Genomic DNA, 55,705 nt, shown 5'->3' on the forward strand with positions numbered 1-55,705 from the left:
GCGTTCCGGAGGGCGAACATCCCTGCGCGACGGCGCACTTGGGTCGCTCATCAGCGCGTTTACGAGGAGGCCCGCGCCCCCTCGGTGCGCGGGGCTCCGGTACGGGGGCGCGGGCGATCCACTCGAATCGGTGAACGCCCAGGGCGTTACTTCTCGACCTCGTCCGCCAGCTTGGCGAGGACGGCGTCGTAGATGCGGCCGAGGCCCTTGGGCGCGAAGGTCTTCTCGAAGAAGCCGCCGATGCCGCCGGCGCCGTTCCAGACGGTGGCGACGACGGCACGGGACTTGCCCTCGCCGGCGGGGGTCACGGTCCAGGTGGTGACCATGGAGGAGTTGCGGTCCTTCTCGACGAGCTGCCCGTCGGTGGGCTCGGTGACCTCCAGGAGGCAGTCGCGGACGCGCTTGCTGGTGGCCTGGAGCTTCCAGTGGACGAGGGTGCCCTCGCCGTCGCCGCCCTCGCGCACCTCGTACTCGCTGAAGTGCTCGGGGAGCAGCTTCGCGCGCGTACCGCTGTAGTCGGCCAGCGCGTCGAACACCGTCTCCGCGTCCGCGGCGATGATCCGTTCGGTAGTGGCCTCGACCTGCGCCATGGACTTCCTCCAGCTTGTGGTTCCTCGGGGTGTGGGCCAAGCGAACCACGTGGGGTCCGGGGCGCGAAATCCGGGTTGCGACGATCAAGGGAACAGGTGTTCTATTCTGGGCGCACGGTCGAGAACGGCAACCGAGGAGGCGTCCATGCGCTGGGACAATCTGGGCGACACCCCGGGCGGCCCGGCCGCGCCCGCCGACATCGCCCTGTTCGGAACGGACTCGGTCACCACCCGCACCTTCGACACCCCGGAGTTCCGCGGCATCACCTTCCACGAGGTGCGGGCCCGGTCGATCCTCAACCGGGTGCCGGGCGCCTCCCGGATGCCGTTCGAGTGGACGGTCAATCCGTACAGGGGTTGCACACACGCGTGCGTGTACTGCTTCGCGCGCAAGACCCACAGCTATCTCGACCTCGACACCGGGCTCGGCTTCGACTCCCAGATCGTCGTCAAGACCAACGCCCCGGAGCTGCTGGCGCGCCAGCTCGCGTCCGCCCGCTGGCAGGGCGCGCACATCGCCATGGGCACCAACGTCGACTGCTACCAGCGGGCGGAGGGCCGCTACCGCCTCATGCCGGGCATCCTCACCGCCCTGCGGGACCGGGCCAACCCGTTCTCGATCCTCACCAAGGGCACCCTGATCCTGCGCGACCTGGAACTCCTCGACCAGGCCGCCCGGGTCACCGAGGTCGGCATCTCCGTCTCCGTCGGCTTCACCGACCGGGAGCTGTGGCGCACGATCGAACCCGGCACGCCCTCACCGCAGAGCCGCCTCGACGTCGTCCGCGCCCTCGGCGCGCGGGGCATCGACTGCGGGGTCCTGATGGCCCCCGTGGTGCCGTTCCTCGGCGACCGGCCCGAGCAGCTGCGCGACACGGTCCGCGCCATCGCCGAGGCCGGGGCGAGCTCGGTCACCCCGCTCGTGCTGCACCTGCGGCCCGGTGCCCGCGAGTGGTTCATGCGGTGGCTGCGCGAGCACCACCCCGGTCTGGTGCGGCGGTACGAGCGGATGTACGCGGCCGGGGCCTACGCGCCGACCTGGTACCAGCGCCGGATCACCCGTCAGGTGCACGAGCTGGCCGCCGAGTTCGGCATCGGGCCCGCGCACCGGGGAGCGGCGCGCCGGATTCCGGTGCCGGAGGAACCGGCCCTCGCGGCCGCTCCCGAACAGCTCACCTTCCTCTGAACGCACCCCGGCGGCCTGGGGCCTGTCGTCACGTTCCCGCCCGCCCCACGACGCCCGACCATGGTCCGATCATCGGACCGGTCACCTGACACGCCGTCGGATCCTCCTCTGTTCGGGTCAACTCTGGCCGAATCAGGTCCTGCCGGGGTCCGCGCGGGACACAAAGGCCCTATGACCCCACGCGCAGGAATGCTGATCGCCGCTGGAGCGCTGGTCGCCGGGACGGTCACCGTCCTGCCCGCCGCTCCCGCCGACGCCGGAGAACCGACCCCCCGCCCGCTACCGTCGCTCGCCTGGACCGGCTGCGCCACGAAGGCGTACCCGAGGCTCGAGTGCGCCACCCTGAAGGTGCCGCTCAACCACGACGACCCGGCCGGGCGGAGCATCACGCTCGCCCTGACCCGGGTCCCGCACACCGCGAAGACCTTCCAGGGCCCGCTGCTCGTCAACCCGGGCGGGCCCGGCGGCAGCGGGCGCGCGATGGCCGGGTACGTGGCGGCCTCGCTGCCCGCGAAGGTGGCCGCCGAGTACGACGTGATCGGCTTCGACCCGCGCGGCGTCGGCAAGAGCGAGCCCGCGCTCGACTGCCGGCCGGGCCACTTCGCGCCGGTCCGCGCCGACTCGGTGCCCACCGGCGCCGCCGCCGAGCGGGCGGCGGTCGAGCGGGCCCGGTCCTTCGCCGAGGCCTGCGGCGCGAAGTACGCCGACGTCCTGCCGTACATCGACACGGTGAGCACCGCGCGGGACCTGGACTCCATCCGCGCCGCGCTCGGGGCCCCGCAGCTCAACTACCTCGGCTACTCGTACGGCACGTACCTGGGCGCGGTGTACGCCCGGCTGCACCCGGACCGGGTGCGCCGCATGGCCCTCGACTCCGTCGTCAACCCGCACGGCGTCTGGTACGAGGACAACATCGCCCAGGACTACGCCTTCGACACCCGCCACAAGGACTTCATGGCCTGGGTGGCCCGGCAGGACGCCGTCTACAAGCTGGGCACCGACCCGGCCGCGGTCGAGGCCGCCTGGTACCGGATGCGCGACGCGCTGCGCGCGACGCCGGCCGGCGGGAAGGTCGGACCGGGCGAGCTGGAGGACACCTTCCTGCCCGGCGGGTACTACAACGGCTACTGGCCCCGCCTCGCGAACGCGTTCTCCGCGTACGTCAACGACGCCGACCCGGCGCCGCTGACGGCCGCCTACGAGCGGTACGGGGAGGCCGACGCGGCCGCGGACAACGGCTACTCGGTCTACACGAGCGTGCAGTGCCGGGACGCGAGCTGGCCCCGGGACTGGAACGTCTGGCGCAAGGACAGCTGGGACGTGCACGCCAAGGCGCCCTTCTCCACCTGGAACAACGCCTGGTACAACGCGCCGTGCGCGTTCTGGCCGGTCGCGTCGCTGACCCCGCCGGACGTCGCGAACGACCAGGTGCCGCCGGTCCTCATCCTCCAGGCGACGGACGACGCGGCCACGCCGTACGAGGGCGGGGTCGCCCTGCACCGGCTCGTCCGCGGCTCCAGCCTGGTCGTCGAGCAGGGCGGCGGGAACCACGGGGTGACCCTCGGCGGCAACGACTGCCTCGACGACCACCTGGCCGCCTACCTCGCCACCGGCAAGGTCCCGCGCGCCGAGGGCGACTCCGAGGTGGACGCGGTCTGCGAAGCGCTCCCGGAGCCGGAGCCCGATCCGGTGGCCCCGGCCGGGAAGGAGACCCGGGGGAAGGAGTCCCCGGAGAAGGCCCCGGAGAGCTCCCCGGAGCAGCAGGACGCCGTGGAGACGGCTCCCCAGGAGCGCGGCGGCAAGCGGGCCGCCGCACCGCGCGCGGAGCCGGCCGGCGTGGCCCTGCACGGGTTCCTCGGCCACGTGCGCTGACCCGCCGCCCCGCCCGCTGACGGTGCCCGCGTCTCCCGGGGACGCGGGCACTGTCAGTGCCGTGCGCGAGGATGTCCGACATGACGAGCCACCTCACCCACGTCCCCGCACCCGACGGCCTCGCGCCCAGCCCCCAGTACAGCCACGTCGTCTGGGGCACGGGCCGGTTCGTCGCGATATCCGGGCAGTGCGCGCTCGACGCCTCGGGGGCGGTCGTCGGGGAGGGCGACGCGGCGGCCCAGGCCCACCAGGTCTTCGCGAACCTGGAGCGGTGCCTCGCCGCCGCCGGCGCGGGCTTCGGCGACGTGGTGAAGCTGACCTACTTCGTCACGGACGTCGCCCACCTCCCGGCGATACGGGACGCCAGGGACGCCCACTTCGCCGGGGCGCCGCTGCCGGCGAGCTCGGCGGTGCAGGTGTCGGCGCTGGTCAGGCCGGAGCTGCTCGTGGAGATCGAGGCGTTCGCGCTCGTCCCGGAGCCTGCCGGGACGGCGCCCGGCGACACCGGGCGGAGCTCCGCTTGATACGTTGACGCGCATGTTCCTCTTCTGTGCGTAGGAGTCGCCCGACCGACGTCCGTGCCCCGGGCACCGGCGCGGTCCTTCGCGACCCCGCACACCCAGGCGCCGCAGGCACCGCCCGGCGCCCTCCCCGAGGAACTCCGTCATGTCCGTGACCTCCCCTGCCCGTTCCCGTGCGCCCGGCTATGCCGCGTTGCTGCGCACCCCGCACGCCTCCCGAGCCTTCGGAGCCGCCCTCGTGGGCCGGCTCTCCAACGGCATCGCCCCGCTGTCCCTGGTCCTCTCGGTCAAGGGCGGCACCGGCTCGTACGCCGCGGCCGGCACGGTCATGGCCGTGTTCGGGCTGACCGGTGTGCTGCTGTCGCCCGCGCGCGCCGGCCTCGTCGACCGGTTCGGACCCCTCCGGGCCCTGCCGCCGCTGGCCGCCGCGCACGCCCTGCTGCTCACCGCGCTGGCGGTCGCGACGGCCGGGCGCGTGACCTCGACCGTGGGGCTCACGGCCCTGGCCGCCGCCGCGGGCGCGGTGGTCCCGCCGCTCGGACCGGTGACACGGGCGCTGTGGAGCGCGATGCTGCCCGACCGGGAGCTGCTGCGGCGCGCGTACAGCCTGGACACGGTGGCGGAGGAACTCCTCTTCGTCACGGGCCCGTTGCTGGTGGGGCTGCTCCTGCGGTTCGCGGCGGCGCCGGCCGGGCTCGTGGTGAGCGCCGCGCTGGTCCTGACGGGCACGCTCGCGCTGGTCACCTCGCCGGTCGTGCGGGGCGCGCCGAAGGAGCGGGAGCGCGAGGCTCCGGATGCGGGGACCGGCTCGGTGGGTGCGCCCGGCGGCGGACCGGCCCGGGCGGCGGCCGTCGCCGCGGCGATGGGCATGTGCCTGGGCGCCCTGGACCTGCTCGTGATCGCGTTCGCGGACGCGCACGGGCTTCCGGGGGCGGTGCCCTGGGCGCTGGCGGCGCTGTCCGCGGGCAGCGCGGTGGGCGGCCTGGTCCACGGCGCCGTGTCCTGGCGGCTGCCCACCGCCGTGCGACTCTCCCTGCTCACGCTCGGTCTCGGCGGGGTGCTGGCGGTGGCGGGGCTCTCCCCGCATCCGTACGCGCTGGTCGGCTGGGTGGCGCTCGGTGGTCTGTTCCTGGCTCCGGCGCTCACGAGCGCGTACCTGCTGGCGGACGAGTCCGCCGGTCCCGGTCGGCGCACCCGGGCCGGCGCCTGGGTCAACACCGCGTTCAACGCGGGCAGTACGGCGGCGACGGCGGGTGCGGGCCTCCTGGTGGGACGGCTGCCGCTGGCCCTGTGCTTCGCGCTGGCCGCGTTCCCCGCGGTCCTCGCGTCGGCCGGGACCCTGGCGCCGGCGCTCCTGCGTCCGGGCCGCCGGTCAGTCGGCGGGGCCGAGCAGGTGCAGTGACCGTTCGGCGGCGGCGCCGAGTCGGGGGTGCGGGAGGGCCGCCTCCAGGGCGGGGCGGGCCGCGGGGTCGCCGAGGGCGCCGAGGCCCTCGACGCAGGCGAGTCCGACCCGCCAGTGGGGGTCGTCGGCGGGAAGTCGCCGTTCGAGGACGGTGATCAGGGCCGGTACGGACTCGGGGGCGCGGAGCGCGGCGAGGAGTCGGACCGGCAGGAGGGCGTAGGCGGCCCGGAGTTCGTTGGTGGCGAGGGCGGCGGCGGCGCGGGCGGTGCGGGGGTCGCCGAGCCGGGTCAGGGCGTGGGCGGCGGTGACGCAGCGCTCGGGGTCGCGGTGGTTGAGGAGGAGGACGAGGGCCTCGAAGGCGCGGGGGTCGCCGGCGACGCCGAGCGCGTAGGCGGCGATCTCGCGGGCCCAGAGCGGTTGTCCGGGTGCCGTGAGGACGTGGTGCAGTTCCTCGGGGTCGCCGGCCTCGGCGAGGTGACGGAATGTCTCGGGGACCTCTCCGGTGTCATTCTCGATCTCGTCACGCAATCGATCGATCATCGAGCAGAATTCCGGATCCTCGGCGTATTCCATGAATCCGAGCCTATCCGCGATCCAGATCACATTTTCCTCAACTTCCCGGGACTGGCGCGCTCGTTACCAGCCGGTTAGTCTCAGGTGAGCGGGCCACCACCCGCACTTCCCACGACGGCCTGGTGACGCAGCCGTTGTGTCGTACGTCGGTTCGGCAGTTTCGATGTGACTCCGGGACAGAGTCCGTCGGCCCCTTTTCCGAGGGCATCGCCCTCATTTCCCGGCACCGCCCTCTTTCCGTGGCGCCGCCTTCTCTGTTCTCCCGCGCCCTTTCGCGCACTCACTGCCCTCAGTCGTCACTCTTCCTCCCTGGAGTCCCCTGATGGACACCCCTCTCTCCACCATCGCCGTCGTCGGTCTCGGCACCATGGGCGCGGGTATCGCAGACGTCCTCGCCCGGGCCGGTCGCGAGGTCATCGGCATCGACATCAGCGACACCGCCGCCGCCCGGGCCGTCGCCGCCCTGGAGGCCTCCACCGCCCGCGCGGTCTCCCGCGAGCGGATCACCGAGGAGGAGCGGCAGGACGTCCTGGCCCGCTTCCGCACCTTCTCCGACCTCCAGGCGGCCGCCGAGGCCGACCTCGTGATCGAGGTCGTGCCCGAGTCGTACGAGGCGAAGCAGGAGGTCTTCCGGGCCCTGGACGCGATCGTCCGCCCGGACGCCATCCTGGCCACCGGCACCAACGCGCTCTCCGTCACCCGGCTCGCCGCCGACTCCGCCCACCCCGAGCGGGTCCTCGGCCTGCACTTCTTCGCGCCGGTCCAGGCCATGAAGCTGGTCGAGGTGGTCTCCTCCGTCCTGACCGACCCGCGGGCCGTCGACGCCGTCACCCGGCTCGCCCAGGACCTCGGCAAGGAGCCCGTCGCGGTCGGCGACCGGGCCGGCTTCATCGCGGACGGCCTGCTCTTCGGCTACCTGAACCAGGCCGCCGCCATGTACGAGGCGAAGTACGCCTCCCGCGAGGACATCGACGCGGCGATGAAGCTGGGCTGCGGCCTGCCGATGGGCCCGCTGGCGCTGCTCGACCTGATCGGCGTCGACACGGCCCGGACGGTCCTGGAGGCCATGTACGCCTCCTCGCACGACCGCCTGCACGCCCCCGCCCCGATCCTCAAGCAGCTCAGCGAGGCCGGTCTGACCGGCCGCAAGGCGGGCCGCGGCTTCTACACGTACGAGGCGCCGGGCTCCGCCGAGGTGGTGGCCGACGCGCTGACCCCGTCGGCCTCCGCCGAGGCCGGCGCGGGCCGCGAGGTCCGCTCGGTCGGCGTCGCCGGCTCGGGCACCATGGCGTCCGGCATCGCCGAGGTCTTCGCCAAGGCCGGGTACCAGGTCGTCCTGGCCGCCCGCTCCCAGGAGAAGGCGGACACCGCCAAGGCCCGGATCGCCAAGTCGCTGGCGCGCTCCGTCGACAAGGGCCGGATGACGGGCGAGGCCCGTGACACCACGCTGGGCCTGATCACCGCGGCGGGCACGCTCGACGCCTTCGCCGAGGTCGACCTGGCCGTCGAGGCGGTCGCCGAGGACCTGGAGATCAAGCAGGAGCTGTTCGCGCGGCTCGACAAGATCTGCAAGCCGGGCGCGGTGCTCGCCACCACGACGTCCTCGCTGCCGGTCGTGGCCTGCGCCCGCGCCACCACGCGCCCGCAGGACGTCATCGGGATGCACTTCTTCAACCCGGCGCCGGCGATGAAGCTGGTCGAGATCGTCCGTACGGTCCTGACCGCGGACGACGTCCACGCCACCGTGCGCGAGGTCACGGCGAAGATCCGCAAGCACCCGGTGGACTGCGGCGACCGGGCCGGCTTCATCGTGAACGCGCTGCTCTTCCCGTACCTGAACAACGCGATCAAGATGGTCCAGGAGCACTACGCGACCCTGGACGACATCGACGCGGCGATGAAGCTGGGCGGCGGCTACCCGATGGGCCCGTTCGAGCTGCTCGACGTGGTCGGCCTCGACGTCTCGCTGGCGATCGAGCAGGTGCTGCACCGCGAGTTCCGCGACCCGGGCCTGGCCCCCGCCCCGCTCCTTGAGCACCTCGTGGCAGCCGGCTGCCTCGGCCGCAAGACGGGTCGCGGCTTCCGCGAATATGCCCGACGCTGAGCCCCGCACGGCCGGCTGGGGCGGTCTGCTGAGCTCCCCGGGCACCGTCGGTGTCCCGGGGGGCTCCCCGCCCCCACCTGGGCACACTCCCGCTCCGATGCAGTACGTTCGGACCATGCCCAAGGCCGCGAAGACACCCCGTGCCACGTCCACGTCCGACGCTCCCGAGAGCGCGGCGGGCACTCGTGCCGCCGCCCAGCGGCTCAAGATGCGCCGGGAGCTCGCCGCGGCGGCGATGGAGCTCTTCGCCACCAAGGGGTACGAGGCCACCACGGTCGACGAGATCGCGGCCACGGCCGGGGTCGCGCGGCGGACCTTCTTCCGCCACTTCCGCTCCAAGGAAGAGGCGATCTTCCCTGATCACGACGACACGCTGGTGCGGGCCGAGGCGGTGCTGAACGCCGCCCCGCCGCACGAGCACCCGCTCGACACGGTGTGCCGGGGCATCAAGGAAGTCATGAAGATGTACGCGGGGTCGCCCGGGGTCTCGGTGGAGCGCTACCGGCTCACTCGTGAGGTGCCGACGCTGCGGGAGCGCGAGATCGCCTCGGTGGCCCGCTACGAGCGGCTGTTCACCCGCTATCTGCTCGGGCACTTCGACGAGCGCGACCACCACGACGGCAACGACGACCCGCTGCTCGCCGAGGTCGCCGCGTCGGCGGTCGTCACGGCCCACAACCACGTGCTGCGCCGCTGGCTGCGGGCGGGCGGCCAGGGCGACGTGGAGGCGCAGCTGGACCACGCCTTCGCCATCGTCCGGGAGACCTTCGGCTCGGGCATAGGCGCGGGCCGTCCGGCCCCTTCCCCCCAGGCCGAGCCGGCGACCGCCGCCCGGGCTTCCACCACCGCCGCCCGGGTCTCCACCACCGGCGACGTGGTCGTCGCCGTGGCCCGCACCGACGCACCGCTCGACGAGGTCATGCGCACCATCCAGCAGGCGCTCAAGCAAGCCTGAGCACCGTTCCACGACGAGGGCCGCCCCCGGTTTCCGGGGGCGGCCCTCGTGCGTTCGCCCAGCTCAAGGGCCGTTTCGATCGATCATCGCTCATCCGTGACGGGCTTATTGCATCTGAGTGAAATTGTTGGCACGCAGTGCCTTGCCAGGTGACACGGCGTGCCATACGTTGATGTTGTCCGGGCGGCCGGCGCGCAGAGATCACACCTCGTGCGCCGGCTGTCCCCACCAGCCGACGGCTCGTGCGCCCGGACGCCTGCGTCACAGGCACCCCGCGCTCCACCACACAGCGCAGCCATCGCACCACCCAGCCGAACCGACGGCACACCTCCACAGCAGCAGCACTTCCCGCCGTAACCCCCCAGGCGTCCCTCCCTCAGGACGCTCACCGCCGGAGGCAACCCGTGAAGGAAATCCTGGCCGCGATCCAGTCGCAGGACGCCACGTCCGCCGACTTCGCGAACATCCCGCTCCCCGAGTCGTACCGGGCCGTGACCGTCCACAAGGACGAGGCGGAGATGTTCGCCGGCGTCGCCAGCCGTGACAAGGACCCGCGCAAGTCGCTCCACCTCGACGACGTCGCGCTCCCGGAGCTCGGCCCGGGCGAAGCGCTCGTGGCCGTCATGGCGAGCTCCGTCAACTACAACTCGGTCTGGACCTCGATCTTCGAGCCGGTGTCGACCTTCGGCTTCCTGGAGCGCTACGGCCGCCTCTCCGAGCTCACCAAGCGCCACGACCTGCCCTACCACGTCATCGGCTCCGACCTCGCGGGCGTCGTGCTGCGCACCGGCCCGGGCGTCAACGCCTGGAACCCGGGCGACGAGGTCGTCGCGCACTGCCTCTCGGTCGAGCTGGAGTCCTCCGACGGCCACAACGACACGATGCTCGACCCCGAGCAGCGCATCTGGGGCTTCGAGACCAACTTCGGCGGCCTGGCGGAGATCGCCCTCGTCAAGTCGAACCAGCTGATGCCGAAGCCCGGCCACCTGAGCTGGGAGGAGGCGGCGGCCCCCGGCCTCGTCAACTCCACCGCCTACCGCCAGCTGGTCTCCCGCAACGGCGCCGGCATGAAGCAGGGCGACAACGTCCTCATCTGGGGCGCGAGCGGCGGCCTCGGCTCGTACGCCACGCAGTTCGCCCTCGCCGGCGGCGCCAACCCGATCTGCGTCGTCTCCTCCCCCGAGAAGGCCGACATCTGCCGGTCCATGGGCGCCGAGGCGGTCATCGACCGCAACGCCGAGGGCTACAAGTTCTGGAAGGACGAGAACACCCAGGACCCGCGGGAGTGGAAGCGCTTCGGCTCCAAGATCCGCGAGCTCACCGGCGGCGAGGACATCGACATCGTCTTCGAGCACCCGGGCCGCGAGACCTTCGGCGCCTCGGTGTACGTCACCCGCAAGGGCGGCACCATCACCACCTGCGCCTCGACCTCGGGCTACATGCACCAGTACGACAACCGCTACCTGTGGATGTCCCTGAAGAAGATCGTCGGCTCGCACTTCGCCAACTACCGCGAGGCGTGGGAGGCCAACCGCCTGATCGCGAAGGGCAAGATCCACCCGACGCTCTCCAAGGTCTACTCCCTGGAGGACACCGGCCAGGCCGCCTACGACGTCCACCGCAACCTCCACCAGGGCAAGGTCGGCGTCCTCGCCCTCGCCCCGCAGGAGGGCCTGGGCGTGCGCGACCCCGAGATGCGCGCCCAGCACATCGACGCCATCAACCGTTTCCGCAACATCTGAGCCCGGGACCATAGATGACTGAGCGCCAGAAGGACCGGCCGTGGCTCATGCGGACCTACGCCGGTCACTCCACCGCCGAGGCGTCCAACGAGCTGTACCGGCGCAACCTCGCGAAGGGTCAGACCGGCCTCTCGGTCGCCTTCGACCTGCCGACGCAGACCGGATACGACCCCGACCACATCCTCGCCCGCGGCGAGGTCGGCCGGGTCGGGGTCCCCGTCTCGCACCTCGGTGACATGCGCAGGCTGTTCCAGGACATCCCCCTGGAGCAGATGAACACCTCGATGACCATCAACGCCACGGCGATGTGGCTGCTGGCGCTCTACCAGGTGGCCGCCGAGGAGCAGGGTGCGGACATCACCAAGCTCCAGGGCACCACTCAGAACGACATCGTCAAGGAGTACCTGTCGCGCGGGACGCACGTCTTCCCGCCCGGCCCGTCCCTCCGCCTGACGACGGACATGATCTGCTACACGGTCAACAACATCCCCAAGTGGAACCCGATCAACATCTGCAGCTACCACCTGCAGGAGGCCGGGGCCACGCCGGTCCAGGAGATCGCGTACGCGATGTCGACCGCCATCGCGGTGCTCGACTCCGTGCGCGACTCCGGACAGATCCCCCAGGACCGGTTCGGCGACGTCGTCGCCCGCATCTCCTTCTTCGTGAACGCGGGCGTCCGCTTCATCGAGGAGATGTGCAAGATGCGCGCCTTCGGCCGCATCTGGGACAAGATCACCCGCGAGCGGTACGGCATCGAGGACGCGAAGCAGCGCCGGTTCCGCTACGGGGTCCAGGTCAACTCGCTCGGCCTGACCGAGGCCCAGCCGGAGAACAACGTCCAGCGGATCGTCCTGGAGATGCTGGCCGTCACCCTCTCCAAGGACGCCCGCGCCCGCGCCGTCCAGCTCCCCGCCTGGAACGAGGCCCTCGGCCTCCCCCGGCCCTGGGACCAGCAGTGGTCGCTCCGCATCCAGCAGGTCCTCGCCCACGAGTCCGACCTGCTGGAGTACGAGGACATCTTCGCCGGCTCCCACGTCATCGAGGCCAAGGTCGACTCGCTCGTCGAGGAGTGCCTGGCCGAGATCGAGCGGATCCAGGAGATGGGCGGCGCGATGGCGGCCGTCGAGTCCGGTTACCTCAAGTCGCAGCTGGTCTCCTCGCACGCCGAGCGGCGCGCCCGGATCGAGGCCGGCGACGAGAAGATCGTCGGCGTCAACATCTTCCAGTCGACGGAGGAGAACCCCCTCACCGCCGACCTGGACACCGCGATCATGACGGTCGACCCGGCCGTCGAGGCCCGGGTGGTCGGCTCGCTGAAGTCGTGGCGGGACAACCGCTACCAGCCGCCGTTCAACCACCCGCGCCCCTGCAAGGCCCTCGAACGCCTCAAGGAGGCCGCCAAGGGCACCGGCAACCTCATGGAGGCCACCCTGGAGTGCGCCCGCGCCGGCGTCACCACCGGCGAGTGGACCGGGGCCCTGCGCGAGGTGTTCGGCGAGTTCCGGGCGCCCACCGGCGTCTCCTCCGCCCCGGTCGCCGTGACGGCCGAGGCCGGCACGCCGCTGGCGGTCGTACGGGAGAAGGTGGCGCGGACCGCCGAGGAGCTGAACTCCGGGCGGCTGCGGCTGCTCGTCGGGAAGCCCGGCCTCGACGGGCACTCCAACGGCGCCGAGCAGATCGCCGTACGCGCGCGTGACGCCGGTTTCGAGGTGGTCTACCAGGGCATCCGGCTGACCCCCGAGCAGATCGTCGACGCGGCGCTCGCCGAGGACGTGCACTGCGTGGGCCTGTCGATCCTCTCCGGCTCGCACTCCGAGCTCGTGCCCGACGTCCTCGACCGCCTCCGCGAGGCCGGAGCGACCGACATTCCGGTCATCGTCGGCGGGATCATCCCGAACGCCGACGCCGCAGAACTGAAGCGTGCGGGTGTCGCCGCCGTCTTCACACCGAAGGACTTCGGTATCACGGAGATCATCGGCCGTATCGTCGACGAGATCCGCACAGCTCACAAGCTCAGCCCCCTCGAAAGTTCGGAGGTCCTCGCATGACCAGCCCCGTGAACCGGCTCCGCCCCCGTCGCTCCTGCCTGGCGGTCCCCGGCTCCAACCCGCGCTTCCTGGAGAAGGCCCAGGGCCTCGCGGCCGACCAGGTCTTCCTCGACCTGGAGGACGCGTGCGCCCCGCTGGCCAAGCCCGAGGCCCGGCACACCATCGTGAAGTTCCTCAACGAGGGCGACTGGACCGGCAAGACCCGCGTGGTCCGCGTCAACGACTGGACGACCCACTGGACGTACCGTGACGTCGTCACCGTCGTCGAGGGCGCCGGCCAGAACCTCGACTGCATCATGCTGCCGAAGGTCCAGGACGCCCAGCAGATCGTGGCGCTCGACCTCCTGCTGACCCAGATCGAGAAGACGATGGGCTTCGAGGTCGGCAAGATCGGCATCGAGGCGCAGATCGAGAACGCCCAGGGCCTCACCAACGTCAACGCGATCGCGCAGGCCTCCCAGCGCGTCGAGACGATCATCTTCGGCCCGGCCGACTTCATGGCCTCCATCAACATGAAGTCGCTGGTCGTGGGCGAGCAGCCGCCCGGCTACCCGGCGGACGCGTACCACCACATCCTGATGAGCATCCTGATGGCGGCCCGCGCCAACAACCTCCAGGCGATCGACGGCCCCTACCTGCAGATCCGCAACCAGGAGGGCTACAAGGCCGTGGCGCAGCGCGCCGCCGCCCTGGGCTTCGACGGCAAGTGGGTGCTGCACCCGGACCAGGTCGCCGCCGCGAACGAGATCTTCTCGCCCTCGCAGGAGGACTACGACCACGCCGAGCTGATCCTCGACGCGTACGACTACTACACGTCCGAGGCCGGCGGCAAGAAGGGCTCCGCGATGCTCGGCGACGAGATGATCGACGAGGCCTCCCGCAAGATGGCCCTGGTCATCTCCGGCAAGGGCCGCGCCGCCGGCATGCAGCGCACCAGCAAGTTCGAGATCCCGGAGGCCTGAGTCCGATGCAGTTCGGTCGTACCTACGAAGAGTTCGAAGTCGGTGCCGTCTACAAGCACTGGCCCGGAAAGACGGTCACCGAGTACGACGACCACCTCTTCTGCCTGCTCACCATGAACCACCATCCGCTGCACATGGATGTGAATTACGCCGAGAACACGACCGACTTCAAGCAGAACGTCGTCGTCGGCAACTACATCTACTCGCTGCTGCTCGGCATGTCCGTGCCGGACGTCTCCGGCAAGGCCATCGCCAACCTGGAGATCGAGTCGCTGCGGCACGTGGCGCCGACCTTCCACGGCGACACGATCTACGGCGAGACCACGGTCCTCGACAAGACCCCGTCGAAGTCGAAGACCGACCGCGGCATCGTCTACGTCGAGACCAAGGGCTACAAGCAGGACGGCACCCTCGTGTGCGTCTTCCGCCGCAAGGTGATGGTCCCGACCGCCGAGTACATCGACGCACGCGGCGGCGAGCAGCCCGGCCGCCCGGAACTCAAGCAGCAGGAGAAGTAGTCATGGCGCGACTCGCCCAGACCCACGGTCTGACCGATGTCCAGCAGGAGATCCTCGCCACGGTGCGGGACTTCGTCGACAAGGAGATCATCCCGGTCGCGACGGAGCTGGAGCACCGCGACGAGTATCCCCAGCAGATCGTCGACGGGCTCAAGGAGCTCGGCGTCTTCGGCCTGATGATCCCCGAGGAGTACGGGGGCCTGGGCGAGTCGCTGCTCACCTACGCGCTGTGCGTGGAGGAGATCGCCCGCGGCTGGATGTCGGTCTCCGGCATCATCAACACCCACTTCATCGTGGCGTACATGCTGAAGCAGCACGGCACCCAGGAGCAGAAGGACTACTTCCTTCCGCGGATGGCGGCCGGCGAGACGCGCGGCGCGTTCTCGATGTCGGAGCCGGGCCTCGGCTCGGACGTGTCGGCCATCACGTCCAAGGCGGTCAAGGACGGCGACGAGTACGTCCTCAACGGCCAGAAGATGTGGCTGACCAACGGCGGCACGTCGACGCTGGTGGCCGTTCTCGTCCGAAGTGACGAAGGACACCCCGAGGGCACGGCCCCCCACAAGTCGATGACGACCTTCCTCGTCGAGAAGGAGCCCGGCTTCGGAGAGGTCCGTCCGGGCCTCACCATCCCCGGGAAGATCGACAAGATGGGTTACAAGGGCGTCGACACGACCGAACTCATCATGGACGGACTGCGCATTCCGGCCAATCGGGTCCTCGGCGGGGTCACCGGCCGAGGGTTTTACCAAATGATGGACGGCGTGGAGGTCGGCCGCGTCAACGTGGCGGCCCGTGGCTGCGGCGTCGCTCAGCGTGCTTTCGAACTCGGTGTCTCGTATGCCCAGCAACGTCACACTTTCGGCAAGGCGATCGCCCAGCACCAGGCGATTCAGTTCAAGCTGGCCGAGATGGCTACCAAGGTCGAGGCCGCTCATGCCATGATGGTGAATGCAGCACGCAAAAAGGACTCCGGGGAACGAAACGACCTGGAAGCAGGGATGGCGAAGTACCTCGCCTCCGAATACTGCAAGGAGGTCGTCGAGGATGCCTTCCGCATTCACGGTGGCTACGGGTTCTCGAAGGAGTACGAGATCGAGCGTCTCTACCGGGAGGCGCCGATGCTGCTCATCGGTGAAGGTACCGCCGAGATCCAGAAAATGATCATTGGTCGTCGGCTGCTCGAGGAGTACCGATTCCAGGGTTGATTGTCGCTTTTGAGTCGGTTCGGCCGCGAAGAAGATCACACCCTGTGTTCGTCTTCCGGCCGTCGACTCGGTTCCTGGCTTGCCCAGTTGCGCCCCGCAACCGATAGCATCGCCGGAAAGCCGCCGTCCCCCCGTTGCCAGCGCGGCATCATCCGCTACGAAGGTCATCCATGCCCCACAGCCAAACCTCTGCACACCGCGACAGCCTTGCCGGCGTACGCCTCGCGCGCGGAGCATCGCCGTGGCTCCTCCCGACCGTCGCCACCGCGGCGCTCAGCCTCGTGCGCGCGCGCAAGTCGAAGCGTGCCGCGGCCATCGCCGTGCCGACCACCGCACTCGCGGCCGGCATGCTGTGGTTCTTCCGCGACCCCGAGCGCGAGATCGCTCAGGGCCGGGTCATCTCCCCCGCCGACGGTGTGGTGCAGAGCATCATGCCGTGGAAGGACGGACGCACCCGGGTCGCCATCTTCATGAGCCCGCTGAACGTGCACGTCAACCGCGCACCGCTGGCCGGCACGGTCACGTCCGTGGAGCACGTCCCCGGCGGGTTCGTCCCGGCGTTCAACAAGGAGAGCGAGAACAACGAGCGCGTTGTCTGGCACTTCGACACCGAACTCGGCGACATCGAGATGGTGCAGATCGCGGGCGCCGTCGCACGGCGCATCGTGCCGTACATCCCGCAGGGGACGAAGGTCGAGCAGGGTGACCGGATCGGTCTGATCCGCTTCGGCTCGCGGGTCGACATCTACCTCCCGGAGGGTGTCGAGGTCGCCGTCGAGGTCGGGCAGGCCACGACCGCGGGGGTGACTCGCATTGACCGTGATTGATCCCGACACACGGGCCTCCGAATGGGTCGCCGACGCCGAGGCGGAGGCGGCCGAAGAGGCCGAGGAGATGCCGCTGTCGCTGAGGCTGTCCATAGCGGACGCCCTCACGCTCGGTAACGCCACGTGTGGCTTCATGGCGGTCTACTTCACGACGACCGGCATCCTGATCCCGCACCTCACCGGTAGCTCCGAGACGGGAATGGCCCGCAACAGCGCCGCCACCGCGGTGATACTGATGCTGTGCGCGGCGATCTTCGACCTCTTCGACGGCATCGTGGCGCGCAAGCTCCGCAGCTCGCCGATGGGTGCCGAGCTCGACAACCTGTCGGACCTGATCAGCTTCGGTCTCGCCCCGGCCTACTTCGTACTCGTGTACGGCATGGTCGCGGACGACGCGCAGCAGAAGGTCTCGGCCGTGGCCGCGATCGTGGTGCTGCTCGCGGTGGTGCTGCGGCTGGCGAGATTCTCGTGCGTGACGATGAAGGACGGCATGTTCCAGGGCATGCCGAGCCCCTTCGGCGCGCTGACGGTCGTCTCGATCGTGCTCCTCGAGCTGCCGTTCATCCCGACGCTCCTCGCGATCATCGGGGTGGCCTGGCTGATGGTGAGCCGGGTCGAGTACCCGAAGCCGCGGGGCATCCTCGCGGTGGCGATGCTCAGCTGGATCGTCGGTGCGATGGCCATGCTGGCGGCCTGGGCGTTCGACGCACCGGGCGGGGCGTTCCTGCTCCAGACCGGCTGCGCCCTCCAGGTCGTGCTGGGCGCCGTGATCCCCCTCTTCGCGACGGCCCGCCGGGTGAACACCTTCCGCGACAACCGGCGCGAGAGCCGGGAGGCACGGGCGGCGCAGCTGCCCTAGCGGACGAAGCGGTACGAGAAGGGCCCCGGGAGGCATCAGCCTCCCGGGGCCCTTTCGCGTGCTCTGTGCCCCCCTACGGAGTGCCCTGCCCGAGGCGCTTGTAGTAGAGCGTGGTGGGGCGGAGGGTGCCGTACGGGTCGGCGGCGAAGTCCGGGATGGTGCCGGCGGCCGTCCAGCCCGCGGCGCGGTAGAGGCGCTCGGCGGGGCTGTCCGTCTGGGTGTCCAGCACGAGCAGGGTGAGGCCGGTGGCGGCGGCGTGCGCCTCGGCCGCGGCGAGCAGGCGCCGTCCGAGGCCCCGGCCCCGGGCGGAGCGGTGGACGAGGAGCCGGGCGATCTCACCGCGGTGCCTGCCGTTGGCGGTGCCCGCGCGGACGAGGGTGACGACGCCGGCCGGGCGGCCGTCGGGGCCGAGGGCCGCCCACACGTCCCGTACGCCCTCGGCGGCCTCCCCGGCGGCGCGGGCCCACCAGGCGGCCGCCTCGGCCGGTTCCAGGGGCGCCCGGAAGCCGACGGAGGCGCCGCCGTCCACGGCGTCGACGAGGAGCGCGGCGAGGCCGTCGGAGGCGTGGGCGCGTACGGCCTCGGGGGACAGCCGCTCGACGGCGTCCAGCGGCTTCTCCAGGCAGAGCAGGTCGGGCCGGTCGTCCCAGGGCGCCGCGGTGGCGAAGCCGAGGCTCCGGTAGAGGGCGAGCGGCTCGTCGCGCCAGGACCAGACCGTGAGGCGCACGGCGGGCGCGCCGGACCCGGCGGCCCGGCGCAGGGCCTCGGCCATCAGCGCCCTCGCGAGGCCCTTCCGCCGGGCCTCGGGCGCCACCCAGAGCCGCTTGATCTCGGGGGCGCGCCCGTCGCGGGGGGCCTTGAGGACGACGCAGCCGGCCGGCGCGTCGGCGCCGGCCGGGGTGGCGAGCAGGACCGTGTCGGCGGCGAAGGCGGCGGCCGGGTCCTCGGCCTCGGCGCGGTATACGGCAGGGAGCTCGGCGACCGTCCCCACCGCCGTCCCCTTCTCCTCCTGGTTGACCAGGTGGTAGGCGCCGAGCAGGCCGGCGAGCCGCGGGTGGGAACGGTTCTCCTCGATGCGTGGCTTCATGGGCCCGAGCTTCACACCGAGATGTTTCGGGCACGTGAAGACCGCCCGGACCCGCGACCCGTGTCCGGGTGGGTCCGGGCGGGTCCCGGTCCGCCCGGGGCGGCGGACCGGGTGCGGGGATCAGGGCGTGTAGGACTCGGCCGCGTCCGAGACGAACGGCTGCCGGACCGTGCGCATGCCGCCGGGGACGGACTTGTCGGGCTGGAGGATGACGGACTCGCGGGACGACGGTGCCTCGGGGTCGCCGAGGTCGTGGGTCATGCCGAAGCCGGCGTCGTGGGCCTTCATCGTGAGGAGGGCCTTGTCGACGCCCTCGCGGGTGAGGTCCTTGTCGGCGCAGGCCTTCTTCAGCGCCTCGCCGAAGACGCTCGCGGCGGTCCAGCCGGCGACGATGCCGTTGTCGAGGCCGTCGCCCGGGTAGGCCGCCTGGTAGTCGGCGACCAGCTTCTTCGCGGTGGGGGTGTCCGCGCCGATGGGCAGGCTCGGGGAGGCGAACCAGTACATCTTCTCCAGGGCGGGCCCGGCCTGGGTGCCGAGCAGCTGCGGGGCGAAGGCCGAGTTGTTGCCGACGACCGGCACCCTGAGGCCGGTGGCGGCGGCGACGCCGACGAGGGAGGCGGCCTGGCGGGGCCCCGCGCTGATGACGACGGCCTTGACCCTGGCCTGCTTGAGCGCCGCGACCTGCGCCGACATGTCGTTGTCGGTGGGCTTGATCTTCTGCTCGACGACGGTCAGGCCCGCCTTGCCGGCCGCGTACTTCGAGCCCGTGAGCGCGTTCTCGCCGTAGTCGCCCTCGAAGTAGACGTGGCCGAGCTTGTCGCCCGCCTTCAGGCCCTTGTCCTTGACCAGGAAGTCCACGGCGTTGATCGTCTCGACGTCGTACGTGGCTCCCAGGACGCGGATGTACGGGGAGCCGAGCAGCGAGGCCGACCAGGCCTGCGGCAGGACGAGGCCCTTGTCCTGGCCGTCGACGCGGGACTTGACGGCGGCGACGAACGGGGAGCCGATGAACTGGGTGTAGCCGACGACCTTCGGCTCCAGCTCCGTGTAGGCGGCGAGCGCCTTCTGCGGGTCGTAGCCGTGGTCGCGGACCGTCAGCTCCAGCTGCCGGCCGCAGATCCCGCCGGCGGCGTTGACCTGCTTCACGTACAGCTGCTGGGCCTGGGTGACGCTCTTGCCGAGGGTGGCGTACACCCCGGTCATGTCCGTGAGCGCGCCGAGGGAGATCGTCCTGTCCGTGACGCCCTCGCCGGTCTTCACCCCGCCCGCGCCGGTCTCCTTGCCGTCACCGGTCTTCGCCTTGGAACTGCATCCGGCGGCGGTGAGCGCGACCAGTGCGGCGAGCGCCGCGGCCAGGCCCCGCACGGCCTGTCGTCCGTGGTTCATCGTGCCTCTCCTGAGGGTCGGTCTGACGTGGGGGTCTTGCGTGTCCGGGCGGCGAGGCGGACCAGGCCGCCGGGCAGGAACAGCACCACCGCGACGACGGCGGCGCCGTACAGGTAGCGCGCGGCCTCCCCCGGTGCGATCCCGCCCGTCCCGGGGGCGGAGACCAGGGGCAGGGCGTCGCTGTAGCGGGTGAGGAGCTGCGGCAGGAGGGAGACGAAGACCCCTCCCGCCACCGCGCCCGCGACCGAGCCGAGACCGCCGATGACGATCATGGCCAGGTATTCGAGGGACAGCGCCATGCCGAAGTACTCGGGCACGGTGCGCTGGAAGACCAGGGCGAGCAGGACGCCCGCCAGGCCCGCGTACATGGACGACAGCACGAAGACGGCGGCGCGGTAGCGGGCCACCGGGATGCCCATGACGCCGGCGGCGATCCGGTGGTCCCTGATGGCGTTCATCGCACGCCCGGGGCGGCCGCCGAGGACCCCGCGGGCGAAGAGGACACCGCCGGCGAGCAGCGCGAGCCCCAGGTACCAGAGCTTCTCGACGGCACCGAACGGCACCTGGGCGACGAGGAGTTCGGTGTCGTCGAAGGTGAGGCCGAAGAGGGAGAGCGGGGGCACGGCACGGCCGTTGTAGCCGCCGGTGACGTCGTGGGCGTTGAACAGCACGTGCTGGCCGATGAAGATCAGCGCGAGGGTGGCGATGCCCAGGTACGCGCCGCGCAGCCGCCCCGCGATGGGGCTGAACACCCCGCCCGCCAGTCCCGCGAGGGCGACCGCGAGGACGGCGGCGAGCCAGCCGGGCAGACCGAGGCCGGCCAGGCCGTCCGCGCCGTCGCCGGCGAAGGCGCAGTAGCCGTAGGCGCCGACGGCGAGGAAGAAGGCGTGCCCCATCGACAGCTGGCCGGTCGCGCCGGTCAGCAGGTTGATGCCGACGGCCCCCAGCGCGGCGGCCATCGCGAACAGTCCGGCCTGGAGCCAGAAGCGGTCCAGGTAGAACGGGAGCGCGGCCAGCAGCAGGCCCGCGGCGGACCAGCCGTACACCCGGGTGCGGACCCTGACGGCGGGGCGGGTGAGGGTCTCAGACACGCGCGAGCTCCTTCGTGCCGAACAGTCCGGCCGGGCGGATCAGCAGCACCGCGACCATCACCAGATACGGGGCGACGTCGCCGATCCCCCGGCCGAGGAACGCCAGGTCGCCCTGGTAGCCGGTGGCGAGGGACTCCGTGATCCCCACGAGCAGCCCGCCGACCAGGGCGCCCGTGGTGGAGTCGAGGCCGCCGAGGATGGCGGCGGGGAAGGCCTTCAGGGCGGCGAGCGACGTGGCCCGCTCCAGGCCGGGGGTCGGGAAGACCGTCAGGAACAGCGCCGCGACGGCGGCGAGACCGCCGGCCACCGCCCAGGCGCCGAGCGAGACCCGGCCGAGCCGGATGCCCATCAGGGCGGCGGTCTCCTGACTCTCCGCCGCGGCCCGCATGGCCACGCCCCAGGACGTGTACCGGAAGGCGAGCAGGAACGCCGTGATCAGCAGGGCGGCGGCGAGGAGCGCCGCGATCCTGGTCTCGGCGATCGTCACCGGGCCCACGGTGACCACGGCGTCGCCCCACGGATCGCCGAGGGCGAGGATGTCGGTGCCGATCCGCCGGGTCAGCTCCGTGGCGAGGAGGATGTCGACGCCGATGGTGACGATCGCGAGGACGCTGTGGTCGGCGCCCCGGTGCCGTCGCATCACCAGGAACTCGACGGCCGCGCCGACCACCGCCGCGCCCGCCACCCCGGCGAGCAGCGCGGGCCAGAAGCCGATCGTGTCGTGCAGCACCGCGGTGACGTAGCCGCCGGCGAGCAGGAGCGAGGCGTGGGCGAAGTTCACGACCTCCGTGGCGCGGAAGATCACCACGAAGCCGAGGGCGATGAGGGCGTAGATCGAGCCCAGCGAGACGCCGTTGATCAGGAATTCGGCGAAGGTGCTCACGCGGCGGTCTCCTCTCCGAGGTAGGCGCGGACGACCGCCGGGTCGTTCTGCACGTCGGCGGGTGCCCCGTCGGCGATCCGGCGGCCGAAGTCGAGGACGGTCACGGAATCGGCGAGTCGCATCACCAGGCCCATGTCGTGCTCCACGAGGAGCACCGAGATGCCGAGGCTGTCGCGGACCCCCGCGATGACCGAGGCGGTACGGCGCCGCTCGTCGGCCGTCATCCCCGCCACCGGTTCGTCCAGCAGCAGCAGCTTCGGCTCCATGCACAGGGCGCGGGCCAGCTCGGCGAGCTTCTGCTGCCCGTACGGCAGCGAGCCCGCGGGCCGCCCGAGCTGCTCCTCCAGGCCCACGAACGCGGCGATCTCCCGGACCCTGGCCCGGTGCCTCGCCTCCTCGCGCGCCGCCGACGGCAGCCGCAGCCCCGCGGCAAGGAAGCCGGTGCGGGTCAGCCGGTGCCGGCCCAGCATCAGGCTGTCCTCCACGGTGGCGCGCGGCGGCAGCGCCAGGTTCTGGAAGATCCGGCCGACCCCGAGGTCCGCGATCCGGTGCGGGGCCAGGGCGGTCAGCTCGTGCGGGCCGAACCGGACCGATCCCCCGGTCGCCCGGTAGACGCCCGAGAGCACGTTGAAGCACGTGGACTTCCCGGCCCCGTTGGGTCCGATGAGGGCATGCACGGTGCCCGGCCGCACGGTGAAGCCGACCCCGTCGAGAGCCGTCAGCCCGGCGAACCGGACGGTGACGTCGCGGACTTCGAGGGCGGGGACGTCGGGCCCGGGCGGTACAGGGGCGGGCCCGGGCGGTAGGGGGGCGGGCCCAGGCGGTACGGGGGTGGGCCCGGACGATACGGGGGCGGCGGGCCCGTCGGCGACGGGCTCCGGCTCCTTCCCCGGCGGCGGGATGCTCGTCATCGGGTTTCCTCCCAGCGGGACAGGACCGGGTGGGCGGCACGCGCCTCGGCCGCATCGGCGGCAGCCGCCTCGTCGACGACGCCCAGGTAGCGGCGGCGGACCTCGTCCGAGGCGGCCAGCTCCGCGGCGGGACCGGACAGCGTGACCTCGCCGACCTCCAGGACGTACGCGAGGGAGGCGAGCCGCAGCGCGAGCGCCGCGTTCTGCTCGACGAGGAGCACCGCCGTGCCCTGCGCGTTGATCTCCCGGACGGCGTCGGCGATCCGGGCCGCCATCAGCGGCGCCAGACCGAGGGACGGCTCGTCCAGGAGGAGGAGCCCCGGCTCCGCCATCAGCGCGCGGCCGACGGCGAGCATCTGCTGCTCGCCCCCGGAGAGCAGCCCGGCCTGCTGACGGGCCCGGTCGGCCAGGACGGGGAAGAGCTCGTGGACCCGCCGCAGCGCGGCCGCCTTCGCGGACCGGCCGCCGCGCCCGCCGAGCGCGCCCGCGCGCAGGTTGTCCTCGACCGACATCCGGGCGAAGACCTGACGGCCCTCCGGCACCTGCGAGACGCCGGCCGCGACGACCCGGTCGGGCGGCAGCCCGTCGAGCGGCCGGCCGTCACGGCTCACCGTGCCCGAGACCACGGCGCCGCCGTGGAACCGCAAGGTGCGCGAGACGGCCCGCAGCAGCGTGGACTTGCCTGCTCCGTTGCCCCCCAGGACGGTGACGACCGCGCCGGCCGGCACGGTCAGCGAGACCCGCCGCAGCGCGTGCACGGGCCCGTACCCCGCCGTCAGGTCCGTCACCTGGAGGGCGGGTGCGGTGCCTCCCATGGTTCCCCTTTCCCCGGCCGCCCTTGTTCACCGGCCGTTCAGTGGCGCTCACCCCAGCACCGCCCCCGACCGCCCGTCCACGCCCCGCGGCCGAAACGCTGCCGGTGACCAGCGGGCGCGGCGAAGGGCTGTGCATGCGCACAACGCTGCGCGTCAGGGCTGTGCCCGGGGGGCCGGGGCAGTGGATCCTCCCGGCATGGGACGGCGCAGACGGCGGACCGGTGACGACTGGAAGGTGCTCGCACAGGCGTGCGCGACACTTCTGGAACGGGTGCCGGAACTGGTGGACGAGCATCTACGGGAGCTCCACGCGTACGAACCCGCCTACGGGCGGATCCTCCCGTACGACCAGCACTGGCAAGAGGCGCAGAAGGCCATGCGGATCGGGATCGAGATGATCTCGGCGCCCCGCGACTCGCCCCGGCGCGACCTCGAACACGCCGACGAGATGGGCCGGCGGCGGGCCGCCCAGGGCATGCCCCTGGAACTCGTCGTCCACGCCTACCGGCACGCCGGACACCTGGTGTGGGACGCGCTCATCGAAAGCGCGGGGACCGACACGGGGCAGCTCGCCGCGCTCATGCAGTCCGCCACCACGGTGTGGTCCGCCGTGGACGCCCAGGCCGACACCGCCTCCGAGGCCTACCGGTCCGCCGAACTCGAACTCCGCCGCCGCACCGACGAACAGCTCAAGGCCCTCCTCGACGCCCTCCTCCAGGGCCAGCGCTCCCCCGAACTCGTCTCACGCGCCGCGGCCGGCCTCGACCTCCCCGAACAGGGCCGGTACGCGGTCGTCGTCCTCCGCTACGACCGCCGCGAGGAACGCGAACCCTTCCACCGGCAGGTCCAGGGCGAGGGCGTCCGCTTCCTCTGGCGCATGGGGGCCGACTGCGAACTCGGCGTCGTGGCGCTCGCCGGCGACACCGGACTCGACGCGCTCTCCGAACTCCTCGACGGCCGCTGCCCCGGCCCCGGCGGCATCAGCCCCGTCGTCGTCGGCCTCACCGAACTCGGCCGCGCCCGGCGGCTCGCCGAGCTCGCCCTCCGCACCTGCCCGCCCGGCAGCCGCGCCATCGTCCGCCTCGACCGCCGGATGTCGGCCGCCCTCGTCGTCTCCCAGCCCGACATGGCCCACCTCCTCGTCTCCGACGTCCTCGGCGCGCTCCTCGAACTCGACCCCGCCGACCGTGCGGTCCTCCTCGAGACCCTCGACACCTGGCTCGACTGCGAAGGCTCCGCCGGGCGGGCGGCCGGGCGCCTCTACTGCCACCGCAACACCGTCTTCAACCGCCTCCGCCGGCTGGAGCAGCTCACCTCCCGCTCCCTCTCCCGGCCGCGCGACCTCACCGAAATGACCCTCGCCCTCGACGCCTTCCGCCTCACCACCCCGCCCTAGCCCCCCTGCGCCCGCCCCACTCCGTTGCGGCCCGCCCCCGCCCGTCGTGGGCATTCGTTCCGCCGGGGCGGGCCCACCCTCGCCGCTCCCGCCACCCCTCGTTGTGGGCAATCGTTCCGCCGGGGCAGGCCCACCCCGCCACACCCGCGCCCACCCCGTTGTGGGCAATCGTTCCGCTGGGGCGGAACGGGTGGGCACAACGGACGGCGCCCCCTGCCGGGCCTAGGCATCCGCGCCCGAACCCGCACCGGATGCGCGGCTCACATGGGGTGCGGGCAGGCACAAGGGGCGGACGCGCCGCCAAGGGCGCCGTCCCGTGTGCCCACCCGTCCCGCCCTGGGGGTACCCCCGGACGAAGTCTGGGGGAGGGACGATTGCCCACACGGAGGTGGGCGACGGGACTACGGCCGGCGGCGGGCGCAGCCCGCACGAGGCAGGGGTCCAGGACGCCGCCCGTACGGGCACGGGCCCACACGGCGGCGGGCGGCGGGGTCGACGCAGGGGCGAGGGTCGGCGGGTGCGGGCCCATGCGACGGGGGCGCGGGCCCGGACGGTGGGTGCTGTCCGCGGCCGCGGTGGGCGTGGCGCGTGGGGGTATCCGGTGGGAGCGGGGGGTTAGGAGAGGAAGTCGTGGGCGATGGTGGAGGCGGTGGATTCGAGGAGGGGGCCCGCGTTGGCGATGCACTTGGCGGTGTCGGGCTCGAGGGCGGTGAGGGGGTAGGCGCGGCGGATGCCGGCGGCGCCGAGGGCCTCCGGGGGGAGGGCGAGGCGGCCGCAGACGGCGACGACTTCCTTGCCGGCGGCGCGCGCGGCGGCGGCGACGCCGGCGGGGGCCTTGCCGTGGAGGGTCTGCTCGTCGAGGGAGCCTTCGCCGGTGATGACGAGGGTGGCGCGCTCCAGGGCGGGGGCGAAGCCGAGGACGTCGAGCATGAGCTCGATGCCGGGGCGGAAGCTCGCGCCGAGGATGAGGGCGCCGTAGCCGATGCCGCCGGCGCCGCCTGCTCCGGGGGCGAGGGCGGCTTCGGCGGCCTTGGGGCCGACGGCCTTCTCGAGGACGGTGGCGAAGTGGGCGAGGGCCGCGTCGAGGGTGCGGACGTCGTCGGGGGTGGCGCCCTTCTGGGGGCCGTAGACGGCGGGGGCGCCCTTGGGTCCGGTGAGCGGGTTGTCGACGTCGCTGGCGAGGATGAGGTCGATGTCCGCGAAGCGGGGGTCGAGGCCGGTGAGGTCGGCGGTGGCGAGGTCGGCGAGCGGCGCGCCGCCGGGGCCGACGGGCTCGCCGGCCGCGTCGAGGAGGCGGGCGCCGAGCGCGGCGAGCATGCCGGCGCCGCCGTCGGTGGTGGCGCTGCCGCCGACGCCGAAGACGATCGTGGTGGCGCCCGCGTCGAGGGCGGCCCGGAGGAGCTCGCCGGAGCCGTAGGTCGTGGCGGTGAGCGGGGCGAAGACCCCGGCGGGGAGGAGCTGGAGGCCGGAGGCCTCCGCCATCTCGACGACCGCGGTGGTGCCGCGCAGCGCATAGGCCGCGACGACGGGCTCGCCGAGCGGTCCCGTCACGGGCACTTCGCGGCGCTCGAATCCGGCTGCCACGGCCGCGGCGACGGTGCCGTCGCCGCCGTCGGCGACGGGCAGGGTCTCCACCGTGAGGTCGGGGACGACCCGTCGGAGTCCTGCGGTGACCCGCTCCGCGACCTGCACGGCCGTGAGCGAACCCTTGAACTTGTCAGCCGCCACGAGCACGTGAGCGACCTGAGTTGCTGCTCCGTCCGTCACCTTGCATCCCTTGCTTTCGAACGTGCAGTCGCGCCGAGCCTGACCTTATCCGTACCGCCAGACGGCGTGCCACCCCCTGATGAGGCGATATTCCGCACCATAGTGGGGTCGCATGGGTACGGAACCGATCGAACGGGCCCCGCGCGAGCGGCATGCGCCCGATGGCAAGGTCATCGGGATCGGGGTGGCGGCCGTGGTGGCGGCGGTCGCCTGGGCCGCGCTGGGCGAGGACTCGTTCGACAGTGCGTCGTCCACGGCGCTGAAGTGGGTCCTGTCGAATTTCGCCTGGCTCTTCGTGGTCGCCGCGGACACGTTCCTCGTGCTGTGCGTGGTGATCGCGCTGAGCCGGTTCGGCCGGATCAGGCTGGGTGCGGACGACTCGGAGCCGGAGTTCACGAACCTGGCGTGGATCGCGATGATGTTCAGCGCCGGGATGGGCATCGGTCTGATGTTCTACGGGGTCGGGGAGCCGCTCCAGCATTTCCTGAGCCCGCCGCCGGCGAGCGGTGTCCCGCCGGAGTCGGGTGCGGCGGCCCGTACGGCGCTGGAGTACTCGTTCTTCCACTGGACGCTGACGCCGTGGGCGATCTACGGCATCGCGGGGCTCGCGCTGGCGTACGCGGGCTTCCGCAAGGGCCGCGGGAACCGGTTGAGCTCGGCGTTCGTGCCGCTGATGGGGGCTCGGCGGGCGGACGGGTGGCCGGGGAAGGCGATCGATCTGCTCGCGGTGTTCGCGACGGTGTTCGGTACGGCGACGAGTCTGGGGCTCGGTGCGCTGCAGGTGGCCGAGGGGCTGAACCTGACGATGGACGTGGAGAACTCGACGGCGACCCAGCTGATCATCATCGTGGCGCTGTCGGCGGCTTTCGTCCTGTCGGCGTTCTCGGGGCTCCACAAGGGCGTGAAGTGGCTGTCCACGCTGAACATCGTCCTCGCGGCCTGTCTGATGGTCTTCGTCTTCCTGCTCGGCCCGACCGTGTACATCCTGGACACGATCCCGGCGTCCGTCGGCGGGTACCTCCACCAGCTGCTGCCGATGGCGAGCCGTACGGGCGCGTTCACGGACCGTGCCTGGCTGGGTACGTGGACGATCTTCTACTGGGCGTGGTGGCTGTCGTGGGCGCCGTTCGTCGGCACCTTCATCGCCCGGATCTCGCGCGGCCGGACGATCAGGGAGTTCCTGATGGGGGTGCTGCTCGTGCCGTCGGGGGCGACGGTGGTGTGGTTCTGCGTGATGGGCGGTACGGCGATCCGGCTGCAGTCGACGGGCGCGGCCGACCTGGCGACGGCGGTGCAGGACGGGGTGGAGGCCTCGCTGTTCGCGATGCTGGAGGCACTGCCGATCGGCACGGTCACCTCGTTCGTCGCGATGCTGCTGGTGATGACGTACTTCATCACCAGCGCCGACTCCGCCTCGCTGGTGATGGGCTCGCTGACGAGCCGCGGCGCGCTGAATCCCCCGACGTGGCTGGTGGTGACCTGGGGTGTCCTGATGGCGGCGGTGGCGGCGGTGCTGCTCGTGGTGGGCGGTCTGGGCTCGCTGCAGACGGCGACGATCCTGGTGGCGCTGCCGTTCGTGGTGGTGATGCTGGTGCTGTGCTTCGCCCTCCTGAAGGAGCTGCGCGAGGACCCGGGGGCGGGTCCGGCCCGGCACCAGGCCCTGCACGGGCTGCGGGACGCGGTGCGGGCCCTGGTCGGCGAGGCGATGACGGAGCGGGCCGGCGACCGTCAGGACCGGCCGGGCCGGGCCGCGCGGGCCGGGACCGACGCGGAGCGTCCCGAGGGCGGGGCCTGAGGTGGCCGGCGCGCACGAGGGGCTCGCGGACCGGATCCTGGGCGGTTGGACGGGCCGGATCGCCGGGAACATGCTCGGCAAGCCGGTGGAGCGCGGTGACCACTGGACGCGTGAGCACATCGACGCGTACCTGCGGCTGACGGACGCGCTGCCGCTGACGGACTACCTGCCGCCTCCGCCGCCGGGGGCGACCGGGTTCGAGCTGCGGCCCGAGTGGCCGGTGTGCGTGCGCGGCGGGGTCGACGGGAGCTGCCGGGACGACGACGTCGACTGGTCGATCCTCGGGCTGCACGTCCTGGAGACCCGCGGCTTCGCCTTCACGACCGAGCAGCTCGGCGAGGAGTGGCTGCTGCGGCTTCCGTACCTCCAGACGTTCACGGCCGAGCGGGCCGCGTACCGGAACCTCGTGAACGGGCTGCGGCCGCCGCTGTCGGCCACGTACGACAATCCCCACCAGGAGTGGATCGGCGCGCTGATCCGGGCCGACGTCTACGGCTGGACGTGCCCGGGCGACCCTCGCCGGGCGGCCTCGCTCGCCCGCCGGGACGCGGTGCTGTCGCACACCGGGAACGGGGTGTACGGGGCGATGTGGGCGGCGGCCGTGATCGCGGCGGCCTTCACTGCGCCGGATGTCCGGTCCGCCCTGGAGGCGGGACTGGCCCAGGTGCCGGCGAGCAGCCGGCTCGCCCGTACGGTCCGGGGGACGATCGCCCTCCACGAGTCGGGGCTCGGCTGGTCCGCCACACTCGACGAGCTCGCCGAGCGCACGGCGGGCCTCGGCTGGATCCACACCGTCCCGAACGCGGGCGTGCTGACCGCCGGACTCCTGTACGGGGAAGGGGACTTCACCCGCACCATCGCCCTCACCGTGCGCGGCGGCCTCGACACGGACTCCAACGGGGCCACGGCCGGTTCGGTGGCGGGGGTGATGTGCGGGGCCGCGGCGATCCCGCCGCAGTGGTCGGAGCCGCTGCGGGACCGGGTGCGCAGCGCGGTGTTCGGCTTCGACGGCGTCCGGATCAGCGAACTGGCCCGGCGGACCCTGCGGTTGGCCGCGCCTCCCGCGTGACGGACGGGGCGGCGGTCGGTACGGCGGCGGCCGGTTCGGTGGCGGTCGGCTTCGGATCCACGGGGCGGACCATGGACGACACGGCCGCGGAGAAGAGCAGCAGGGCGCCGACGATCAGGACCAGGGCCCCGATGAGGATCCAGAAGCACCCGCCGATCACCAGGCGGGTGCGCCGGTCGGACGCCTCCGGCACCGGTGGTCAGCCCTGCTGGGGCTCGGGCGGGACGATCTCGCCGGTGCGGTGGGGCTCGTCGCGGCTGACGGCCCTGGCCTCGGTGCGGTGGCCGCGGGCGATGTAGTCGCGCACGACGGCTTCGACGGCGTCCTGGGGGTTGCCGATGCCGGCCAGGACCATGACTTCCACGACGAGTTCGGCATCGAGCGCGATGTTCACCTTGGCCATGGCGGGAACCTAACACCCGGAAACCCGTTCGCGGGGGCGGATTCCCGTGCCTAGGGTCGTCGTATGACGATGGTCGCGATTCTCAGCGGAGCCGGTATCTCGACGGACTCGGGCATCCCCGACTACCGGGGGCCGAACGGTGTCTGGCGGCGGGACCCCGAGGCCGAGCGGCTCGTCACCTACGGGCCGTACATGGCCGACCCCGAGATCCGCCGCCGCTCGTGGCGCATGCGGCTCGACGGCCCGGTCCTGAGGGCCGAGCCGAACGTGGCGCACCTCGCCATCGCGGCGTACGAGCGGACGAGCGGCAACGCGCTGCGGGTGATCACGCAGAACGTGGACGGACTGCACCAGGCCGCCGGGGTGTCCGAGCGGAAGGTGCTCGAACTCCACGGCTCGGCGCGGTCGGTGGTGTGCACGGGGTGCCACGCCCGTTCGTCGATGGCGGAGGCGCTCGACCGGGTGCGGGCCGGTGAGGCCGACCCGCCGTGCCGGGCGTGCGGCGGGATCCTGAAGTCGGCGACGGTGATGTTCGGGCAGAAGCTCGATCCGGAGGTCCTCGGCCAGGCGATGTCGATCGCCAAGGCCGCCCAGGTGTTCGTCGCGGTCGGCAGCAGCCTCCAGGTCCAGCCCGCCGCGTCCCTCGCGGGGATCGCGGCCGAGCACGGCGCCCGGCTGATCGTCGTGAACGCCGAGCCCACCCCGTACGACCCCGTCGCCGACGAAGTCGTCCGCGAGCCGATCGGCACGGCGCTGCCCGCGCTGCTCGACCGGCTGCGGTAGCCGCTCCTAGAAGAGGACGTCGGGCTCGGCCGTGCCCGACTCGAAGGCGAGGAGGCGCTGCTTGCGGTCGAGGCCGCCGCCGTAGCCGGTGAGGCTGCCTCCCGCGCCGATCACGCGGTGGCAGGGGACGATGATGCTGACGGGGTTCTTGCCGTTGGCGAGGCCCACGGCGCGGGAGGAGCCGGGGTTGCCGAGTTCCTCGGCGAGTTCGCCGTACGTGCGGGTCTCGCCGTACGGGATGCGGAGCAGCTGCTCCCAGACCCGCAGCTGGAAAGGGGTGCCGATGAGGTTCAACGGCAGTTCGAACGCGGTGAGTTCGCCGGCGAAGTAGGCGTCGAGCTGGCGGACCGCCTCGGTGAAGGGGCGCGGGTCGGGTTCACCGAAGGTCTCCTCGGGCGGGCGGTGGCGCTGGCCGGTCATGTGGACGCGGCTGAGGACGCCGTCGACGGCGACGAGCGTCAGCGGGTCGTAGGGGCTGTCGACGACGGTGTGCCGGACGGAGGGGGCCATGGCGGTTCAGTGTCCTTCGTTGGGCAGGTGGTTGATCGGGTGGTCGTCGGTCGCCCAGAGGTACTGCACGGCGTAGGCGCGCCAGGGGCGCCAGTGCGCGGCGCGGGCGGTGAGGGCGGCCGGGGTGCCGGGCAGGCCGAGTCCCTCGGCGGCGCGGCGGACGCCGAGGTCGCCGGGGAGGAAGGCGTCGGGGTCGCCGAGGGCCCGCATGGCGATGATCTCGGTGGTCCAGGGGCCGAAGCCGGGCAGGGCGAGCAGCCGGGCGCGGGCCTCCTCGCGGTCGTCGGCGGGGCCGAGGGTGAGCGAGCCGTCGGCGAGGGCCCCGACCAGGGTGAGGAGGGTGGTGCGGCGGCTGCGCGGCAGGGCGAGGCTGTCGGGGTCGAGGGCGGCGAGCGCCTCGGGGCTCGGGAACAGGTGGGTGAGGCCGCCTTCGGGGTCGTCGACGGGGACGCCGTGCGCGGTGACGAGCCGGGCGGCGTGGGTGCGGGCGGCGGCGGTGGAGACCTGCTGGCCGAGGACGGCCCGGACGGCGAACTCGGCGGGGTCGACGCTGCCGGGGACCCGGCGGCCGGGCGCCTTGTCGACGAGGGGCGCGAGCAGCGGGTCGGTGCGCAGCCGTTCGTCGACGGCGACGGGGTCGGCGTCGAGGTCGAGGAGCCGGCGGCAGCGGCTGATCGCGTGGGCGAGGTCGCGCGGGTCGGTCAGGGAGAGCCGGCAGGCGATGTGGTCGGCGCGCGGGGCGAGGGCGACGATGCCGTGTCCGTACGGGAGGACCAGCGTGCGGCGGTAGGCGCCGCCGCGCCATTCCTCGACGCCGGGGACGGCGGTGGCGGCGAGGTGGCCGAAGAGGTTGGAGGGCTCCAGCGGGGCGCGGAACGGCAGTCTGAGGCTGATCGTCCCGGGGGTGGGGGGCGGCCCGGCCGGTGAGCGGCGGGTGGCGCGGGCGCGGAGTTCGCCGGGGGTGAGGGCGAAGACCTGGCGGACGGTGTCGTTGAAGGTGCGGATCGAGGAGAAGCCGGCCGCGAAGGCGACTTCTCCCAGCGGCATCGGGGTGGTCTCGATGAGCACCCGGGCGGTCTGGGCGCGCTGGGCGCGGGCCAGGGCGAGGGGGCCCGCGCCGAGTTCGGCGAGGAGCTGGCGCTCGATCTGGCGGGTGGACCAGCCGAGGCGCCGGGCGAGCCCGGGGACTCCTTCCCGGTCGACGACGCCGTCCTGGATGAGCCGCATGGCGCGGGCGACGGCGTCGGCCCGGACGTTCCAGTGGGGCGAGCCGGGACTGGTGTCGGGCCGGCACCGCTTGCAGGCCCGGAAGCCGGCGCGCTGGCAGGAGGCGGCGCTGGGGTGGAACTCCATGTTCTCGGGCTTGGGCGGGACGCCCGGGCAGCTGGGCCGGCAGTAGATCCGGGTGGTGCGGACGGCGGTGAAGAACACGCCGTCGAAGCGGGCGTCCTTCGACTGGACGGCCCGCACGCAGCGCTCGGTGTCGGTGTGCATGGTTCCAGGATCGGGGACGGGCGACGCGCGGGCTGGCGAGAAAACGACATGGCCGTCCGGCCCCGTTCCCCGGGGCCGGCACTGCGGTCGGGGCGTCAGACGGTGACGGTCCGGTAGTGGGTGGTCAGCCTGCCGTCGTCGCCCAGGACGTGGAAGGCGAGGCCGGGCGGCAGCGTGAGGTGGACGTGCTCGTCCTCCGGGCTCGGGTTCTCCCAGGGCAGCCGGAGGGCGGAGACGACGCCCGGCGCGACCAGCAGCGGGCGGCCGGCGAAGGTGGCGGCGGCGGCCGTGTGGGCGTGGCCCGCGAGGAAGGCGGTGAGGTGGGGGTGGCGGTCGGCGAGTGCGGCGAGCCGCTCCTCGCCGAACTGGCGGATGCCGTCCACGTACGGGGTGTGCAGCGGCACGGGCGGGTGGTGGAAGCCGACGAGCACGGGCACCTCGTGCGGGGTGTCGGTGAGGACGCCGTCCAGCCATTCCAGCGTCTCGTCCTCCAGGTACCCCTCGTCCTCGTCGGGGACGGACGAGTCGCAGAGGGCGACGGCGAAGCCCTCGCCCCGCAGCACCTGGTTGACGGGTGCGTCGGGGCGTACGCCGGCGCCCTCCGGGAGGAGGCTCTTCCGGAAGGCCTCGCGGACGTCGTGGTTGCCGGGGCAGACGAGGAGCGGGTGCCGGGAGACGAGCAGCTCCCGCGCGATCGCGTACCCTTCCGGGTTCCCGAGGTCGGCGATGTCTCCGGTGACGAGCACGGCGGCGAGGTCGTACGGGAGTTCCTCCAGGTACCGCATGACCGCGCGGGTGCGGTCGGCACTGCGCGGCTCCGCGTCGACATGGATGTCGCTGACATGGGCGATGACGATCACGTGACTCTGTCCTCCGTCGGTCCGGTGAGCGGATGCCGACCCGACCGTACGGTGATCACGGTCCGTTCGTAAGGGCCGCCGTGCGGGCGGTGGCCCGTTCCCGCCGGTTCCTACTCGAACCGCGTGGTGTCCCCGGCTCCGCGGCGCAGGATCTCGGGCTCGCCGCCGGAGAAGTCGACGACGGTGGTCGGTTCGGTCCCGCATTCGCCGGAGTCGAGCACCGCGTCGACCTGGTGGTCGAGGCGTTCCTTGATCTCCCAGCCCTGGGTGAGCGGTTCGGCCTCGTCGGGCAGGAGCAGGGTGCTGGAGAGGAGCGGCTCGCCGAGTTCGGCGAGGAGCGCCTGGGTGACGACGTGGTCGGGGATGCGGACGCCGACCGTCTTCTTCTTGGGGTGCAGCAGCTGGCGCGGCACCTCCTTGGTGGCGGGCAGGATGAAGGTGTACGCCCCGGGGGTCGCCGCCTTGACCGCGCGGAACACGTCGTTGTCGATCTGCACGAGCTGGCCCAGCTGGGCGAAGTTCTGGCACATCAGCGTGAAGTGGTGCCGGTCGTCGAGGTCGCGGATCGCCCGGATGCGGCTGATGCCGTCCCGGCTGCCGAGCCGGCTGCCGAGCGCGTAGCAGGAGTCGGTCGGGTAGGCGACGAGCGCGCCGTTCCGGATGCTGTCGGCGACCGCGGCGATCGTGCGGTGCTGGGGGTTGTCGGGGTGGACGTCGAAGTACTTGGCCATGGGGGCAGTCTATTTTCGCAGCCGTCGCCAGACGGCCTTCGCCGCGTTGTGGCCGGACATGCCGTGCACGCCGGGGCCGGGCGGGGTGGCGGAGGAGCAGAGGAACACCGCCGGGTGCGGGGTGTTGTAGGGGCGCGCGGAGAGGGTGGGGCGCAGCAGGAGTTGGAGGCCGCGGGCGGCGCCGCAGGCGATGTCGCCGCCGACGTAGTTGGCGTTGCGGGCGGCGAGTTCGGGCGGTCCGGCGGTGGCGCGGGCCAGGACGCGGTCGCGGAAGCCGGGGGCGAAGCGCTCGATCTGACGCTCGATCGCCTCGGTGAGGTCGCCGCGCCAGCCGTGGGGCACGTGGCCGTACGCCCAGAAGACGTGCTTGCCCTCGGGGGCGCGGGACGGGTCGACGAGGCTGGGCTGCGCGGTGATGAGGAAGGGGGCGTCGGGTGCGGTGCCGGAGGACGCCGCGCGCAGGGCGGTGTCGATCTCGCCCGCGGTGGGGCCGATCTGGACGGTGCCCGCGCGCCGGGCTTCCTCCGCGGTCCACGGCACCGGGCCGTCCAGGGCGTAGTCGATCTTGAAGACGCTCGCGCCGTAGCGGTAGTGGTCGTAGTGTCCGCCGAAGCCGGCGATCCGGGCGAGGGCGGTCGGGGAGGTGTCGAAGACGTAGGCGCGGGCCGGCGGCAGGTCGTCGAGGCGCTTGACCTCGAAGTCGGTGTGGACGGCGCCGCCGAGGTCCTTGAGGTACGCGGCGAGGGCGTCCGAGATCGACTGCGAGCCGCCCCGGGGCATGGGCCAGCCGCCCGCGTGCGCGGCGAGCGCGAAGACCAGGCCGACGGCGCCGGTGGCGAGGCCGCCGAGCGGGGCGATGACATGGCCCACCAGCCCGGCGAACAGGGCGCGGGCCTTCTCGTCCTGGAACCGTCGCATCAGCCAGGTGGAGGGCGGCAGCCCGGCGAGGCCGAAGCGGGCGAGGGTGACGGGGTCGCGGGGCAGTGCGGTGAGCGGCAGCTGCATGAAGTCCCGGGCCAGGGTGTCCCACTTGCCGAGGAACGGGGCGACGAGCCTGCGGTAGGCGCCGGCGTCGCGCGGCCCGAAGGAGGCGGCGGTCTCGGCGACGGAGCGGGCGAGGACGGCGGCGGTGCCGTCGTCCCAGGGGTGGGCCATGGGCAGTTCGGGGTGGAGCCACTCCAGGCCGTACCGGTCCAGCGGCATCGTCCCGAAGACGGGCGAGCCGGCGCCCAGGGGGTGCACGGCGGAGCAGGGGTCGTGCCGGAACCCGGGGAGCGTGAGCTCCTCGGTCCTGGCTCCGCCGCCGACGGTCGGCTCGGCTTCGAAGACGGCCACCGAGAAGCCCCGCCGGGCCAACTCGACGGCCGCGGTGAGTCCGTTGGGCCCCGCCCCCACGACGACCGCATCGAGCATCGACGTCTCGTTCGTCACCTTCGAACTCCTTCGTCAGCCGATGGCCAAGGCCCCCCAGGATAGGCCGGTGGCCCGGCCGGGCTCACCGCCCCCCGAGGAGTCTCCGGATCCGCTCCGCCGTCGCCGCGTCCCTGGCGGCGGTGAACGGCAGCGCGTTGCCGCCGGCGATGCGGAACCGCTCCCCCGCGATCGTCGTGTCCGTGCCGCCCGCCTCGGCGACCAGGAGCAGTCCGGCCGCGTGGTCCCACGCGTACTCCCATCCGAACGCGGTGGCGTCGAGATCGCCCCGCGCCACCGCGAGGTATTCGAGCCCGGCGGAGCCGCACGGGCGGCGGCGCACGCCCTCCGTGTCCAGGGCGAGCAGCGCGCGCTTCTGCTCGGGCGTGCTGTAGTCCGGGTGCGAGGTGGCGACCTCGACGACCGCGCCGGGCAGGGGTGACCCGGAGCGCAGCGGCCGCCCGTCGAGGGTGGCTCCGCGGCCGCGCACCGCGACGGCCATCTCCTCCAGGGCCGGGGCGAAGGTCCACGACGCCAGGACCTCGCCGTGCCGTGCGAGGGCGACGAGCGTGCAGAACGCGGGGTCGCCGTTGACGAACTGGCGGGTCCCGTCGACGGGGTCCACGATCCACACGGGGGCGTCGCCGCGCAGCGCCTCGTAGACGGTCGGGTCGGCGTGCACGGCCTCCTCGCCCACCACGACGGAGCCCGGCAGCAGCGCGGTCAGGGAGGCGGTGAGGTGCGCCTCGGCGGCCCGGTCGGCCACCGTGACCAGGTCGTGCGGCCCGTTCTTCTCGATGATCTCGTCCGCGCCGAGCTGCCGGAACCGCGGCATGATCTCGGCGGCGGCCGCCTTGCGCACCGCCTCCTCCACCTCGCCCGTACCACCGTCGAGGACGTGCTCCAGGAAGTCTCCGATCATGCCCTCCAGCTAAGCACGCGCCCCTGACATCCGGAACGTCGCGCCCGCCACCCTCCGTTTCCCCGCAGGGCGCCTCGCGGCCGGGTGGGGCGCCCGGGCAGCGGCCGGCTCAGCTCTCGGGGCACAGGAACTCCAGCCGGTTCCCGTGGCAGTCGGCCGCGTAGAACCGCCGGTGGCCCGGGAAGTTCCCGTCCAAGGTCACCTCGACCCCCTTGCCGGCCAGCCGCTCCGCGAGCCCGTCGAGGTCCGCCACCAGGATGCCCGGATGCCCCTTGCGGGCCGGCCGGAAGTCCTCCTCCACCCCCAGATGGATCTCCAGGGCGTCCGCCCGCACCCACAGCCCCCCGCGCGCCGCCAGGACCGGGGGCTTCCGGATCTCCGTCATCCCCAGCACGTCCACGTAGAACCGGCGGCACACCTCCTCCTCGCCCGGCGGCAGCGACAGCTGCACGTGGTGCAGCCCCAGCCCGAACGCCGACGTCGCCTCCGTCGTCCCGTAGGGCAGCGCACGCTCGCTCATGGATGACCAGCTCTCTCTTCCGGGCCCGTCCCGGCACGGGTCGGGCGTCAACCGTCCGTGACCAGTGTCCGCCGTGATCGTTGACGAGCCGACGGGCCGGGGCGGATGCGGGACGGAGAGAGGAAACGTCTCCGCAGTGCCGGGGTCCGGGAAGACGTCGTCGACGGGTCGGAGAGTTCATGGGATGGGTGCGGAAGGTGACGGGCGTGGCGGCGGGGGCGGTCGCGGTGCTGGGGGCACTGGGCACCGGGCCTGCGGCGGGGATCGTGGGAGGGGAGGAGGCGAGGCCGCACCAGTATCCGTTCATGGCGGGTCTCGTGGACCTGGAGGAGCGGCGGGTGATGTGCGGCGGGGCGCTGATCGGGGAGCGGTGGGTGGTCACCGCGGCGCACTGTGTGACGGGGTCGTACAGCAGCACGGACCGGGTGGGGGTGCTGCTCGGCGAGCACGACCTGACGTCGCGGGAGGACAGCCCGAACGCGGTGGTGGCGGCGGCCGCGCGGATGGTGGTGCACCCGGACTACGACCCGGAGAGCCAGCGGAACGACATCGCGCTGGTGCGGCTGGCCGAGCCGGTCGCGGTCGGCCGGGACGTGCGGCCGATCGCGCTCCCGTACTCGTTCGCGCGGGGGGCGTTCGACCACACGCGGGTGGAGGCCCCCGGCTGGGGGGCCACGTCGTTCGGCGGACGGACGTCGGCGGTGCTGCGGACGGTGACCCTGGACACGATGAGCAACCCGGTGTGCGGGACGAGGGGGATGTCGCAGGTGACCCCGTCGCAGCTGTGCACGTACTCCCCCGGGCGGGACACGTGCCAGTACGACTCCGGCGGACCGCTGGTGCACGCGGTCGCGCGGAAGCCGTACCTGATCGGCCTCGTGTCGTACGGGAAGGGGTGCGCGACCGAGACCCCGGCGGTGAACACCCGGGTCTGGTCGTACCTCAGCTGGATCGAGCGGACGACCGGGAGGCTCCCCCGCGCCTCATGAGGACGGTGTAGAGGAGCAGGGAGGCGGCGAGGCCGACGGCCCAGCCGTAGTCGGCGAGGGGCTTGAGGAAGGGGATGAGGCCGTCCTCGGGGAAGGGGCCGGCGCCGGGGGCCGAGTGGGAGCCGCCGACGGCGAGGACGCCGCCGACCGCGAAGGCGAGGACGGCCGCCGGGTTCCAGCCGCCCCGGTACCAGTAGGGGCCGTCGGGGCGGTAGAGCCCAGCGAGGTCGAGGACCGTGCGGCGGACCAGCCAGTAGTCGGCGATGAGGATGCCGGCGACCGTGCCGAGGAGCCCGCCGACCAGACCGAGCCAGGTGAAGATGTACAGCTCGGGGGTGACGGTGAGCTTCCACGGCATGATGACGATGCCCACGACGCCGGTGATCAGCGCGCCCGTGCGGAAGTTCACCAGTTTCGGCGCCAGGTTGGCGAGGTCGTACGCCGGGGAGACGACGTTCGCCGCGATGTTCACCGACAGGGTGGCGACGAGGACGGTCACCAGGGCGAAGAGGAGTCCGAAGACGTTGTCGGTGCGGGCGGCGAGGGCCACCGGGTCCCAGACGGGCGCCCCGTACACGGCCTGCGAGCCGGAGGTGACGAGCACCGAGAGCAGCGCGAAGAGCGTCATCGTGGTCGGCAACCCGAGGCTCTGGCCCAGGACTTGGGACCGCTGGCCGGCGCCGAAGCGGGTGAAGTCCGGGATGTTGAGGCTGAGGGTCGCCCAGAAGGCGATCATGCCCATGAGGGCGGGGAAGAAGACGGGCCAGAAGTCGGCGCCCCAACCGAGCGCGGACGGCTGGTCGAGGAGCGGTCCGAGGCCGCCCGCCTTGGCCGTGATCCATCCGAGGAGGGCGAGCGCGCCGACGATGACGAACGGCGCGGCCCAGTTCTCGAAGCGGCGCAGCGCCTCCATCCCCCGGTAGATGATGGCGAGTTCGAGCGCCCAGAAGAGGACGAAGCAGAGCCAGAGGGTCCAGGGCTGGCCGCCGATCCGCGACGCGTCCGCCCAGCTGACGTCGAAGAGCACTCCGAGGACCTTGTCGAACAGGACGAAGACGCCCTGGCCGCCGATCCAGGTCTGGATGCCGAACCAGGCGCAGGCGACGCCGGCGCGGATGAGCGCGGGCAGGTTGGCTCCGCGCAGCCCGAAGGACGCGCGGGCGAGGACCGGGAACGGGATGCCGTACTTGGGTCCGGCGTGCCCGGTGAGCAGCATCGGGAGCAGGACGACGACGTTGGCGAGGGCGATGGTGAGGACGGCCTGCTTCCAGTCCATGCCGAGGGCGACGAGGCCGGAGGCGAGCATCCAGGACGGGATGTTGTGGGCCATGCCGACCCAGAGGGCGGCGAAGTTGTAGGTGGTCCACCGGCGCTCCGCGACGGGGACCGGGAGCAGGTCGTCGTTGACGAAGCGGGGGTCGTCGGGGGCGGTGCCGGGCGCGAGCTCGGCGCGGCCGTCGTGGACGTCGTACGCGCCGAATGTTCCGGCGGGAATTCCGGGGTCTCCCGGGCCTCCGGGTCTTCCGGAGGAATCGGTAGCGGTCATGGGCCGAACCCTTCGTTCGGGGGACGGAACGAGGCCGTGCGGGCGTGGGGTTCTTGGATGTGCGGAGTGTCGCCCCGGGCGTCGGGGCCGTCAAGACGGGCTGCTCCACCGGCCGTTACGATCTCCGGACGAGTACCGGCGCGACGCGCCAGAAGGGTCGGAACGATGGCAGCGCTCTCGGATGTTCAAGCCCTGCTGGGCGAATCCAGGTTCAACTGGTCCGATCCGGCGCCGTGGATCGCGGTGGAGCGGGAATTCGGCATCGAGTTCCCGGCGGATTTCCGCGAGATCGTCGATGCCTACGGGTCGATCGTGATCAATGGGCAGTTGTACCTGCTGCATCCCGCCCCCCATCTCCTGCACGACCTGGGGACGATGGCCAGGAAGGACCTCGCGTTCTGGCGCGAGGAGGACATGGCCGAGTTCCTGCCGGGACCGGCGGGGGCGAACCCCGGCGAGGTCATGCCGGTGGCGACGGCCACGACGGGCGAGGCGATCTTCCTGCGCGTCCCCGACGAACCGTCGGCGCCCTGGCGCGTCGTGGTGCAGGAGATGGACAGCCCGGGGTGGACCCTCTACGAGATGACGTTCGGCGAGTGGCTGCTGGCGTACCTCAAGGGGAGGGACGTGACCCTGTGCGCGCGCGACCGCGCCCCCGACGGTCCGTCGTACGAGTTCCTTCCCTGACGTCCACGGGACCGGCGGGGCCCCGCCGCCAACCCGGCGGGGCTCCCGTCGCCGCGGGGCGCTACGCGTCCGCGAGGGCCGGGATGACGTCGGTGCCGTACGCGTCGATCGTGCCCTCCCGGTTGTCGTGCATGTCGTAGACGGCGAACTGGTCGACGCCGAGGGTCTTCAGGTGGCGGAGCTTGTCGATGTGGGCCTCGGCGGGGCCGAGGAGGCAGAAGCGGTCGACGATCTCGTCGGGGACGAAGGTGGTGTCGGGGTTGTCGGCGCGGCCGTGGTGGGAGTAGTCGTAGCCCTGGCGGTCCTTGATGTACGCCGTCAGCTCCTCCGGGACCATGGAGGAGTGCTCGCCGTACTTGGCGACCAGGTCGGCGACGTGGTTGCCGACCATGCCGCCGAACCAGCGGCACTGGTCGCGGGCGTGCGCCAGGGCCTCGGGCGAGTCGTCCGCCGTGACGTAGGCGGGGGCGGCGACGCAGATGGTGAGGGCGTCGGGGTCGCGGCCGGCGTCCACGGCGGCCTGCCGGACCGCCTTGACCATCCACTCGGTGAGGAACGGGTCGGCGAGCTGGAGGATGAAGCCGTCCGCCTTCTGCCCGGCGAGGGCCAGGGCCTTGGGGCCGTACGCCGCCATCCACACCGGCAGCTTGCCGTCCTTGATCCACGGGATGCGGATCGCGTTGCCGTCGACCTCCGCCTCGCGGCCCTCCGCCAGGTCGCGGATGACCTCGATCGCCTCGCCCAGGCGGGCCAGGGTGTTCGGCTTGCGGCCCGCGACGCGCATGGCGGAGTCGCCGCGGCCGATGCCGCAGACGGTCCGGTTGCCGTACATGTCGTTCAGGGTGGCGAAGGTGGAGGCCGTCACCTCCCACGTCCTCGTTCCCGGGTTGGTCACCATGGTGCCGACGTGCAGCTTGGTGGTGTTGGCGAGGATCTGGCTGTAGATGACGAAGGGCTCCTGCCACAGCACGGCGGAGTCGAAGGTCCAGCCGTAGCGGAAGCCGTTGCGCTCCGCCCGGCGCATCAGCCCGACGACCTGCGAGGCCGGCGGGTCGGTCTGCAGGACGAGTCCGAAGTCCAACGTCGTTCTCCTAGTTCAGGTACTGGCAGGTGGAGCGGGGGGTGAAGGCGCCGTGTCCGGCGCGGCCGGTGAACTTCCGCTGGTCGATGACGGGTTCGCCGCGCGAGAGGACCGTCTCGACCTGACCGGTGATCTCCCTCCCCTCGTACGCGGAGTAGTCGACGTTCATGTGGTGGGTGGCCGCGGAGATCGTCTGGCGGGCGTGCGGGTCGTAGATGACGATGTCGGCGTCGGCGCCGGGCGCGATCGTGCCCTTCTGCGGGTAGAGGCCGAACATCCGGGCCGGGGTCGCGCAGGCGATCTCGATCCAGCGGCGGCGCGAGATGTGCCCGTCGACGACGGCCTGGTGGAGCAGGTCCATGCGGTTCTCGACGCCCGGCAGGCCGTTGGGGATCTTCGAGAAGTCCCCCCGGCCCAGCTCCTTCTGACCCACGAAGCAGAACGGGCAGTGGTCCGTCGACACCACCTGGAGGTCGTTGGTGCGCAGCCCGCGCCAGAGCGCGGCCTGGTGCTCCTTCGGCCTCAGCGGCGTCGAGCAGACGTACTTGGCGCCCTCGAAGTCCGGCTCGGCGAGGTTGTCGGTGGACAGGAAGAGGTATTGGGGACAGGTCTCGCCGAAGACCGGGAGGCCCTTGTCGCGGGCGGCGGCGATCTCGGCGACGGCCTCCTCGGCGGAGACGTGGACGACGTAGAGCGGCGCGCCGGCGACCCGGGACAGCTGGATCGCGCGGTGGGTGGCCTCGGCCTCCAGGAGGGCCTTGCGGACCTCGCCGTGGTAGCGGGGGTCCGTCTCGCCGCGGGCGAGCGCCTGTTCGACGAGGACGTCGATGGCGATGCCGTTCTCGGCGTGCATCATGATCAGCCCGCCGTTGTCGGCGGAGCGCTGCATGGCGCGCAGGATGCGGCCGTCGTCGCTGTAGAAGACGCCCGGGTACGCCATGAACAGCTTGAACGAGGTGATGCCCTCCTGGACGAGCTTGTCCATCTCCTTGAGCGTGTGCTCGTTGACGTCGGAGAGGATCATGTGGAAGGCGTAGTCGACGGCGCAGTTGCCGTCGGCCTTGGCGTACCAGGCGTCGAGCCCTTCACGCAGGCTGTGGCCCACGCTCTGGACGGCGAAGTCGACGATGGTGGTGGTGCCGCCCCAGGCCGCGGCGCGGGTGCCGGTCTCGAAGGTGTCGGAGGCGGAGGTGCCGCCGAACGGCAGCTCCATGTGGGTGTGGGCGTCGACGCCTCCGGGCAGTACGTAGCGGTCGGTGGCGTCGATGGTCCGGTCGGCGGTCCAGCCCGCCGCCGCGTCCGAGCCGTGGGCCGCGAGGGCGGCGACGCGGCCGTCCTCGATCAGCACGTCGGCGTGGACTTCGTCGGCGGCGGTGACGACGAGACCGCCCCTGATCAGGGTACGGGTGCTCACGGGACTGCTCCTCTCCCGGCTGGGGGGCGTACTAGAGGGTGCGGAGGGCCTGTTCGAGGATGGCCGCGCCTTCCTCGGCCTCGGCGACGGTGAGGGAGAGCGGCGGGGCGATGCGCAGGGTGCTGGTGTTGTGGCCGCCGCCCTTGCCGATGAGCAGCCCGCCTTCCCTGGCCGCCTCCAGGACGGCGGCGGCCGCGTCCGGGGCGGCTCGATCGGTGCCCGGCTCGGTCAGTTCGATGCCGATCATGAGGCCGCGGCCGCGGACCTCCCGCACCTCGGGGACCCCGGCGCAGGCGGCCCGGACGCGCTCGATGAGGAGGCCGCCGACGCGTCGGGCGTTGCCCTGGAGGTCGTTTTCGAGGAGGTACGAGAGGTTGGCGAGCCCGGCGGCCATGGTGACCGGGGAGCCGCCGAAGGTGGAGATGGAGTTGGCGTCGAGGCAGTTCATGATCTCGGCGCGGGCGACGACCCCGCCGACGGACATGCCGTTGCCGATGCCCTTGGCGAAGGTGAGGATGTCGGGCGGCCCGGCCTGGCCGTGGGCCTGCCAGCCCCAGAAGTGTTCGCCGGTGCGGCCCCAGCCCGTCTGCACCTCGTCGGTGATCCAGAGGATGCCGTGCCGGTCGAGGACGCGGCGGAAGGCGGCGTACAGGCCGTCGGGCGGGGAGGTGAAGCCGCCGACGCCCTGGATGGGTTCGGCGATGAGGGCGGCGACGTTCCGGGTGTGGCCCAGCAGGTCTTCCAGGTCGGCGACGCAGGCCTCGGTGAACCGCTCGTCGCCGTACTGGGCGTACGGGCCGCGGGTGCGGACGCCGCCGTGGACGTACAGGGTCTGGAGCGGGGAGAGGCCGGTGGGCGACCAGGCGCGGTTGCCGGTGATGCCGACGGTGGAGAAGGACCGGCCGTGGTAGCTGTTCCGCATGGCCAGGATCTGGTTCGAGCCGCGGTACGCGGTGGCGAGGAGGAGGGCCGTGTCGTTGGCCTCGGTGCCGGAGGTGGTGAAGAAGACGCGGGCGTCGGGGATGCCGGAGAGGCCGGCGATCCGCTCGGCGAGCTCCACCATGGGCCGGTTGAGGTAGAGCGTCGACGAGTGGATGATGCGCCCGGCCTGCTCGGCGACGGCCTTGGTGACCTCGGGCAGGGCGTGGGCGGTCATGGTGGTGAGGATGCCGCCGAAGAAGTCGAGGTACCTGCGCCCGTCGGCGTCCCAGACGTGGCGGCCCTCGCCGTGGGTGATCTCGATGGGGTCGCGGTAGTAGAGGGCGACCCAGTCGGGGATGACGGCCTTGTGCCGGTCGAAGAGGCTGCTCACGGCTGCACCAGCCCGTCGTACGCGTCGGGGCGGCGGTCCCGGTAGAAGGCCCACTGCTGACGCACCTCCTCGATGACGCCGAAGTCCAGGTCGCGGACGACGAGTTCCTCCTCCTTGTCGGAGGCCACGTCGCCGACGAAGCGGCCGCGCGGGTCGACGAAGTAGCTGGTGCCGTAGAAGTCGTTGTCGCCGTACTCCTCGACGCCGACGCGGTTGATCGCGGCGACGAAGTACTCGTTGGCGACGGCGGCGGCGGGCTGCTCCAGCTGCCAGAGGTAGGAGGAGAGGCCGCGGTGGGTGGCCGACGGGTTGTAGACCAACTGCGCTCCGTTGAGTCCGAGTTGGCGCCAGCCCTCCGGGAAGTGCCGGTCGTAGCAGATGTAGACCCCGACCCGTCCGACGGCGGTGTCGAAGACCGGCCAGCCGGCGTTGCCCGGGCGGAAGTAGTACTTCTCCCAGAAGCCCTTGACCTGCGGGATGTGGTGCTTGCGGTACTTGCCGAGGTAGCTGCCGTCGGCGTCGATGACGGCGGCGGTGTTGTAGTAGAAGCCCTCGCTCTCGACCTCGAAGACGGGGACCACGATCACCATCCCGGTCTCCCTGGCGAGCTCCCGCATCCGCGAGACGGTGGGGCCGTCGGGGACGGGTTCGGCCCAGCGGTAGTGCTCGGGCTCCTGGACCTGGCAGAAGTAGGGGGCGTTGAACACCTCCTGGAAACCGATCACCTTGGCACCCTGCCGGGCCGCCTCCCGGGCGTACTCCTCGTGTTTGGCGATCATGGATTCGGTGTCGCCCGTCCAGGTCGCCTGGACGAGCGCGGCGCGTACGACGTCGGTCATGAGCTGCTCCTTCGGCACGGCGTCAGAGAGCCTCTACGCACGTAGACGCGGTGCGTAGGAGGAGAACGTAAGCCCCGTCACACCCCGGAGCAAGACCGCCGCCGCGAAGCGGCCGGGTCGATCATGTTTCATACCCGAGTGGTCGACGTCGGACACGTACCGACACGTACGGACCAGTACGGAACGCACGAAACATCCCCCGGACCGGTACGCGCGAGCGAGGGCCGCCAGACCCCCGTGAGGACCCCTCGCGGGGCCCTCGCCACAAGCCCCTCCCGGCCCCCGCCAGACGCCCGTCAGACCCCCGCCAGGCCCGCCACGCGCAGGGCGTGCAGCAGGTCGCGCTCACGGGAGGCGGACACCGCGCGGGCCGCGTCGAGGAGTTGCGGGACCAGGCCGCGCGGGTCGGCGCCCGCGAGGCGGGCGGCGTCCTCGGGGGCACGGACCCGGACGAAGGCGGTGAGCAGGGCCTGCGCCTCGCGGTGGTGGTCCTCGGCTCGCAGCGCGGCGCACGCCCCGGCCAGCTCCTCGACCGGCCGGGCCACGCCCTGGCGCAGGAGCTGCTCGCAGTCGGCGGCCCGGCCCGCGTCCGCCAGCGCGCCGGCGACGGCGGCGAGCCGCCCCGGCGGCAGCGAGGCCGCCTCCCAGAGCAGGGTGGCCCAGTCGGCGCCGAGCCCGGCCCGGTGCAGCTCCGCCGCGAGCGCAGGCAGCCGGGCGGGCGGCCCGTCGAGCGCCTCGCACAGCAGGGCGTGCGCCTCGCCGCTGCGGCCCTGGGCGCGGAGCCTCCGGAGCGCGTAGACCGCGTTGGCGGCGGCCCGTACGGCCTCCTCGGAGTCCGGACGCGGGGGCACGGCCGCACCGCCGCTCCCGTCGGGTCCGGCCGCTCCCCCGAACCGGGCGCCCCGGGGCGCGACTCCCCCTGCCGGGAGTGCGGGCAGCGGTTCGGGCGCCGTCGTCGCCTCCGGCCCCTCGGCGCTCTCCTCCAGCCAGGCGTACCGGGCACCCCGCGGTCGCCGCTTGCCCCGGACACCCTTCGCACCGCCCGCCGGCGGCGCCCCCGCCGGGCCGACGGCCGGGGCCGTCGCCGCGAACACGGGCGCGGTAGGCCGCTCCGGCGCGGCCGGCGCGGGTCCGGCGGGTCGCTCCCGTACGGCGAGCACGGGCCCGGCGGGTCGCTCCCCTGCGGCGAGCATGTGCCCCGCCGGTCCCTCCCGTACGGCGAGCACGGGTCCGACGCGCCGGTCCGCCGCGGCGGCCACCGGTCGGACGGCGACAGGCCCCCGCGCCTCCTCCCGCACCCGGGAGAGCCGGCCCGTCAGGTCGTGGACGCGGGCCACCGCCCTGGCGTGGTCGTCGCGGGTCCAGGCGAGGTCGTGTTCCAGGCGGGCGGTCGCGTCGGGGCCCGGCGCGGGGGTCGCGCGGAGGCGTTCGCCGAGTTCGCGGGCGCGGGTTTCGGCGTGCCGGCGTTCGGCTTCCATGAGGTCGCGGCGTTCGGCGAGCGCGTCCGCTCCGCCGGGCCGGCGGTCGTACGCGGTGGCGGCGGCCGCGTACAGGGTCCGGCCCTGGGCGGCGAGGGGCCCGTCGGCGACTTCGCCGGCGTCCTGGAGGAGGGACTCGACGACGTCCCAGGGCAGGAGCTCCCTCCCGTCGAAGCAGGCGCGCAGCCCGTCCGGGTCGCGTTCGGCGAAGACGCCGTACCAGCCGGCGCCCGGCTGGAGGCGCCCGGCGAGCCCGGTCAGCCATCCCGTGAACTCGGCGATCTCCGCCGGTAGTCGATACACCGTCATGCGTCACGCACCTGCCCCGCAGTCGACTGGAACCTTCCGGTCCGCGAGGTATTGGACCGCAGTCGTGTTACAGGACGACTACGGACCGTTTTCAGAACGTCACGACGATCCCGGTGTGCGGGCGCTTGCCGAGCCGGACGATCATGGCGGGGACGTCGGTCAGCCAGAACTGCCAGCTGTACTTGCGCGACAGCAGGCGCCTGATCCGGCGCAGCTCCTCGCCCTGCACGAGCCGGCCCTCGCCGGTCACCCGCTCGGCCCCCTCGGGGACGTTCCCGCGCACGTCGCACACGGCGACCACGACCCGGGGGTCCTTGCGGAGCCGCTTGACCTTCCAGGAGTCGGTGCGGGTCCAGGCGTACAGCTCGGAGCCCTCCACCGCGTACCAGACGGGTGTGGCGACCCCGGTGCCGTCCTTGCGGAAGGTGGTCAGGCTGACGTAGCGGCCGCGCCGCAGCTCTTCGGAGATCATGCCCGGAGCCTAGGGGGTGTCTTCCCGAGAGTGCGGGCAAGGCCGGAGCGCCGGTCGGGCCGGGGTCAGACCGGGGCCGGGGCGCAGAGCACGACGAGCTCGTCCATGGAGAGGTGGAGGACCCCGGCGAGGGCGGCGACGGTGAAGAAGGCCGGTGTCGGGGCCCGACCCGTCTCGATCTTGCGGAGGGTCTCGGCGGACAGTCCGGCGGCCGCGGCGATCTCGACCATGGACCGCTCGCCGCGCGCCGAACGCAGCAGCAGGCCGAGGCGCTCGCCGCGCTCGCGCTCTTCGGGGGTCAGGGGTGTGCGCACCATGGCGCCATTCTAATACCGGTATAGTAATTGGCATGGTGGAGATCAAGACGAACGAGTCCCTGGCGGCCATGCGCGAGGCCGGCCGCGTGGTGGCGCGCGCCCTCGCGGCCGTGCGGGAGAAGGCGGCGCCCGGCGTCGAGCTGACCGAGCTCGACCGGGCAGCGCGCGAGGTCCTGGCGGAGGCGGGGGCCGGGTCGCCCTTCCTGGACTACCACCCGGAGTGGGCGCCGGTGCCGTTCCCCGCGGTCGTGTGCCTCTCCGTCAACGACGCGATCGTGCACGGCATCCCCGGCCCGGGCCGGCTGGCCGACGGCGACCTCGTGTCCGTGGACTGCGGCGCGACCCTGGGCGGCTGGGCGGGCGACGCGGCCGTCAGCTTCACCGTCGGCCGCGCCCGGCCCGAGGACACCCGTCTGATCGCCGCGGCGGAGCGGGCCCTGGAGGCCGGCGTCGCCGCGGCCGTCGTCGGCAACCGCATCGGCGACATCGCGCACGCCATCGGGCGGGTCTGCCGCGAAGCGGGGTACGGCATCCCCGACGGCTTCGGCGGCCACGGCATCGGCCGCGCCATGCACGAGGACCCGGGCGTCCCCAACGAGGGACGCCCGGGCCGCGGCATGAAGCTCCGGCACGGCATGGTGCTCGCGATCGAACCGATGCTCATCGGCGGCGGCACGGACGACCACTACACCGCCCGCGACGGCTGGACCATCCGCACCTCCGACGGCTCCCGCGCCTCCCACGCCGAGCACACGGTGGCGATCACGGACGACGGCCCGCGCATCCTCACCGCCCTGTAGGGCGCCTCCTACGACGCCGGGCGGACCACCATCGCCGAGCCGCCGCCCCTTCGGACCGTCTCCGCCGCGGCCAGCCAGCGGCCGTCGGGAAGGCGCTGGACGCCGGTCGCCGCGCCGATCTCCGGGTTCTGCCGGAAGCCGTGCCCGATCCCCTCCAGTTCCGCCCTCAACGGGCTGTTCCACAGGGCGGGTTCGAGTTCCGTGGTGGCCTGGTTGCGCTGGCTGGCGCGCGGCGCGGCGATGGCGTCGACGAGCGGGAGGCCCCGGTCGAGGACACCGGTGAGGGTCTGGAGGACGGTCGTGATGATGGTGGCGCCGCCCGGGGAGCCGAGGGCGAGGACGGGCCGGTCGTGGCCGTCGAGGACGATCGTCGGCGAGATCGAGGAGCGCGGCCGCTTGCCGGGACCCGGCAGGTTCGGGTCGTGCACGGCCGGGTTCGCCGGCGCGAAGGAGAAGTCGGTCAGCTCGTTGTTCAGCAGGAAGCCGCGGCCCGGCACGGTGATCCCGCTGCCGCCGGTGGACTCGATGGTCAGCGTGTAGGCGACGGTGTTGCCCCACTTGTCGGCGACCGTCAGATGGGTCGTGTTCTCGCCCTCGTACGTGGTCGGGGCCGCCGTGCCGCCGGTCGCGCACGGCACCGGGTTCGCGGGGTCGCCGGGCGGGAGCGGGCTGGTCAGGGCGGCGCCGTCGCGGATCAGGCAGGCCCGGGAGTCGGCGTACCGCTGGGAGAGCAGCCCCCGGGTGGGCACGGACTCGAAGGCCGGGTCGCCGACCCAGCGGCCCCGGTCGGCGAACGCGATGCGGCTGGCCTCGATGTACCGGTGCAGGTATCCGGCCGGGGAGGCGGCGGCGAGGTCGGTGCCCTCCAGGATGTTCAGCGCCTCGCCGACGCTCGTGCCGCCGGACGACGAGGGGGCCATGCCGTACACGTCGAGACCCCGGTAGGAGACCTTGGTGGGCTTGCGGAACACGGTCCGGTACGCGCCGAGGTCACCCTCCGTCAGGTCGCCGGGGCGTACGGTCCGGGTGGCGCCTGCGCGGACCGGGGGCGTACGGACGGTGTTCACGATGTCCCGGGCGAGCGGCCCCCGGTAGAGCGCTCCGACACCCTCGCGTCCGAGCTTCTCGTACGTACGGGCCAGGTCGGGGTTCTTGAACGGGGTGCCGACCACCGGCAACTGACCGCCCGGCAGGAAGAGTTCGGACGTGGCGGGGAAGTCGCGGAACCGGGCCTCGTTGGCCGCCGTCTGGGAACGGAAGGTCGCGTCGACGGTGAAACCGTCGCGGGCGAGGCGTTCGGCGGGTTCCAGGAGGGTGCCGAGTCGCCTGCTGCCCCACGCGTCGAGCGCGGTCTGCCAGGTCGCCGGGGTGCCCGGGGTGCCGACACCGAGGCCGCTGGTCTGGCCCTCCTCGAACGGGATGGGCTTGCCGTTCTCCGTGAACAGGTTCGCGTCGGCGGAGCGGGGCGCCGTCTCGCGCCCGTCGATGGTGTGCACGGTACGGCTCTTCGCGTCGTAGTACACGAAGAACCCGCCGCCCCCGATGCCCGCCGAGTACGGCTCGGTGACGCCGAGGGCCGCCGCGACGGCGACGGCCGCGTCCACGGCGTTGCCCCCCTTGCGGAGCACCTCGACACCGGCGGCCGAGGCGTCGGCGTCGACACTGGCTACGGCGCCGCCGTAGCCGACCGCGACGGGCTCCTTGACGGGTGGCGGCGCGGCGGAAGGCGGGGACTGGGCCGGGGCGGCGGCACCCATCGAGAGCACCGTCGCCGCGACGGCGAGAACGGAGACCTTCCCAGCGGCGGAGCGACGCATTCCTACCTCCAGTCAACGACCGTCCGCGCAGCGTAACTTCCCCCCGCCCGTTCCGTCAGGACCGCCTCGAACAAGAGGCCGGTCGACCGCTAGCATGCGCGGCCATGAACGAAGACGTGCGGAACATCGTGCTGGGAGTCCTGGCGACCGGGGTCAGCGCCTCCCTGGGCTGGCTGGCCCGCACCTACCTCTGGCGGCGCAGGCTCCGCCGCAAGCAGGCCTTCTTCGGGCTGCCGGGCAGCTCGGAGTGCCTGCTCGTGGTGAACCGCGAGGCGGGTGGGGACAACGTCGTGCACCGCTTCGACGTCTTCGCCATGCTCGAACTCTCCGCCCTCATCAAGGACTGCGGCGCGCAGGCCCGGATACTCGCGCACGACGTCGCCCACCAGGGCTTCGGCGACCGCACCGAGTTCTGCGTCGGCGGCCCGTACTCCAACCGCCGGATGGCCGCCCACCTGTCCACGCTGCTGCCGGGCGTGACCATGAACGTGGACGTGCAGCCGTCCGGCACCCAGGGGCAGATCACCGTCGGCACCGAGCACTACCCCATGGACAAGGGCGTCTCCGAGTACGTGATCCTCGCCCGACTGACCGCCGGGGAGGGCGGCCGCCCCGTCTTCCTCTTCTGCGGGCAGCGCGCCATCACCAACCAGGCGGCGACCCGCTACCTGGCGCGCCACCACGAGTCCCTGGCCCGCACCCACCGCTCGGGCTCCTTCGTGCTGCTCCTCAAGGTCGTCAACACCCAGGCGTACGGGCCCGACGTGGTGGAGCTGGTCGCCGACGTCACGCGGCTCGCCCTCACGGCTCCCGCAGCCGCACCGGCAGCGACTTGATGCCGTTGATGAAGTTCGATACGAGCCTGCGGGGCGGTCCGGCGAGCGCCAGCCCCCCGCAGGCCCCGCGCGCCTCCTCGTACAGCACCCGGAGCTGAAGCCGGGCGAAGTGGGCGCCGAGGCAGACGTGCGGCCCGTCCCCGAAGGACACGTGCGGGTTCGGCGTCCGCCCCAGGTCGAGGCGGTGCGGGTCGGCGAAGACACGCTCGTCGTGGTTGGCGGAGGCGTGGAACACGACGACCTTCTCCCCCGCCCCGATCGGCTGCCCCGCCAACTCGGTGTCGCGGTCCGCCGTGCGCCGGAAGGACAGCACGGGCGGGTGCACGCGCAGGAGTTCGTCGACCGCCGTGTCCATGGCCACCGCGCCGCTCCACAACCTCCGCTGCTCGTCGGGGTGTTCGGCAAGCGCGAGGAGTCCGCCGGGGGCGGCGCTGCGGACGGTGTCGTTGCCCGCGACGGTCAGCAGGAAGAAGAACATCTCCAGTTCCGCGTCGGCGAGTTCGGAAGTGGCGAGCGAGGTCATGACGTCGTCGGCGGGATGCTCGCGCTTGTACGCCGCCAGCTCCTGGGCGTACGCGAACATCTCGGCGAGCATGGCGGGCGACCGGGGGTTCACCGGGCGGCCCTCCGCGTCGAGCACGGGCGGCTCGTCCGGGTCCTGGTAGGCGATGACCCGCTCGGTCCAGGTGTGCAGCAGCCCCCGGTCGCCCGCCGGCACCCCGAGCAGATCGGTGAGGTTGAGGAGCGCGTAGTCGTCCGTGACGCTCCGGACCAGGTCCACCTCGCCCCCGGCCGCGACCGCCCCGGCGAGCAGCTTCCCGGCCCGCTCGCGCGCGGTCACGGCGAACCGCTCGATCCGCCCCGGCGTGAAGGCGCGACTGACCAGTCGCCTCAACCTGCCGTGCTCCGGCGGGTCCTGATTGAGCATCATCCTGCGGATGAACGGCAGATCGGCCGGGGCGGGGTCTCGGATCTGGGTGGCGCCGAGGCGTGAGGAGTACGTCCCCGAGTCCTTGAGCACGCGGACCACGTCGGCGTGCCGGGTGACGGCCCAGAAGCCGGACCCGGCGGGCCAGCCGAGGATCTCGGGCTCCTCCTGGCGGGCGACCGGGTGGTGGTCGCGCAGGGCCCGGAAGCGGTCGTGCGGGATGCCCGCGGCGTAGATCCGCGGATCGAAGACGTCGGGTACGTCGACCTGTTCCCCCACCGTGCCTCCCGCCGGCAGCCGCTCCAGGGGTGATGACGTATCCATCATGACAGGTCAGGGCCGGTTTTCGTAGGACGGAACGCACAGTTCGCAAGCCTTGTCCGGGCCGTCGCCCGACTCCCAGAATCTCCGTCGTGCATCACACGGAGAACAGGGGGCACATGGGGAACGCAGGGAAGTACGACGAGGACGCGGTGCTGCGGGCGCGGGTCCTGCTGCTCGCCTCGGACCGGCCGAGCAGCCGGGTGGAGATCGAGGCGTACCGGACCCTCGCGCAGGTGAGCCCACGGATCTATCTGCCCAAGCTGGCGCGCGCACTGGTCGCGCGCACCTGGGAACTCAGGGACCCGAAGGCGCACGTGGCCCTGTACGCGGAGGCGGTGGACACGGTGCGGCGGTACGACGCGGAGGCGCGGGGCCGTGAGGACCAGCTGAGGAGCGCCCTGCGCGGCTACCAGCACGCACTGTTCGCCGCCGGCCGGCGGGCCGAAGGCCGCGCGGTGTGCGAGGAGTTGGCGGAGGCCGGTCAGTACGGGCGACTGGCGGTCGTCCTGGCCGAGGAGGGGCGTCACGGAGAGGCGGCCGACCTGTACGCCGGGCACATCGTGCCCGGGTCCGCCGACGTGTCCGATTGGACGCTGATCGAGTGGGCGGCCGAACTCGACGCGGCCGGACGGCACGGGGAGGCCCTGGAGGTGTTCGCGCGCGTCGTGGCGGACGCGCGGCGCACGGCGGCGGAGAACCGCTCCCCACTGGCCTGCCTGGTCTGGAAGCTGGACCACTACGCCCGGATGCTGCGGGCGGCCGGACGCCGGTCCGAGGGAGCCGCCGCGCGGCGCGAGGCACTGACCCTGCTCGCCCGTCTCGCGGCGGGCGGAGAGCCGGTGAGCTGGAGCAACATCCAGGCCTCCTGGGTCACCCTCCTCGTCCTCTCGGGCCGGCCGGCCGAGCCGGCCGCCACTCCGGACGCCCCGCTGCCGGCGTTCGGGGTCCACCCCCACCACGGGTGGTCCCCCGACATGCGCGAGGAGTACTTCGCCTCCATCCCCTCCCTCGACCAGCGGGTCGCCGCCTTGCGCGAGTCGGGCGACCTCCCGGGGCTGATCGCCGCCCAGCGCCGCCTCACCGTCCGGCGGGCGCTCCACTGGGAGACGTGCGGCCGACGGGCCGAGGAGGCGCTCCGCCCGGACCTCGACGAGGGCGTCGCGCTCGCCCGGCGCCTCCCCGAGGGCCGTTCCGCCGTCGCCCGCGCCCTCACCGACCGGTCCATGTTCCTCCTCGCGGTCAAGCGGTACGAGGAGGCCCACGCCGACTTCGCGGAGACCTTCGCCTTCGAGAGCGACCCCCCAATCGTTACCCGCACGTAACTTACCGACCAGTTACCACGGGTAAGCCTGGCCGGTTACCGTCGGGTCACTTTCACTGCCCCCCATCAGTGCCCCAGTGAGGAGTGACCCGTGCGCACATCCCTGGTCCTCGCCGTCTCGGCCGCCCTCGTGGCCGGGACGGCGCTCGGGCTCGCGCCCGCCGCGCAGGCCGCCGAGACCGCCGGCTCCCTCCGGTTCGTCGACATCGCGGGCGAGGGCGGCACCGTCCTCAAGGCGAACGTCGTCACGCCGGCGGGGAGCGACGGGTCCACCCGCTACCCCGTGATCGTGCTGCCCACCAGCTGGGCCATGCCCCAGATCGAGTACCTCGCGCAGGCGCAGAAGCTCGCCGACTCCGGTTACGTCGTGGTGAGTTACAACTCGCGCGGTTTCTGGCAGTCCGGCGGGGAGATCGAGACCGCGGGGCCCAAGGACGTCGCCGACGCGTCGAAGGTGGTGGACTGGGCCCTGGCGAACACGCCCGCGGACCCGGCCCGCATCGGCATGGCCGGCGTCTCGTACGGCGCCGGAATCAGCCTGCTCGCCGCCGCGCACGACCCGCGGATCAAGGCCGTCGCCGCACTGAGCGGCTGGGCGGACCTGATCGAGTCGATCTACAGCGGGCGGACCCAGCACCTCCAGGCCGCCGGGCTGCTCGGCGGAGCCGGCTTCCTCACGGGCCGCCCCGGGCCCGAACTCAAGGAGATCCTGGGCGACTTCCTCTCGTCGAACCTCGACAAGGAGGACGAGATGATCGCCTGGGGACGGACCAGGTCGCCCGCGACCCACCTGGACCGGATCAACGCCAACGGCGCCGCGATCATGCTCGGGAACGCGTGGGGGGACACGATCTTCCCGCCCAACCAGTACGCGAGCTTCTACGAGAAGCTCACCGGCCCCAAGCGGCTGGAGTTCCGACCCGGCGACCACGCCACCGCCGAGGCCACCGGCCTGTTCGGGCTCCCCAACGACACCTGGACCAGCGCCCACCGCTGGTTCGACCACTACCTGAAGGGCGCCGACAACGGCGTCGACCGCGAGCAGCCGGTCCAGCTCAAGTCCCGCTCCACCGGCGGCTACGAGGGATACCCGGACTGGAAGTCGGTGAACGCGAACCAGCGGAAGTTCGCCCTCGGCGACACACAGCGGGTCTGGGCGAACGTCGACTCCGGCGCCAACGGCGGCATCACACTGCTCACCAACGCCCTCGACCAGTTCCTCCGCACCCCGCCCGTCGTGTCCGTCCCCCTGCTCCCCCGCGCGTTCGCCGGCGTCTGGCACTCCGAGCGGTACGACACCCCGCAGCGGGTGCGCGGCACGGTGAAGGTGCACACGACGGTGACCCCGACCGAGGAGAGCGGCACCCTCGTCGCGTACCTCTACGACGTCGGTCCGCTGGGTGTCGGCAAGCTCGTCACCAACGCGCCGCACACCTTCCACGACCGGACGCCGGGAAAGCCGTTCGCCGTCGACCTGGAGCTGTTCTCCACGGCGTACGACGTGCCGGCCGGACACCGGCTCGCACTGGTCGTCGACACCGTCGACCCGCTGTACATCGAGCACAACCCGACCGGCGCCCGACTGACCTTCTCCTCCCCGTCGTCCGACCCGTCGTACGTGTCGGTTCCGCTGCGGGAGGAGTAGCCGCATCCCCGGCGGCAGGGTGGCGCGGGCGGGGCGCGGGTTCAGTACTCGGCGGCCTCGGCGTACACCTGGGAGAGCTCCGGCGAGCCCGTCATCGCCCAGTCCAGGCCGGCTTCGACGACCTGGATCTCCCGGCCGGAGGCGAGCCGCACCACCGGTCCGCCGCCCGGCCACACCTGCCACCGCGCGTCCGGCACGTTCCGGACGATGACGGTGCCGAGGTAGAGCCCGGCGTCGTTCCCGATCCAGGGCAGCTCCTCGGAATCGTTCCGCCACCGCGGCGGCAGCTGGTCGAGCTCCTGGAGGGAACGCGGGGTGTCGTCCAGGACCACGCCGGCCGCCCCCACCCGGGCACGCAGCAGCTCGCACTCGGAGAGCAGCTCGGCC

The 55,705-nt window shown here is 72.6% G+C and carries 52 protein-coding genes (1 of these 52 only partly in view); 23 read left to right on the plus strand and 29 right to left on the minus strand.

Annotated elements, in window-relative coordinates:
- Window positions 1–146: 146 nt before the first annotated feature.
- Entirely contained in the window at window positions 147–590 is a 444-nt protein-coding gene (locus ACFCY7_RS01105; protein ID WP_376480337.1) for an SRPBCC family protein, read from the minus strand.
- Window positions 591–735: 145 nt separating this feature from the next.
- Here ACFCY7_RS01105 and ACFCY7_RS01110 point away from each other — a divergent pair, with 145 nt between their 5' ends.
- The 4 genes from ACFCY7_RS01110 to ACFCY7_RS01125 all read left to right on the plus strand — a co-directional run bounded on the left by ACFCY7_RS01110 (window position 736) and on the right by ACFCY7_RS01125 (window position 5,571).
- Window positions 736–1,776: an Rv2578c family radical SAM protein gene (locus ACFCY7_RS01110; protein WP_376480338.1), complete on the plus strand. Its 1,041-nt coding sequence runs from the start codon at window positions 736–738 to the stop codon at window positions 1,774–1,776.
- 171 nt (window positions 1,777–1,947) lie between these two features.
- Window positions 1,948–3,648 (plus strand): alpha/beta hydrolase, encoded by a 1,701-nt coding sequence (locus tag ACFCY7_RS01115; protein ID WP_376480339.1) that lies wholly within the window; start codon window positions 1,948–1,950, stop codon window positions 3,646–3,648.
- An 80-nt stretch (window positions 3,649–3,728) separates the two neighbouring features.
- Window positions 3,729–4,172, plus strand: coding sequence for a RidA family protein (locus ACFCY7_RS01120; protein ID WP_376480340.1), 444 nt, complete (start codon window positions 3,729–3,731; stop codon window positions 4,170–4,172).
- Window positions 4,173–4,314: 142 nt separating this feature from the next.
- The gene (locus tag ACFCY7_RS01125) at window positions 4,315–5,571 is read left to right on the plus strand and encodes an MFS transporter (RefSeq protein WP_376480341.1); all 1,257 of its coding nucleotides are present in this window, start codon (window positions 4,315–4,317) and stop codon (window positions 5,569–5,571) included.
- Here the strand turns inward: ACFCY7_RS01125 and ACFCY7_RS01130 are convergent.
- Window positions 5,542–6,144: a HEAT repeat domain-containing protein gene (locus ACFCY7_RS01130; protein WP_376480342.1), complete on the minus strand. Its 603-nt coding sequence runs from the start codon at window positions 6,142–6,144 to the stop codon at window positions 5,542–5,544. The two genes, ACFCY7_RS01125 and ACFCY7_RS01130, sit on opposite strands and share 30 nt — an antisense overlap.
- A gap of 322 nt (window positions 6,145–6,466) precedes the next feature.
- Between ACFCY7_RS01130 and ACFCY7_RS01135 the strand changes: the two genes are divergently transcribed.
- The 9 genes from ACFCY7_RS01135 to pssA all read left to right on the plus strand — a co-directional run bounded on the left by ACFCY7_RS01135 (window position 6,467) and on the right by pssA (window position 17,370).
- Window positions 6,467–8,248: a 3-hydroxyacyl-CoA dehydrogenase family protein gene (locus ACFCY7_RS01135; RefSeq protein WP_376480343.1), complete on the plus strand. Its 1,782-nt coding sequence runs from the start codon at window positions 6,467–6,469 to the stop codon at window positions 8,246–8,248.
- Between the two features lie 115 nt (window positions 8,249–8,363).
- Window positions 8,364–9,203 carry a TetR family transcriptional regulator gene (locus ACFCY7_RS01140; RefSeq protein WP_376480344.1) on the plus strand — a complete coding sequence of 280 codons (840 nt, stop codon included), beginning with the start codon at window positions 8,364–8,366 and terminating at the stop codon, window positions 9,201–9,203.
- 404 nt (window positions 9,204–9,607) lie between these two features.
- Window positions 9,608–10,945 (plus strand): crotonyl-CoA carboxylase/reductase, encoded by a 1,338-nt coding sequence (gene ccrA, locus ACFCY7_RS01145; protein ID WP_367819662.1) that lies wholly within the window; start codon window positions 9,608–9,610, stop codon window positions 10,943–10,945.
- Between the two features lie 14 nt (window positions 10,946–10,959).
- Window positions 10,960–12,996, plus strand: coding sequence for a protein meaA (locus ACFCY7_RS01150; RefSeq protein ID WP_376480345.1), 2,037 nt, complete (start codon window positions 10,960–10,962; stop codon window positions 12,994–12,996).
- Complete coding sequence (locus ACFCY7_RS01155) at window positions 12,993–13,958, plus strand: CoA ester lyase (protein WP_015037486.1); 966 nt, start codon at window positions 12,993–12,995, stop codon at window positions 13,956–13,958. The genes ACFCY7_RS01150 and ACFCY7_RS01155 overlap by 4 nt, the downstream gene beginning before the upstream one ends.
- Window positions 13,959–13,963: 5 nt before the next feature.
- Window positions 13,964–14,476, plus strand: coding sequence for a MaoC family dehydratase (locus ACFCY7_RS01160; protein WP_017236793.1), 513 nt, complete (start codon window positions 13,964–13,966; stop codon window positions 14,474–14,476).
- 2 nt (window positions 14,477–14,478) lie between these two features.
- Window positions 14,479–15,684, plus strand: coding sequence for an acyl-CoA dehydrogenase family protein (locus tag ACFCY7_RS01165; RefSeq protein ID WP_376480346.1), 1,206 nt, complete (start codon window positions 14,479–14,481; stop codon window positions 15,682–15,684).
- Window positions 15,685–15,854: 170 nt separating this feature from the next.
- On the plus strand, window positions 15,855–16,511 hold the full coding sequence (locus ACFCY7_RS01170) for a phosphatidylserine decarboxylase (RefSeq protein WP_033202964.1): 657 nt from the start codon (window positions 15,855–15,857) through the stop codon (window positions 16,509–16,511).
- A complete protein-coding gene (gene pssA, locus ACFCY7_RS01175; RefSeq protein ID WP_376480405.1) occupies window positions 16,504–17,370 on the plus strand; it encodes a CDP-diacylglycerol--serine O-phosphatidyltransferase in 867 nt (288 codons plus the stop codon). Before ACFCY7_RS01170 ends, pssA begins: the two co-directional genes overlap by 8 nt.
- A gap of 73 nt (window positions 17,371–17,443) precedes the next feature.
- Here pssA and ACFCY7_RS01180 read toward each other — a convergent pair whose 3' ends face one another.
- The 6 genes from ACFCY7_RS01180 to ACFCY7_RS01205 form a co-directional block, all read right to left on the minus strand.
- Complete coding sequence (locus ACFCY7_RS01180; RefSeq protein ID WP_376480347.1) at window positions 17,444–18,457, minus strand: GNAT family N-acetyltransferase; 1,014 nt, start codon at window positions 18,455–18,457, stop codon at window positions 17,444–17,446.
- A 120-nt stretch (window positions 18,458–18,577) separates the two neighbouring features.
- Window positions 18,578–19,843, minus strand: coding sequence for an ABC transporter substrate-binding protein (locus tag ACFCY7_RS01185; protein WP_376480348.1), 1,266 nt, complete (start codon window positions 19,841–19,843; stop codon window positions 18,578–18,580).
- On the minus strand, window positions 19,840–20,934 hold the full coding sequence (locus ACFCY7_RS01190; RefSeq protein ID WP_376480349.1) for a branched-chain amino acid ABC transporter permease: 1,095 nt from the start codon (window positions 20,932–20,934) through the stop codon (window positions 19,840–19,842). The genes ACFCY7_RS01185 and ACFCY7_RS01190 overlap by 4 nt, the downstream gene beginning before the upstream one ends.
- Complete coding sequence (locus ACFCY7_RS01195) at window positions 20,927–21,817, minus strand: branched-chain amino acid ABC transporter permease (protein ID WP_376480350.1); 891 nt, start codon at window positions 21,815–21,817, stop codon at window positions 20,927–20,929. The genes ACFCY7_RS01190 and ACFCY7_RS01195 overlap by 8 nt, the downstream gene beginning before the upstream one ends.
- On the minus strand, window positions 21,814–22,728 hold the full coding sequence (locus ACFCY7_RS01200) for an ABC transporter ATP-binding protein (RefSeq protein ID WP_376480351.1): 915 nt from the start codon (window positions 22,726–22,728) through the stop codon (window positions 21,814–21,816). Before ACFCY7_RS01200 ends, ACFCY7_RS01195 begins: the two co-directional genes overlap by 4 nt.
- Window positions 22,725–23,543 carry an ABC transporter ATP-binding protein gene (locus ACFCY7_RS01205; protein ID WP_376480352.1) on the minus strand — a complete coding sequence of 273 codons (819 nt, stop codon included), beginning with the start codon at window positions 23,541–23,543 and terminating at the stop codon, window positions 22,725–22,727. Before ACFCY7_RS01205 ends, ACFCY7_RS01200 begins: the two co-directional genes overlap by 4 nt.
- 196 nt (window positions 23,544–23,739) lie before the next feature.
- Here ACFCY7_RS01205 and ACFCY7_RS01210 point away from each other — a divergent pair, with 196 nt between their 5' ends.
- Window positions 23,740–24,939: a PucR family transcriptional regulator gene (locus ACFCY7_RS01210; protein ID WP_376480353.1), complete on the plus strand. Its 1,200-nt coding sequence runs from the start codon at window positions 23,740–23,742 to the stop codon at window positions 24,937–24,939.
- 615 nt (window positions 24,940–25,554) lie between these two features.
- Here the strand turns inward: ACFCY7_RS01210 and ACFCY7_RS01215 are convergent.
- Window positions 25,555–26,706 carry a glycerate kinase gene (locus ACFCY7_RS01215; protein WP_376480354.1) on the minus strand — a complete coding sequence of 384 codons (1,152 nt, stop codon included), beginning with the start codon at window positions 26,704–26,706 and terminating at the stop codon, window positions 25,555–25,557.
- A gap of 112 nt (window positions 26,707–26,818) precedes the next feature.
- Between ACFCY7_RS01215 and ACFCY7_RS01220 the strand changes: the two genes are divergently transcribed.
- Together ACFCY7_RS01220 and ACFCY7_RS01225 are read left to right on the plus strand one after the other, a co-directional pair.
- Window positions 26,819–28,501 carry a BCCT family transporter gene (locus ACFCY7_RS01220; protein ID WP_376480355.1) on the plus strand — a complete coding sequence of 561 codons (1,683 nt, stop codon included), beginning with the start codon at window positions 26,819–26,821 and terminating at the stop codon, window positions 28,499–28,501.
- Between the two features lies 1 nt (window position 28,502).
- Complete coding sequence (locus ACFCY7_RS01225) at window positions 28,503–29,570, plus strand: ADP-ribosylglycohydrolase family protein (RefSeq protein WP_376480356.1); 1,068 nt, start codon at window positions 28,503–28,505, stop codon at window positions 29,568–29,570.
- Here ACFCY7_RS01225 and ACFCY7_RS01230 read toward each other — a convergent pair.
- Together ACFCY7_RS01230 and ACFCY7_RS01235 are read right to left on the minus strand one after the other, a co-directional pair.
- The gene (locus ACFCY7_RS01230; protein ID WP_376480357.1) at window positions 29,521–29,763 is read right to left on the minus strand and encodes a hypothetical protein; all 243 of its coding nucleotides are present in this window, start codon (window positions 29,761–29,763) and stop codon (window positions 29,521–29,523) included. The two genes, ACFCY7_RS01225 and ACFCY7_RS01230, sit on opposite strands and share 50 nt — an antisense overlap.
- A 6-nt stretch (window positions 29,764–29,769) precedes the next feature.
- On the minus strand, window positions 29,770–29,973 hold the full coding sequence (locus ACFCY7_RS01235) for a type II toxin-antitoxin system VapB family antitoxin (protein ID WP_366307196.1): 204 nt from the start codon (window positions 29,971–29,973) through the stop codon (window positions 29,770–29,772).
- 63 nt (window positions 29,974–30,036) lie between these two features.
- On the opposite strand from ACFCY7_RS01235, the gene ACFCY7_RS01240 reads away from it, so the two are divergent.
- Window positions 30,037–30,756 carry an NAD-dependent deacetylase gene (locus ACFCY7_RS01240; protein WP_376480358.1) on the plus strand — a complete coding sequence of 240 codons (720 nt, stop codon included), beginning with the start codon at window positions 30,037–30,039 and terminating at the stop codon, window positions 30,754–30,756.
- Window positions 30,757–30,762: 6 nt separating this feature from the next.
- On the opposite strand, the gene ACFCY7_RS01245 is transcribed toward ACFCY7_RS01240, so the two are convergent.
- The 7 genes from ACFCY7_RS01245 to ACFCY7_RS01275 form a co-directional block, all read right to left on the minus strand.
- Window positions 30,763–31,266, minus strand: coding sequence for a methylated-DNA--[protein]-cysteine S-methyltransferase (locus ACFCY7_RS01245; RefSeq protein ID WP_376480359.1), 504 nt, complete (start codon window positions 31,264–31,266; stop codon window positions 30,763–30,765).
- A gap of 6 nt (window positions 31,267–31,272) precedes the next feature.
- The gene (locus tag ACFCY7_RS01250; protein ID WP_376480360.1) at window positions 31,273–32,760 is read right to left on the minus strand and encodes an AlkA N-terminal domain-containing protein; all 1,488 of its coding nucleotides are present in this window, start codon (window positions 32,758–32,760) and stop codon (window positions 31,273–31,275) included.
- 95 nt (window positions 32,761–32,855) lie between these two features.
- Window positions 32,856–33,620, minus strand: a complete 765-nt coding sequence (locus ACFCY7_RS01255; RefSeq protein ID WP_376480361.1) for a metallophosphoesterase — start codon at window positions 33,618–33,620, stop codon at window positions 32,856–32,858.
- Between the two features lie 110 nt (window positions 33,621–33,730).
- Window positions 33,731–34,351: an L-threonylcarbamoyladenylate synthase gene (locus tag ACFCY7_RS01260; protein WP_376480362.1), complete on the minus strand. Its 621-nt coding sequence runs from the start codon at window positions 34,349–34,351 to the stop codon at window positions 33,731–33,733.
- A 9-nt stretch (window positions 34,352–34,360) separates the two neighbouring features.
- On the minus strand, window positions 34,361–35,764 hold the full coding sequence (locus ACFCY7_RS01265) for a phytoene desaturase family protein (protein WP_376480406.1): 1,404 nt from the start codon (window positions 35,762–35,764) through the stop codon (window positions 34,361–34,363).
- Between the two features lie 82 nt (window positions 35,765–35,846).
- Complete coding sequence (locus ACFCY7_RS01270) at window positions 35,847–36,683, minus strand: inositol monophosphatase family protein (protein WP_376480363.1); 837 nt, start codon at window positions 36,681–36,683, stop codon at window positions 35,847–35,849.
- 109 nt (window positions 36,684–36,792) lie between these two features.
- The gene (locus ACFCY7_RS01275) at window positions 36,793–37,203 is read right to left on the minus strand and encodes a VOC family protein (RefSeq protein ID WP_376480364.1); all 411 of its coding nucleotides are present in this window, start codon (window positions 37,201–37,203) and stop codon (window positions 36,793–36,795) included.
- Window positions 37,204–37,508: 305 nt separating this feature from the next.
- Here ACFCY7_RS01275 and ACFCY7_RS01280 point away from each other — a divergent pair, with 305 nt between their 5' ends.
- Entirely contained in the window at window positions 37,509–38,192 is a 684-nt protein-coding gene (locus ACFCY7_RS01280) for a serine protease (RefSeq protein WP_376480365.1), read from the plus strand.
- On the opposite strand, the gene ACFCY7_RS01285 is transcribed toward ACFCY7_RS01280, so the two are convergent.
- On the minus strand, window positions 38,146–39,738 hold the full coding sequence (locus tag ACFCY7_RS01285; RefSeq protein WP_376480366.1) for an NCS1 family nucleobase:cation symporter-1: 1,593 nt from the start codon (window positions 39,736–39,738) through the stop codon (window positions 38,146–38,148). The genes ACFCY7_RS01280 and ACFCY7_RS01285 overlap by 47 nt on opposite strands.
- 165 nt (window positions 39,739–39,903) lie before the next feature.
- On the opposite strand from ACFCY7_RS01285, the gene ACFCY7_RS01290 reads away from it, so the two are divergent.
- The gene (locus tag ACFCY7_RS01290) at window positions 39,904–40,425 is read left to right on the plus strand and encodes an SMI1/KNR4 family protein (protein ID WP_376480367.1); all 522 of its coding nucleotides are present in this window, start codon (window positions 39,904–39,906) and stop codon (window positions 40,423–40,425) included.
- Window positions 40,426–40,486: 61 nt separating this feature from the next.
- Here the strand turns inward: ACFCY7_RS01290 and ACFCY7_RS01295 are convergent, their stop codons facing one another.
- From ACFCY7_RS01295 to ACFCY7_RS01325, 7 genes are all read right to left on the minus strand, one after another.
- Window positions 40,487–41,506, minus strand: coding sequence for a TIGR03842 family LLM class F420-dependent oxidoreductase (locus ACFCY7_RS01295; RefSeq protein WP_376480368.1), 1,020 nt, complete (start codon window positions 41,504–41,506; stop codon window positions 40,487–40,489).
- Window positions 41,507–41,516: 10 nt separating this feature from the next.
- Window positions 41,517–42,920 (minus strand): dihydropyrimidinase, encoded by a 1,404-nt coding sequence (gene hydA / locus ACFCY7_RS01300; RefSeq protein WP_376480369.1) that lies wholly within the window; start codon window positions 42,918–42,920, stop codon window positions 41,517–41,519.
- Window positions 42,921–42,951: 31 nt separating this feature from the next.
- A complete protein-coding gene (locus ACFCY7_RS01305; protein ID WP_376480370.1) occupies window positions 42,952–44,232 on the minus strand; it encodes an aspartate aminotransferase family protein in 1,281 nt (426 codons plus the stop codon).
- A complete protein-coding gene (locus ACFCY7_RS01310) occupies window positions 44,229–45,071 on the minus strand; it encodes a nitrilase-related carbon-nitrogen hydrolase (protein ID WP_376480371.1) in 843 nt (280 codons plus the stop codon). Before ACFCY7_RS01310 ends, ACFCY7_RS01305 begins: the two co-directional genes overlap by 4 nt.
- 296 nt (window positions 45,072–45,367) lie before the next feature.
- Window positions 45,368–46,858 carry a UL36 very large tegument protein gene (locus tag ACFCY7_RS01315; RefSeq protein ID WP_376480372.1) on the minus strand — a complete coding sequence of 497 codons (1,491 nt, stop codon included), beginning with the start codon at window positions 46,856–46,858 and terminating at the stop codon, window positions 45,368–45,370.
- Between the two features lie 91 nt (window positions 46,859–46,949).
- Entirely contained in the window at window positions 46,950–47,330 is a 381-nt protein-coding gene (locus ACFCY7_RS01320) for a PPOX class F420-dependent oxidoreductase (protein WP_376480373.1), read from the minus strand.
- Window positions 47,331–47,395: 65 nt separating this feature from the next.
- Window positions 47,396–47,647 (minus strand): helix-turn-helix domain-containing protein, encoded by a 252-nt coding sequence (locus ACFCY7_RS01325; protein WP_376480374.1) that lies wholly within the window; start codon window positions 47,645–47,647, stop codon window positions 47,396–47,398.
- A 32-nt stretch (window positions 47,648–47,679) separates the two neighbouring features.
- Between ACFCY7_RS01325 and map the strand changes: the two genes are divergently transcribed.
- A complete protein-coding gene (gene map, locus ACFCY7_RS01330) occupies window positions 47,680–48,447 on the plus strand; it encodes a type I methionyl aminopeptidase (protein WP_376480375.1) in 768 nt (255 codons plus the stop codon).
- Window positions 48,448–48,455: 8 nt separating this feature from the next.
- Here map and ggt read toward each other — a convergent pair whose 3' ends face one another.
- Window positions 48,456–50,264 carry a gamma-glutamyltransferase gene (gene ggt, locus ACFCY7_RS01335; protein ID WP_376480376.1) on the minus strand — a complete coding sequence of 603 codons (1,809 nt, stop codon included), beginning with the start codon at window positions 50,262–50,264 and terminating at the stop codon, window positions 48,456–48,458.
- Window positions 50,265–50,368: 104 nt separating this feature from the next.
- Here ggt and ACFCY7_RS01340 point away from each other — a divergent pair, with 104 nt between their 5' ends.
- Window positions 50,369–51,100, plus strand: coding sequence for a hypothetical protein (locus ACFCY7_RS01340; protein ID WP_376480377.1), 732 nt, complete (start codon window positions 50,369–50,371; stop codon window positions 51,098–51,100).
- Here ACFCY7_RS01340 and ACFCY7_RS01345 read toward each other — a convergent pair.
- On the minus strand, window positions 51,066–52,352 hold the full coding sequence (locus tag ACFCY7_RS01345) for a cytochrome P450 (RefSeq protein ID WP_376480378.1): 1,287 nt from the start codon (window positions 52,350–52,352) through the stop codon (window positions 51,066–51,068). The two genes, ACFCY7_RS01340 and ACFCY7_RS01345, sit on opposite strands and share 35 nt — an antisense overlap.
- Before the next feature lie 116 nt (window positions 52,353–52,468).
- Here ACFCY7_RS01345 and ACFCY7_RS01350 point away from each other — a divergent pair, with 116 nt between their 5' ends.
- Both ACFCY7_RS01350 and ACFCY7_RS01355 read left to right on the plus strand, forming a co-directional pair.
- Window positions 52,469–53,674 carry a hypothetical protein gene (locus ACFCY7_RS01350; protein ID WP_376480379.1) on the plus strand — a complete coding sequence of 402 codons (1,206 nt, stop codon included), beginning with the start codon at window positions 52,469–52,471 and terminating at the stop codon, window positions 53,672–53,674.
- A gap of 90 nt (window positions 53,675–53,764) precedes the next feature.
- Window positions 53,765–55,318, plus strand: coding sequence for a CocE/NonD family hydrolase (locus ACFCY7_RS01355; RefSeq protein WP_376480380.1), 1,554 nt, complete (start codon window positions 53,765–53,767; stop codon window positions 55,316–55,318).
- Window positions 55,319–55,359: 41 nt separating this feature from the next.
- Here the strand turns inward: ACFCY7_RS01355 and ACFCY7_RS01360 are convergent, their stop codons facing one another.
- Window positions 55,360–55,705 carry the 3' portion of a DUF6278 family protein gene (locus tag ACFCY7_RS01360; protein ID WP_376480381.1) on the minus strand. 98 nt of this gene lie beyond the right edge of the window, so 346 of the gene's 444 nt are visible here — the last part of the coding sequence; its start codon lies off the right edge, out of view; it ends in the stop codon at window positions 55,360–55,362.

Origin of the sequence: Streptomyces sp. NPDC056361 (assembly GCF_042262805.1) — a bacterium.
Classification (GTDB): Bacteria; Actinomycetota; Actinomycetes; order Streptomycetales; family Streptomycetaceae; genus Streptomyces.

Bases quoted from the DNA above. Each gene is read 5' to 3' on its own strand.
- ACFCY7_RS01105 (WP_376480337.1), bottom strand. From the start codon at position 590: ATGGCGCAGGTCGAGGCCACTACCGAACGGATCATCGCCGCGGACGCG.
- ACFCY7_RS01110 (WP_376480338.1), top strand. From the start codon at position 736: ATGCGCTGGGACAATCTGGGCGACACCCCGGGCGGCCCGGCCGCGCCC.
- ACFCY7_RS01115 (WP_376480339.1), top strand. From the start codon at position 1,948: ATGACCCCACGCGCAGGAATGCTGATCGCCGCTGGAGCGCTGGTCGCC.
- ACFCY7_RS01120 (WP_376480340.1), top strand. From the start codon at position 3,729: ATGACGAGCCACCTCACCCACGTCCCCGCACCCGACGGCCTCGCGCCC.
- ACFCY7_RS01125 (WP_376480341.1), top strand. From the start codon at position 4,315: ATGTCCGTGACCTCCCCTGCCCGTTCCCGTGCGCCCGGCTATGCCGCG.
- ACFCY7_RS01130 (WP_376480342.1), bottom strand. From the start codon at position 6,144: ATGGAATACGCCGAGGATCCGGAATTCTGCTCGATGATCGATCGATTG.
- ACFCY7_RS01135 (WP_376480343.1), top strand. From the start codon at position 6,467: ATGGACACCCCTCTCTCCACCATCGCCGTCGTCGGTCTCGGCACCATG.
- ACFCY7_RS01140 (WP_376480344.1), top strand. From the start codon at position 8,364: ATGCCCAAGGCCGCGAAGACACCCCGTGCCACGTCCACGTCCGACGCT.
- ACFCY7_RS01150 (WP_376480345.1), top strand. From the start codon at position 10,960: ATGACTGAGCGCCAGAAGGACCGGCCGTGGCTCATGCGGACCTACGCC.
- ACFCY7_RS01155 (WP_015037486.1), top strand. From the start codon at position 12,993: ATGACCAGCCCCGTGAACCGGCTCCGCCCCCGTCGCTCCTGCCTGGCG.
- ACFCY7_RS01160 (WP_017236793.1), top strand. From the start codon at position 13,964: ATGCAGTTCGGTCGTACCTACGAAGAGTTCGAAGTCGGTGCCGTCTAC.
- ACFCY7_RS01165 (WP_376480346.1), top strand. From the start codon at position 14,479: ATGGCGCGACTCGCCCAGACCCACGGTCTGACCGATGTCCAGCAGGAG.
- ACFCY7_RS01170 (WP_033202964.1), top strand. From the start codon at position 15,855: ATGCCCCACAGCCAAACCTCTGCACACCGCGACAGCCTTGCCGGCGTA.
- ACFCY7_RS01180 (WP_376480347.1), bottom strand. From the start codon at position 18,457: ATGAAGCCACGCATCGAGGAGAACCGTTCCCACCCGCGGCTCGCCGGC.
- ACFCY7_RS01185 (WP_376480348.1), bottom strand. From the start codon at position 19,843: ATGAACCACGGACGACAGGCCGTGCGGGGCCTGGCCGCGGCGCTCGCC.
- ACFCY7_RS01200 (WP_376480351.1), bottom strand. From the start codon at position 22,728: ATGACGAGCATCCCGCCGCCGGGGAAGGAGCCGGAGCCCGTCGCCGAC.
- ACFCY7_RS01205 (WP_376480352.1), bottom strand. From the start codon at position 23,543: ATGGGAGGCACCGCACCCGCCCTCCAGGTGACGGACCTGACGGCGGGG.
- ACFCY7_RS01210 (WP_376480353.1), top strand. From the start codon at position 23,740: ATGGGACGGCGCAGACGGCGGACCGGTGACGACTGGAAGGTGCTCGCA.
- ACFCY7_RS01220 (WP_376480355.1), top strand. From the start codon at position 26,819: ATGGGTACGGAACCGATCGAACGGGCCCCGCGCGAGCGGCATGCGCCC.
- ACFCY7_RS01235 (WP_366307196.1), bottom strand. From the start codon at position 29,973: ATGGCCAAGGTGAACATCGCGCTCGATGCCGAACTCGTCGTGGAAGTC.
- ACFCY7_RS01240 (WP_376480358.1), top strand. From the start codon at position 30,037: ATGACGATGGTCGCGATTCTCAGCGGAGCCGGTATCTCGACGGACTCG.
- ACFCY7_RS01245 (WP_376480359.1), bottom strand. From the start codon at position 31,266: ATGGCCCCCTCCGTCCGGCACACCGTCGTCGACAGCCCCTACGACCCG.
- ACFCY7_RS01250 (WP_376480360.1), bottom strand. From the start codon at position 32,760: ATGCACACCGACACCGAGCGCTGCGTGCGGGCCGTCCAGTCGAAGGAC.
- ACFCY7_RS01260 (WP_376480362.1), bottom strand. From the start codon at position 34,351: ATGGCCAAGTACTTCGACGTCCACCCCGACAACCCCCAGCACCGCACG.
- ACFCY7_RS01265 (WP_376480406.1), bottom strand. From the start codon at position 35,764: ATGCTCGATGCGGTCGTCGTGGGGGCGGGGCCCAACGGACTCACCGCG.
- ACFCY7_RS01270 (WP_376480363.1), bottom strand. From the start codon at position 36,683: ATGATCGGAGACTTCCTGGAGCACGTCCTCGACGGTGGTACGGGCGAG.
- ACFCY7_RS01275 (WP_376480364.1), bottom strand. From the start codon at position 37,203: ATGAGCGAGCGTGCGCTGCCCTACGGGACGACGGAGGCGACGTCGGCG.
- ACFCY7_RS01280 (WP_376480365.1), top strand. From the start codon at position 37,509: ATGGCGGGTCTCGTGGACCTGGAGGAGCGGCGGGTGATGTGCGGCGGG.
- ACFCY7_RS01285 (WP_376480366.1), bottom strand. From the start codon at position 39,738: ATGACCGCTACCGATTCCTCCGGAAGACCCGGAGGCCCGGGAGACCCC.
- ACFCY7_RS01290 (WP_376480367.1), top strand. From the start codon at position 39,904: ATGGCAGCGCTCTCGGATGTTCAAGCCCTGCTGGGCGAATCCAGGTTC.
- ACFCY7_RS01310 (WP_376480371.1), bottom strand. From the start codon at position 45,071: ATGACCGACGTCGTACGCGCCGCGCTCGTCCAGGCGACCTGGACGGGC.
- ACFCY7_RS01315 (WP_376480372.1), bottom strand. From the start codon at position 46,858: ATGACGGTGTATCGACTACCGGCGGAGATCGCCGAGTTCACGGGATGG.
- ACFCY7_RS01320 (WP_376480373.1), bottom strand. From the start codon at position 47,330: ATGATCTCCGAAGAGCTGCGGCGCGGCCGCTACGTCAGCCTGACCACC.
- ACFCY7_RS01325 (WP_376480374.1), bottom strand. From the start codon at position 47,647: ATGGTGCGCACACCCCTGACCCCCGAAGAGCGCGAGCGCGGCGAGCGC.
- map (WP_376480375.1), top strand. From the start codon at position 47,680: ATGGTGGAGATCAAGACGAACGAGTCCCTGGCGGCCATGCGCGAGGCC.
- ggt (WP_376480376.1), bottom strand. From the start codon at position 50,264: ATGCGTCGCTCCGCCGCTGGGAAGGTCTCCGTTCTCGCCGTCGCGGCG.
- ACFCY7_RS01340 (WP_376480377.1), top strand. From the start codon at position 50,369: ATGAACGAAGACGTGCGGAACATCGTGCTGGGAGTCCTGGCGACCGGG.
- ACFCY7_RS01345 (WP_376480378.1), bottom strand. From the start codon at position 52,352: ATGGATACGTCATCACCCCTGGAGCGGCTGCCGGCGGGAGGCACGGTG.
- ACFCY7_RS01350 (WP_376480379.1), top strand. From the start codon at position 52,469: ATGGGGAACGCAGGGAAGTACGACGAGGACGCGGTGCTGCGGGCGCGG.